General features: G+C 52.1%; 39 protein-coding genes, 1 other RNA gene, 4 pseudogenes and 1 other annotated feature. Of the genes and pseudogenes, 21 read left to right on the forward strand and 23 right to left on the reverse strand.

The genetic code is table 11. The features are described from left to right. Both ACUU1M_RS05125 and ybbA read right to left on the reverse strand, forming a co-directional pair. Positions 1 to 315: pseudogene (locus ACUU1M_RS05125) on the reverse strand (putative ABC transporter permease subunit YbbP); the annotation flags it as partial. After that, positions 312 to 998 (reverse strand): putative ABC transporter ATP-binding protein YbbA, encoded by a 687-nt coding sequence (gene ybbA, locus ACUU1M_RS05130; protein WP_001110573.1) that lies wholly within the window; start codon positions 996 to 998, stop codon positions 312 to 314. The gene ybbA and the pseudogene ACUU1M_RS05125, both read right to left, overlap by 4 nt. On the opposite strand from ybbA, the gene tesA reads away from it, so the two are divergent. The 3 genes from tesA to cnoX are packed head-to-tail and all read left to right on the forward strand — an operon-like array spanning position 969 to position 3,306. Continuing rightward, entirely contained in the window at positions 969 to 1,592 is a 624-nt protein-coding gene (tesA, locus tag ACUU1M_RS05135) for a multifunctional acyl-CoA thioesterase I/protease I/lysophospholipase L1 (RefSeq protein WP_005073094.1), read from the forward strand. The two genes, ybbA and tesA, sit on opposite strands and share 30 nt — an antisense overlap. Continuing rightward, complete coding sequence (ybbO, locus tag ACUU1M_RS05140) at positions 1,582 to 2,391, forward strand: NADP(+)-dependent aldehyde reductase (RefSeq protein WP_000148969.1); 810 nt, start codon at positions 1,582 to 1,584, stop codon at positions 2,389 to 2,391. Before tesA ends, ybbO begins: the two co-directional genes overlap by 11 nt. 60 nt (positions 2,392 to 2,451) lie before the next feature. Continuing rightward, positions 2,452 to 3,306, forward strand: a complete 855-nt coding sequence (gene cnoX, locus ACUU1M_RS05145; protein WP_005052961.1) for a chaperedoxin — start codon at positions 2,452 to 2,454, stop codon at positions 3,304 to 3,306. A gap of 62 nt (positions 3,307 to 3,368) precedes the next feature. Here the strand turns inward: cnoX and fetB are convergent, their stop codons facing one another. Together fetB and fetA are read right to left on the reverse strand one after the other, a co-directional pair. Continuing rightward, positions 3,369 to 4,148, reverse strand: coding sequence for an iron efflux ABC transporter permease subunit FetB (fetB, locus tag ACUU1M_RS05150; RefSeq protein ID WP_005066564.1), 780 nt, complete (start codon positions 4,146 to 4,148; stop codon positions 3,369 to 3,371). Then, a complete protein-coding gene (gene fetA / locus ACUU1M_RS05155; protein ID WP_001157551.1) occupies positions 4,135 to 4,812 on the reverse strand; it encodes an iron efflux ABC transporter ATP-binding subunit FetA in 678 nt (225 codons plus the stop codon). The genes fetB and fetA overlap by 14 nt, the downstream gene beginning before the upstream one ends. A gap of 145 nt (positions 4,813 to 4,957) precedes the next feature. Here fetA and ACUU1M_RS05160 point away from each other — a divergent pair, with 145 nt between their 5' ends. Both ACUU1M_RS05160 and ACUU1M_RS05165 read left to right on the forward strand, forming a co-directional pair. Next, positions 4,958 to 5,875 carry an SPFH domain-containing protein gene (locus ACUU1M_RS05160; RefSeq protein ID WP_000904502.1) on the forward strand — a complete coding sequence of 306 codons (918 nt, stop codon included), beginning with the start codon at positions 4,958 to 4,960 and terminating at the stop codon, positions 5,873 to 5,875. After that, positions 5,872 to 6,330, forward strand: a complete 459-nt coding sequence (locus ACUU1M_RS05165; protein ID WP_000970323.1) for an NfeD family protein — start codon at positions 5,872 to 5,874, stop codon at positions 6,328 to 6,330. The genes ACUU1M_RS05160 and ACUU1M_RS05165 overlap by 4 nt, the downstream gene beginning before the upstream one ends. Here the strand turns inward: ACUU1M_RS05165 and cueR are convergent, their stop codons facing one another. The 4 genes and pseudogenes from cueR to glsA all read right to left on the reverse strand — a co-directional run bounded on the left by cueR (position 6,331) and on the right by glsA (position 9,090). Then, entirely contained in the window at positions 6,331 to 6,738 is a 408-nt protein-coding gene (cueR, locus tag ACUU1M_RS05170; RefSeq protein WP_001026747.1) for a Cu(I)-responsive transcriptional regulator, read from the reverse strand. Next, positions 6,735 to 6,832: pseudogene (locus ACUU1M_RS05175) on the reverse strand (hypothetical protein); the annotation flags it as partial. The gene cueR and the pseudogene ACUU1M_RS05175, both read right to left, overlap by 4 nt. A 30-nt stretch (positions 6,833 to 6,862) precedes the next feature. After that, on the reverse strand, positions 6,863 to 8,155 hold the full coding sequence (locus ACUU1M_RS05180) for an APC family permease (protein WP_000982147.1): 1,293 nt from the start codon (positions 8,153 to 8,155) through the stop codon (positions 6,863 to 6,865). A 2-nt stretch (positions 8,156 to 8,157) separates the two neighbouring features. Further along, positions 8,158 to 9,090, reverse strand: coding sequence for a glutaminase A (glsA, locus tag ACUU1M_RS05185; RefSeq protein WP_000883028.1), 933 nt, complete (start codon positions 9,088 to 9,090; stop codon positions 8,158 to 8,160). Positions 9,091 to 9,351: 261 nt separating this feature from the next. On the opposite strand from glsA, the gene copA reads away from it, so the two are divergent. Next, entirely contained in the window at positions 9,352 to 11,856 is a 2,505-nt protein-coding gene (gene copA / locus ACUU1M_RS05190) for a copper-exporting P-type ATPase CopA (protein WP_000083888.1), read from the forward strand. Positions 11,857 to 12,070: 214 nt separating this feature from the next. Here the strand turns inward: copA and ACUU1M_RS05195 are convergent, their stop codons facing one another. Beyond that, the gene (locus tag ACUU1M_RS05195) at positions 12,071 to 12,412 is read right to left on the reverse strand and encodes a HigA family addiction module antitoxin (protein ID WP_005066557.1); all 342 of its coding nucleotides are present in this window, start codon (positions 12,410 to 12,412) and stop codon (positions 12,071 to 12,073) included. Positions 12,413 to 12,549: 137 nt separating this feature from the next. Here ACUU1M_RS05195 and ACUU1M_RS05200 point away from each other — a divergent pair, with 137 nt between their 5' ends. Together ACUU1M_RS05200 and ybaK are read left to right on the forward strand one after the other, a co-directional pair. Continuing rightward, positions 12,550 to 13,344, forward strand: a complete 795-nt coding sequence (locus tag ACUU1M_RS05200) for a TraB/GumN family protein (RefSeq protein WP_000365170.1) — start codon at positions 12,550 to 12,552, stop codon at positions 13,342 to 13,344. A gap of 203 nt (positions 13,345 to 13,547) precedes the next feature. Next, a complete protein-coding gene (ybaK, locus tag ACUU1M_RS05205) occupies positions 13,548 to 14,027 on the forward strand; it encodes a Cys-tRNA(Pro)/Cys-tRNA(Cys) deacylase YbaK (protein WP_000186631.1) in 480 nt (159 codons plus the stop codon). Positions 14,028 to 14,063: 36 nt separating this feature from the next. Here the strand turns inward: ybaK and ushA are convergent, their stop codons facing one another. Continuing rightward, the gene (ushA, locus tag ACUU1M_RS05210) at positions 14,064 to 15,716 is read right to left on the reverse strand and encodes a bifunctional UDP-sugar hydrolase/5'-nucleotidase (protein WP_000771743.1); all 1,653 of its coding nucleotides are present in this window, start codon (positions 15,714 to 15,716) and stop codon (positions 14,064 to 14,066) included. Between the two features lie 217 nt (positions 15,717 to 15,933). Here ushA and fsr point away from each other — a divergent pair, with 217 nt between their 5' ends. Continuing rightward, positions 15,934 to 17,154 carry a fosmidomycin MFS transporter gene (gene fsr, locus ACUU1M_RS05215; RefSeq protein WP_001251629.1) on the forward strand — a complete coding sequence of 407 codons (1,221 nt, stop codon included), beginning with the start codon at positions 15,934 to 15,936 and terminating at the stop codon, positions 17,152 to 17,154. 237 nt (positions 17,155 to 17,391) lie between these two features. Beyond that, positions 17,392 to 19,068 carry a YbaL family putative K(+) efflux transporter gene (gene ybaL / locus ACUU1M_RS05220; RefSeq protein WP_000546255.1) on the forward strand — a complete coding sequence of 559 codons (1,677 nt, stop codon included), beginning with the start codon at positions 17,392 to 17,394 and terminating at the stop codon, positions 19,066 to 19,068. A gap of 132 nt (positions 19,069 to 19,200) precedes the next feature. Here the strand turns inward: ybaL and gsk are convergent, their stop codons facing one another. Next, positions 19,201 to 20,505 carry an inosine/guanosine kinase gene (gsk, locus tag ACUU1M_RS05225; RefSeq protein WP_000671574.1) on the reverse strand — a complete coding sequence of 435 codons (1,305 nt, stop codon included), beginning with the start codon at positions 20,503 to 20,505 and terminating at the stop codon, positions 19,201 to 19,203. A 151-nt stretch (positions 20,506 to 20,656) separates the two neighbouring features. On the opposite strand from gsk, the gene aes reads away from it, so the two are divergent. Beyond that, on the forward strand, positions 20,657 to 21,616 hold the full coding sequence (aes, locus tag ACUU1M_RS05230; RefSeq protein WP_000801838.1) for an acetyl esterase: 960 nt from the start codon (positions 20,657 to 20,659) through the stop codon (positions 21,614 to 21,616). Here aes and hemH read toward each other — a convergent pair. From hemH to ACUU1M_RS05270, 8 genes are all read right to left on the reverse strand, one after another. Further along, a complete protein-coding gene (gene hemH / locus ACUU1M_RS05235) occupies positions 21,613 to 22,575 on the reverse strand; it encodes a ferrochelatase (RefSeq protein WP_001250088.1) in 963 nt (320 codons plus the stop codon). The genes aes and hemH overlap by 4 nt on opposite strands. 131 nt (positions 22,576 to 22,706) lie before the next feature. Further along, positions 22,707 to 23,351 (reverse strand): adenylate kinase, encoded by a 645-nt coding sequence (adk, locus tag ACUU1M_RS05240; RefSeq protein ID WP_001220233.1) that lies wholly within the window; start codon positions 23,349 to 23,351, stop codon positions 22,707 to 22,709. Positions 23,352 to 23,531: 180 nt separating this feature from the next. Then, a complete protein-coding gene (gene htpG, locus ACUU1M_RS05245) occupies positions 23,532 to 25,406 on the reverse strand; it encodes a molecular chaperone HtpG (RefSeq protein ID WP_000678191.1) in 1,875 nt (624 codons plus the stop codon). 109 nt (positions 25,407 to 25,515) lie between these two features. Further along, complete coding sequence (recR, locus tag ACUU1M_RS05250; RefSeq protein WP_001195025.1) at positions 25,516 to 26,121, reverse strand: recombination mediator RecR; 606 nt, start codon at positions 26,119 to 26,121, stop codon at positions 25,516 to 25,518. After that, positions 26,121 to 26,450, reverse strand: a complete 330-nt coding sequence (locus tag ACUU1M_RS05255; RefSeq protein ID WP_000467098.1) for a YbaB/EbfC family nucleoid-associated protein — start codon at positions 26,448 to 26,450, stop codon at positions 26,121 to 26,123. Before ACUU1M_RS05255 ends, recR begins: the two co-directional genes overlap by 1 nt. A gap of 52 nt (positions 26,451 to 26,502) precedes the next feature. Beyond that, entirely contained in the window at positions 26,503 to 28,428 is a 1,926-nt protein-coding gene (dnaX, locus tag ACUU1M_RS05260) for a DNA polymerase III subunit gamma/tau (protein ID WP_449144649.1), read from the reverse strand. Further along, positions 27,106 to 27,170: a sequence feature (DnaX frameshifting element), on the reverse strand. (Overlaps the previous gene by 65 nt.) Before the next feature lie 128 nt (positions 28,429 to 28,556). Beyond that, positions 28,557 to 29,108 (reverse strand): adenine phosphoribosyltransferase, encoded by a 552-nt coding sequence (gene apt, locus ACUU1M_RS05265; protein WP_005052987.1) that lies wholly within the window; start codon positions 29,106 to 29,108, stop codon positions 28,557 to 28,559. Positions 29,109 to 29,260: 152 nt separating this feature from the next. Beyond that, positions 29,261 to 29,638 carry a DUF454 family protein gene (locus tag ACUU1M_RS05270; protein ID WP_001188905.1) on the reverse strand — a complete coding sequence of 126 codons (378 nt, stop codon included), beginning with the start codon at positions 29,636 to 29,638 and terminating at the stop codon, positions 29,261 to 29,263. A gap of 69 nt (positions 29,639 to 29,707) precedes the next feature. On the opposite strand from ACUU1M_RS05270, the gene priC reads away from it, so the two are divergent. Both priC and rsmS read left to right on the forward strand, forming a co-directional pair. Continuing rightward, positions 29,708 to 30,235, forward strand: a complete 528-nt coding sequence (priC, locus tag ACUU1M_RS05275; protein WP_000844877.1) for a primosomal replication protein N'' — start codon at positions 29,708 to 29,710, stop codon at positions 30,233 to 30,235. Between the two features lie 13 nt (positions 30,236 to 30,248). Continuing rightward, a complete protein-coding gene (rsmS, locus tag ACUU1M_RS05280; RefSeq protein WP_000051152.1) occupies positions 30,249 to 30,410 on the forward strand; it encodes a pleiotropic regulatory protein RsmS in 162 nt (53 codons plus the stop codon). Positions 30,411 to 30,621: 211 nt separating this feature from the next. On the opposite strand, the gene mscK is transcribed toward rsmS, so the two are convergent. Together mscK and acrR are read right to left on the reverse strand one after the other, a co-directional pair. Further along, positions 30,622 to 33,984: a mechanosensitive channel MscK gene (gene mscK / locus ACUU1M_RS05285; RefSeq protein ID WP_000177714.1), complete on the reverse strand. Its 3,363-nt coding sequence runs from the start codon at positions 33,982 to 33,984 to the stop codon at positions 30,622 to 30,624. Positions 33,985 to 34,111: 127 nt separating this feature from the next. Next, positions 34,112 to 34,759 (reverse strand): multidrug efflux transporter transcriptional repressor AcrR, encoded by a 648-nt coding sequence (acrR, locus tag ACUU1M_RS05290; RefSeq protein WP_000101737.1) that lies wholly within the window; start codon positions 34,757 to 34,759, stop codon positions 34,112 to 34,114. A gap of 141 nt (positions 34,760 to 34,900) precedes the next feature. Between acrR and acrA the strand changes: the two genes are divergently transcribed. The 7 genes and pseudogenes from acrA to pdeB all read left to right on the forward strand — a co-directional run bounded on the left by acrA (position 34,901) and on the right by pdeB (position 43,440). Then, complete coding sequence (gene acrA, locus ACUU1M_RS05295; protein WP_024260739.1) at positions 34,901 to 36,094, forward strand: multidrug efflux RND transporter periplasmic adaptor subunit AcrA; 1,194 nt, start codon at positions 34,901 to 34,903, stop codon at positions 36,092 to 36,094. Between the two features lie 22 nt (positions 36,095 to 36,116). Then, positions 36,117 to 39,266, forward strand: a complete 3,150-nt coding sequence (acrB, locus tag ACUU1M_RS05300; protein WP_001132519.1) for an efflux RND transporter permease AcrB — start codon at positions 36,117 to 36,119, stop codon at positions 39,264 to 39,266. A gap of 545 nt (positions 39,267 to 39,811) precedes the next feature. Next, positions 39,812 to 40,187: pseudogene (gene tomB / locus ACUU1M_RS05305) on the forward strand (Hha toxicity modulator TomB). A 25-nt stretch (positions 40,188 to 40,212) separates the two neighbouring features. After that, complete coding sequence (locus tag ACUU1M_RS05310; RefSeq protein ID WP_001291435.1) at positions 40,213 to 40,431, forward strand: HHA domain-containing protein; 219 nt, start codon at positions 40,213 to 40,215, stop codon at positions 40,429 to 40,431. Positions 40,432 to 40,602: 171 nt separating this feature from the next. Then, complete coding sequence (gene maa, locus ACUU1M_RS05315; protein WP_000102569.1) at positions 40,603 to 41,154, forward strand: maltose O-acetyltransferase; 552 nt, start codon at positions 40,603 to 40,605, stop codon at positions 41,152 to 41,154. 115 nt (positions 41,155 to 41,269) lie between these two features. After that, positions 41,270 to 41,740, forward strand: a complete 471-nt coding sequence (locus ACUU1M_RS05320) for a YlaC family protein (RefSeq protein WP_000136192.1) — start codon at positions 41,270 to 41,272, stop codon at positions 41,738 to 41,740. 163 nt (positions 41,741 to 41,903) lie between these two features. Beyond that, positions 41,904 to 43,440: pseudogene (pdeB, locus tag ACUU1M_RS05325) on the forward strand (cyclic-guanylate-specific phosphodiesterase PdeB). 41 nt (positions 43,441 to 43,481) lie between these two features. Here the strand turns inward: pdeB and ACUU1M_RS05330 are convergent. Both ACUU1M_RS05330 and ffs read right to left on the reverse strand, forming a co-directional pair. Continuing rightward, the gene (locus tag ACUU1M_RS05330) at positions 43,482 to 43,835 is read right to left on the reverse strand and encodes a DUF1428 domain-containing protein (RefSeq protein ID WP_000878140.1); all 354 of its coding nucleotides are present in this window, start codon (positions 43,833 to 43,835) and stop codon (positions 43,482 to 43,484) included. A 119-nt stretch (positions 43,836 to 43,954) separates the two neighbouring features. Next, positions 43,955 to 44,051: signal recognition particle sRNA small type (gene ffs, locus ACUU1M_RS05335), an RNA gene on the reverse strand. A gap of 162 nt (positions 44,052 to 44,213) precedes the next feature. Here ffs and ACUU1M_RS05340 point away from each other — a divergent pair. After that, the gene (locus ACUU1M_RS05340) at positions 44,214 to 44,525 is read left to right on the forward strand and encodes an MGMT family protein (RefSeq protein WP_000409911.1); all 312 of its coding nucleotides are present in this window, start codon (positions 44,214 to 44,216) and stop codon (positions 44,523 to 44,525) included. Positions 44,526 to 44,541 lie beyond the last annotated feature (16 nt).

Genomic DNA, 44,541 nt, shown 5'->3' on the forward strand with positions numbered 1-44,541 from the left:
GATATCATCCACCGCTTTGACGTTCGCCAGCTGCGGTGTGTCGCCTGCAAAGGTCATTGTGGCGAAAGTCAGCTGCTTGCCGACTTTCAGGCCGCGCTTTTGCGCTTCCTCCAGCCACGCTTGCGGCACTTCGCGTGAACTGCGCAACGCCCGATCGCCCGCCATAAACTCACGGCTTTGCTGGCTTAAGCCCTTCTCCATGCGATCGCTGATATTGCCCAGCGCCAGCACGCAGGCCACCGCCAGGCTTAGCGCCAGCCAGACAATTAATAGCGACGGCGAACGCCATTCGCGCCAGAACCAACGTGCAATCATGCTTCCTCCTGCAACTGCCCGTTCACCAGCCGTAAGCAGCGGTCGCAGCGTGCCGCCAGTTGCAGGTCGTGGGTCACCATAATCAACGTGGTGCCATGTTCACGGTTGAGGGAAAACAGCAGGTCGGCAATTTTATCGCCCGTCTGGCGGTCAAGGTTGCCGGTGGGTTCGTCGGCAAACAGCACATCAGGTCGACCATTAAAGGCTCGTGCCAGCGCCACTCGTTGCTGTTCACCGCCGGAAAGCTGTGCCGGAAGATGATCCAGACGTTTACCCAGCCCTAACTGTTCGAGCAACGCTTTCGCCCCGTTACGACTTTCCGCGCTACTCTCACCGCGCAGCAGAGCCGGAAGCTCGACGTTTTCCAGCGCGTTAAGGGTAGGAATTAACATAAATGACTGAAAAACAAAGCCGACGTGCTTCGCGCGCAACTTTGCCCGCGCTTCTTCGTCCATATTATGTAGCGGTTGTCCCACCAGACTCACTTCGCCACTGCTGCCGTCATCAAGCCCGGCGAGGATCGCCAGCAAGGTTGACTTACCCGATCCCGACTCGCCCACCAGTGCGATGGTCTCGCCACGTTTGACAACCAGCTCAACTCCGGTGAGGATGGAGAGTTCATGCTCCCCCTGACCGACGGACTTCTTAAGATGATGAACTTCAACAATGTTTTCCGCTGGCATTTGCCCTTCCTGTTCCTGGTCCTGTTAACCTTCCGTGCCGCCGCAGCGGACACGTTATTGATTCTGGGTGATAGCCTGAGCGCCGGGTATCGAATGTCTGCCAGCGCGGCCTGGCCTGCCTTGTTGAATGATAAGTGGCAGAGTAAAACGTCGGTAGTTAATGCCAGCATCAGCGGCGACACCTCGCAACAAGGGCTGGCGCGCCTTCCGGCTCTGCTCAAACAGCATCAGCCGCGTTGGGTGCTGGTTGAACTGGGCGGCAATGATGGTTTGCGTGGTTTTCAGCCACAGCAAACCGAGCAAACGCTGCGCCAGATTTTGCAGGATGTCAAAGCCGCCAACGCTGAACCATTGTTAATGCAAATACGTCTGCCTGCAAACTATGGTCGCCGTTATAATGAAGCCTTTAGCGCCATTTACCCCAAATTCGCCAAAGAGTTTGATGTTCCGCTGCTGCCCTTTTTTATGGAAGAGGTCTACCTCAAGCCACAATGGATGCAGGATGACGGTATTCATCCCAACCGCGACGCCCAGCCGTTTATTGCCGACTGGATGGCGAAGCAGTTGCAGCCTTTAGTAAATCATGACTCATAAAGCAACGGAGATCCTGACAGGTAAAGTTATGCAAAAATCGGTCTTAATTACCGGATGTTCCAGTGGAATTGGCCTGGAAAGCGCGCTCGAATTAAAACGCCAGGGTTTTCATGTGCTGGCAGGTTGCCGAAAACCGAATGATGTTGAGCGTATGAACAACATGGGATTTACCGGCGTGTTGATCGATCTGGATTCACCAGAAAGTGTTAATCGCGCAGCAGACGAGGTGATCGCCCTGACCGATAATTGTCTGTATGGGATCTTTAACAATGCCGGATTCGGCATGTATGGCCCCCTTTCCACCATCAGCCGTGCGCAGATGGAACAGCAGTTTTCCGCCAACTTTTTCGGCGCACACCAGCTCACCATGCGCCTGTTACCCGCGATGTTACCGCACGGTGAAGGGCGTATTGTGATGACATCATCGGTGATGGGATTAATCTCCACGCCGGGTCGTGGCGCTTACGCGGCCAGTAAATATGCGCTGGAGGCGTGGTCAGACGCGCTGCGCATGGAGCTACGCCACAGCGGAATTAAAGTCAGCCTGATCGAACCCGGTCCCATTCGTACTCGCTTCACCGACAACGTCAACCAGACGCAAAGTGATAAACCAGTCGAAAATCCCGGCATCGCCGCCCGCTTTACGTTGGGACCGGAAGCGGTGGTCGACAAAGTGCGCCATGCTTTTATTAGCGAGAAGCCGAAGATGCGCTATCCGGTAACGCTGGTGACCTGGGCAGTAATGGTGCTCGAGCGCCTGCTGCCTGGGCGCGTGATGGACAAAATATTGCAGGGGTGAGTTGAAGCGCGCGCTTAAGCCCCCATGTCAAAGAAAATATCGACAACAGAGAGCGACTCCATGTCCGTAGAAAATATTGTCAACATTAACGAATCTAACCTGCAACAGGTTCTTGAACAGTCGATGACCACTCCGGTGCTGTTCTATTTTTGGTCTGAACGTAGCCAGCACTGTTTGCAGTTAACCCCGATCCTGGAAAGCCTCGCGGCGCAGTACAACGGGCAATTTATTCTGGCGAAGCTGGACTGCGACGCGGAGCAGATGATTGCCGCCCAGTTTGGTCTGCGCGCGATTCCGACCGTGTATCTGTTCCAGAACGGGCAACCGGTAGATGGCTTCCAGGGGCCGCAACCGGAAGAGGCGATCCGCGCCCTGCTGGATAAAGTGCTGCCGCGCGAAGAAGAGCTGAAAGCGCAGCAGGCGATGCAACTGATGCAGGAAGGCAATTACACCGATGCCCTGCCATTGCTGAAAGACGCCTGGCAGTTGTCGAATCAGAACGGGGAGATCGGCCTGCTGCTGGCAGAAACGCTGATTGCGCTGAACCGTTCTGAAGATGCGGAAGCGGTGCTGAAAACCATTCCGTTGCAGGATCAGGACACCCGCTACCAGGGGCTGGTAGCGCAAATCGAACTGCTGAAGCAGGCGGCTGATAAGCCGGAAATTCAACAGTTGCAACAGCAGGTGGCGGAGAATCCAGAAGATGCCGCACTGGCGACGCAACTGGCGCTGCAACTGCATCAGGTTGGGCGCAATGAAGAGGCGCTGGAGTTGCTGTTCGGGCATCTGCGTAAAGATCTCACCGCCGCAGACGGTCAGACGCGTAAAACGTTCCAGGAGATCCTCGCTGCGCTGGGTACGGGTGATGCACTGGCGTCGAAGTATCGCCGCCAGCTGTATGCATTGTTGTATTGATATTCCGTTGTTCGGCACATGAACCACAACGCCGGATGCGATGCTGCGCATCCGGCATCGCATCATTTCTTCTTCAATTGAGTCACCACCAACTGGTGGCGCGAATTATAAAACTTACGATAGGTTAAATAGCAGGCAATAATGGTCGACAAGCTGGCGGTTGAGAGCAGCATAAAGGTCACCATAATCTGATATTTAATCGCCTTCACCGGATCAATCCCGGCAAATATCAGCCCGGACATCATTCCTGGTAAACTCACTAAGCCAACCGTTTTTGCTGAATCGACCGTCGGAATTAAAGCCGCGCGAATACTGTCGCGAATCAATATCGCTGAAGCCTGCTTCGGCGTCGCGCCAAGACTCAGTTTCTCCTGAATCTGTTGCTGTTCGCTAATGACCCGTTGCCCTAAATTGTTGTAACACAACCCCACCGCTACCATGGCGTTACCGGCAATCATCCCGGCGACAGGGATCACCTGCATCGGGATAAATTCAATCGACCCTGAGAGAATCAGCACCGCCAGGGTAATTCCCGCCCCGACCGTAATGGCAATAAACGATGAGATAAAAGCTTTAGCAATATATTTACTGCGTTTTTGCGCGTTCCACGCCGCATTAAAGCAGATAAATAACACCATCAATAATGTCAGGCTGGCATCATCCACGCTGAAAATATACTTCAGCACATAGCCGACAATAATCAGCTGAATTATCGCTCGCCCGACGCTCCAGAGAATATCTTTCTCCAGCGCCAGTTTTTCTTTATGGCTAATTAAGATTGCCACCACCACCAGCATTAATGCCAGTGCTAATGATTCGTTAGTAATATTATGCGAGTTCATAGCGTGCTTCCTGCATTTCTCCGGCATGCGGTTGCAGTGTAATCACTTTATCCGCATGATTAATTTCGTCTTTATCGTGTGTCACCCACAGCACGGCAATATTTTGCTCGCGCACATAACGATGGATCATCTCATTGACGTTATGTTTATTACTTTCATCCAGCGCACTGGTTATTTCATCCAGCAATAAAACCTTCGGCATAAATTGCAGGTTACGAATCAATGAGATGCGTTGTTTTTCACCACCAGATAGCTCGGCGATATTCTTCGTCAAAATGCTGTCCGGCAAAGCGAAGCGTTCGAGAAAATCGAGAAAAATGGCCGGGTCAGGCTGCTGGTTACGGATCTGCCAGGGAAAGATCAGATTATCGTATACCGTATCGCCAAACAGCGTCGGCGTCTGGGCGCAGTAAGAGACTTGCTGGCGGTAGATTTCTGGTTTTAGTGTGCTGACATCCTCACCTTCAAACAGTAACGTTCCGCTGGTTGGGCTGATCAATGAAGCAACTATTTTTAGCAGCGTACTTTTGCCACAACCAGAAGGACCGGTAATTAACTTAAATTCGCCAGCACGCAGCGAAAAATTGATGTTATTAAGAATCTTCGTATCACCCGCCAGATATCCTACGTTTTGTAGCTGAAGCAAAGGACTATTTTCCTGCATCGCTGTTCCCTTTTTCTGATTTTTACTAAAAACAGTTTATCCTTCGCAGGAATAAGGGGGAACTCTCTTTCAGTAATCAGGTATAATTTGTTTAATCAAGCAGCAATTTTGCTGATTATGGACGGTACAACAGGAGGTTTTTCCGATGCTTATCTTTATCCCGATTCTCATTTTTGTCGCGCTGGTCATTGTCGGCGCGGGCGTCAAAATCGTGCCGCAGGGCTATCAATGGACGGTAGAACGTTTTGGTCGCTATACCAAAACGTTACAGCCGGGGCTCAGTCTGGTGGTGCCGTTTATGGATCGCATTGGTCGCAAGATCAATATGATGGAGCAAGTGCTCGATATCCCTTCCCAGGAAGTTATCTCGAAAGATAACGCCAACGTTACCATCGACGCAGTCTGTTTTATTCAGGTGATTGACGCGCCACGCGCTGCCTATGAAGTCAGCAATCTGGAGCTGGCGATCATCAACCTGACCATGACTAACATCCGTACCGTGTTGGGTTCAATGGAACTTGACGAAATGCTCTCTCAGCGCGACAGCATCAACTCACGCCTGCTGCGTATTGTCGATGAAGCCACCAACCCGTGGGGGATTAAAGTCACCCGTATTGAAATTCGCGACGTGCGCCCACCGGCAGAGCTTATCTCTTCAATGAACGCGCAGATGAAAGCGGAACGTACCAAACGCGCTTACATTCTTGAAGCGGAAGGAATCCGTCAGGCGGAAATCCTCAAAGCCGAAGGTGAAAAACAGTCGCAAATCCTGAAAGCGGAAGGCGAACGTCAGTCGGCGTTTTTACAGGCTGAAGCGCGTGAACGTTCCGCCGAAGCAGAAGCCCGCGCCACCAAAATGGTGTCTGAAGCTATCGCCTCCGGTGATATTCAGGCGGTGAACTACTTCGTAGCGCAAAAATACACCGAAGCGTTACAGCAGATCGGTTCCTCCAGTAACAGCAAAGTAGTGATGATGCCATTAGAGGCCAGCAGCCTGATGGGGTCGATTGCCGGGATTGCCGAGCTGGTGAAAGACAGCGCCAACAAACGGACTCAGCCATGATGGAGTTAATGGTCGTTCATCCACATATTTTCTGGCTCAGTCTCGGCGGGTTGCTGCTGGCAGCCGAGATGCTGGGCGGAAATGGTTATTTGTTGTGGAGCGGCGTGGCAGCGGTGATTACCGGCCTGGTGGTCTGGCTGGTGCCGCTGGGTTGGGAGTGGCAAGGGGTAATGTTTGCCATCCTGACGCTGCTCGCCGCCTGGCTGTGGTGGAAATGGTTGTCGCGGCGGGTGCGCGAACAAAAGCACAGCGATAGTCATTTAAACCAGCGCGGGCAGCAGCTGATTGGCCGACGTTTTGTGCTGGAATCTCCGCTGGTCAACGGGCGCGGTCATATGCGCGTCGGTGACAGTTCATGGCCTGTCAGCGCCAGCGAGGATCTCGGTGCAGGTACGCATGTTGAAGTCATTGCGATAGAAGGGATAACCCTACATATCCGAGCCGTCTCGTCTTAATCACCCTGCCCGATGATGACAGCAGCCGGAGAGATTTTCGATAATCGGGCAGTCGGCACTGTCATCGCCAGGGCAGGCATTCGCCAGTGCCAGCAGCTGGTCGCGCATGGATTGCAGCTCCTCAATGTGTCGTTCGATCTCCGCCACCTTCTCCAGCGTGCGCCGTTTGACGTCGGCGCTGTGCCGCTGCGGGTCGTTAAACAGATTCACCAGCTCGCCGCTCTCTTCCAGGTTAAAGCCCACCTGCCGTGCCTGGCGCAGTAAGGTCAGTTCGTTGAGATGCTGCTGCGTGTAGGTGCGATAACCGTTTTCGCTGCGCATCGGCGGCGTCACCAGCCCCTTCTCTTCATAGAAGCGAATGGCTTTGCTGGTCAGGCCGGTAATTTTTGCTACATCGCTGATGTTCATCGTTCGCGCAACGCCTCCTGTGCTTTGTTAAAGGGTTTCAACAGATATTCAAGCACGTTTTTTTGCCAGTGCGAATATCGACCGCCACCACAATAATACAGGAAGTACTGCGCACAGAGAGGTGTTATACGGTTTTATTACGCTTCATGACCATTGCCACAATAAGGCTGAGTAAGATTGCACCAATAATCCATATCAACGCACGGCTGCCCTGGGACCACAGGCTGTAGATAAAGCCAACGATCACCAACAACATCACCAACGTACCAACGATAAGAATCGGCAACGAGGCGTGAATATCATGACGCAGGCGGATCGCCACCACAAACACCGCCAGATAGCAGATCAAAAAGGTGGCGCTGGCAACGCTGGCGAGTGAGTCTAAATTTAGCGCCGCCGTCATCAGCATTATCAACACCACGACGATGATGTTGCCCCAGGTACTCTGCCGCCACAGGGTTTTATTCATTAGCTTCGGCAGTTCGCGTTCGCTGCCCATGTTGTCCATGATGTTAAACACGGCGAACAGGTTCGCGTTAATGCCTGAAGCCGTCGCCAGTAAAGCGCCGATGACGACGATCACATAACCCACATACCCGAGCAGCGGAGAAGCAGCCTGCGCTACGGCGGTATCAGCATATTTTTCTAACTCTAATGCCGATACATCGCTAAGCAAAACCAGCGCCAGCGAGATATAAAGCAACGTGGTAACGCCAATCGCCACCAGAAACGCCCGTGGCATAATGACCTGCGGATCTTTCACTTTATCCGCCGCGTTCGCCATCATGCCAAAGCCCGCATAGGCAAGGAAGGTTATCCCAATACAGGAGAAGAACGCACCGGAGCTGGGGGGCGCAGAGAAGGAAATATGCGCCGGTTGCAGCGACCAGACACCGGCAATAATCAGCAATAACAGGATCATCATTTTAATGCCGACGAGGATCACTTCCAGCCGCCCTACCGCATGGTTGCTTAAGGAGTTGAAAAGCGTCATCACCGCAATGATCCCCAACGCGTAGAGCAAAATAAGGTGCTCCTCCTGGCTGCCTTCATGCAAAAACTGCACGGCATAAGCGCCAAAAGCACGGGCAACCATGGCGATGCTCACCGCCAGCGTCAACAGATATAGCAACGAGAGCGCTAGCGAAAAGACGCCGTTGCCTAATCCGCGACGAAAAAAGTCGATAATACCGCCATTGCTGGGATAGCTCGCCCCCAGACGCGCATAGGCATAACCGGAAAACATCGCCACAATACCGCCAAAAGCAAAGGCGCCCCAGGTCGAGGCTTCCATTAGCAACGCAGCCTGCCCCAGCAGCGCGAAGATCCCCGCCCCCACCATTGCCCCAATACCGATGGAAACGACGTTCCATAGACCGAGGGGTTTGTTACCGTTATTACCTTCCGTGTTCATCATGATCAGCCCTTAAACACGTTATAGCCGAGTTGCTTAGCGACCGATGCCACCATTTTTTGACCGCGAACACTATTGCCTTCTTCGTCCAGCGGTGGTGAGAACGCGGCAATTCCCATCACGCCAGGGACGACCGCCAGAATACCGCCACCTACACCGCTTTTGCCCGGTAAACCAACGCGATACGCCCAGTCACCGGAGCGACCATACAGCCCTTCCATCATCATTTCGGCCAGAATGTACGGCACGTTGTCGGCCTGAAGAACGCGTTTATGCGTCAACGGATTCACACCACCCGCCGCCAGCGTCGCGCCAAGCGTTGCCAGTTCAACAGTATTGATGAGCGTAGAGCACTGACGGGTGTACACGTCACAGGCTTCCATTGCATCACAATAGAGATATCCGGCGGAGTACAGCAGCCAGGCAATGGCCCGGTTATGGAAGTTGGTTGTTTGTTCCGACTGGTTGACTTCGTCAGAGAGCGCTACCTGCTCACCAGCCAGTTGCTGTTGGATATGTAAAATTCGCTGCCAGCGTTGTTCGGCGTTTTCAGCGTTAATCAGGCTGGTGGTGGCAATAGCGCCAGCATTTACCAGTGGCGAAAGCGGTTTGCCGCCATGCAACTCTAAGGCGATAACTGAGTTAAAGGGCAATCCGGTCGGGTCAGCGCCAATTTTGTCCTGTACCGCCTGCGGGCCGACATCTTCTAACGCAAGGGCTAACGTACAGACTTTAGAGATGGATTCCAGTGCAAAGCGGTAATCACTGTCACCCGCACTATAGACGTTGCCATCGCAGGTCACGATAGCCACTGCCGCCAGTTGACCTGGTACATTCGCCAGAAAGGGAATGTAATCGGCATTTTGTCCGCCGTTAAGTGAGTGAAATTGGGTGTAAGCCTGATCCACTGCCTGCTGTAATTTGTTTGCATCTAACATCTTTTGTTAACTCCTTTTTATAGATGCGGGAGGTAATTCCTCACCCCGGTGCCGATTTTCAGGCATCCTGATTTAACTTAGCACCCGCAACTTAACTACAGGAAAACAAAGAAATAAATGTCTAATCCTGATGCAAATCGAGCCGATTTTTTAATCTTTACGGACTTTTACCCGCCTGGTTTATTAATTTCTTGACCTTCCCCTTGCTGGAAGGTTTAACCTTTATCACAGCCAGTCAAAACTGTCTTAAAGGAGTGTTTTATGTCACAAACTATCGACCTGAACCTGGACGGCCTGTCCTGCGGTCACTGCGTTAAACGCGTGAAAGAAAGTCTTGAACAGCGCCCGGATGTGGAACAAGCGGATGTGTCTATCACTGAAGCGCACGTTACCGGGACTGCCAGTGCAGAACAGCTGATCGAAACCATCAAACAAGCGGGTTATGACGCATCTGTAAGCCACCCAAAGGCTAAACCGCTGGCGGAGTCATCAATCCCGTCGGAAGCACTGACAGCGGTTTCTGAGGCGCTTCCGGCAGCGACCGCCGATGACGATGACAGCCAGCAGTTGCTGCTGAGCGGCATGAGCTGCGCCAGCTGTGTCACCCGCGTACAAAATGCGCTGCAAAGCGTACCGGGCGTTACTCAGGCACGGGTAAACCTGGCGGAGCGTACTGCGCTGGTGATGGGCAGTGCCTCCCCACAAGATTTAGTGCAGGCGGTGGAAAAAGCGGGCTACGGCGCGGAAGCGATTGAAGATGACGCGAAACGCCGCGAACGCCAGCAAGAAACCGCCGTCGCTACGATGAAGCGCTTCCGCTGGCAGGCAATTGTCGCACTGGCGGTGGGTATCCCGGTGATGGTCTGGGGGATGATCGGCGATAACATGATGGTCACCGCCGACAACCGCAGCCTGTGGTTGGTTATCGGCCTGATAACCCTGGCGGTGATGGTTTTCGCCGGCGGCCATTTTTACCGCAGTGCATGGAAAAGCCTGCTGAACGGTGCAGCGACGATGGATACGCTGGTGGCGCTGGGAACGGGCGTGGCGTGGCTCTATTCGATGAGCGTCAACCTGTGGCCGCAGTGGTTCCCGATGGAAGCGCGACATCTTTACTATGAAGCCAGTGCGATGATTATCGGTCTGATCAATCTCGGCCATATGCTGGAAGCACGCGCACGTCAGCGTTCTTCTAAGGCACTGGAGAAATTACTCGATTTAACCCCACTGACGGCGCGCCTGGTTACTGACGAAGGTGAAAAAAGCGTGCCTCTGGCAGAAGTGCAGCCAGGTATGTTGCTGCGCCTGACGACCGGCGATCGCGTGCCGGTAGATGGCGAGATTACCCAGGGCGAAGCATGGCTGGATGAAGCGATGCTGACGGGCGAACCAATCCCGCAGCAAAAAGGCGAAGGCGATAGCGTCCATGCCGGGACAGTGGTACAGGACGGCAGTGTGCTGTTTCGTGCCAGTGCGGTTGGCAGCCATACCACGCTATCAAGGATCATTCGCATGGTGCGCCAGGCCCAGAGCAGCAAGCCAGAAATCGGTCAGCTGGCGGATAAAATCTCAGCCGTATTTGTGCCGGTAGTAGTGGTTATTGCGCTTGTCAGTGCGGCAATCTGGTATTTCTTTGGTCCGGCACCACAGATTGTCTATACCCTGGTGATTGCCACTACGGTGCTGATTATCGCCTGCCCGTGTGCGCTGGGACTGGCGACGCCGATGTCGATTATTTCCGGCGTCGGGCGGGCGGCTGAGTTTGGCGTGCTGGTGCGGGACGCCGACGCGCTGCAACGCGCCAGTACACTCGATACCGTCGTGTTCGATAAAACCGGGACGCTGACCGAAGGGAAGCCGCAGGTTGTCGCAGTGAAAACATTTGCTGATGTTGACGAAGCGCAGGCGCTGCGTCTGGCGGCGGCGCTGGAGCAAGGTTCCAGCCATCCATTGGCACGAGCGATCCTTGATAAAGCAGGCGATATGCAGCTACCGCAGGTCAACGGTTTCCGCACATTGCGCGGGCTGGGCGTGAGCGGTGAAGCAGAAGGTCATGCGTTATTGCTGGGTAATCAGGCGTTGTTAAATGATCAGCAAGTCGATACTAAAGCGATTGAAGCCGATATTTCAGCTCAGGCATCGCAAGGAGCAACGCCTGTGCTGCTGGCGATTGACGGGAAAGCAGTAGCCCTGCTGGCTGTACGCGATCCGTTGCGTAGTGATAGCGTGGCGGCGCTGCAACGCCTGCATAAAGCGGGATATCGTCTGGTGATGTTGACCGGGGATAACCCAACCACCGCCAATGCGATCGCCAAAGAAGCTGGAATTGATGAAGTGATTGCCGGAGTGCTGCCGGACGGTAAAGCCGAAGCGATCAAACGTCTGCAAAGTGAAGGACGTCAGGTGGCAATGGTGGGCGACGGCATTAACGACGCGCCAGCGCTGGCCCAGGCGGATGTCGGCATTGCGATGGGTGGCGGCAGTGATGTTGCCATTGAAACCGCGGCGATTACCCTGATGCGCCATAGCCTGATGGGCGTTGCGGATGCGCTCGCGATTTCCCGCGCAACGCTGCGCAACATGAAGCAGAACCTGCTCGGTGCCTTTATCTACAACAGCATCGGTATTCCGGTCGCCGCCGGTATTTTGTGGCCGTTTACTGGAACACTGCTTAACCCGGTAGTTGCCGGAGCGGCAATGGCGCTCTCGTCGATTACCGTAGTGAGTAACGCCAACCGGTTGCTGCGGTTTAAACCGAAGGAATAAGTACGTCATTGCGGATGCGCTGCTTTAGGGCGGCGCATTTGGCATCGACGCATGACTGCCGGATGCGGCGTAAACGCCTTATCCGGCCTACAGTTCAGGCACAGGTTTGTAGGCCTGATAAGACGCGTAAGCGTCGCATCAGGCAATGGTGCTCGGATGCCGGATGCGGCGTGAACGCCTTATCCGGCCTACGAGATGAAGCGATGTTTTGGCCTTACGCGACCTTTTTTGCACGCTCTTCACGGCGTGCCAAATATTCAGCCACTGTTTCAATCCGTCCCAATTCTTCCTGGGTGCGCATGTTGTTTTCAACTTCCCAAAGATCAACTGCCGCCTGGAGGTTTAGCCTAAAATCGACTGTGGTATCAAAAACTTTCGCCAGACGGAATGCCATCTCAGTGGTGAGTTTACGATTGTTATTGATCAGTGCACTGACGCGATTACGATGAACATGCAGCAACTCTGCTAACTCATTGATTTTCAAATCGAGCGGTTCCAGATATTCATAGAGAAGAATATCTCCGGGTGTCGTCGGTTTTCTTGTTGCCTGTTTCATGGTTTTTAACTGTTGCTTCCCTGTGAATAGCGATGCAAGAACATACTGAATCATACAAACACATTAAACAAGTCCCCAACTCCATTTGCGCCATCCCTCACCGCGCGCTAGCATGATATTTCACAAAGGGAGGTCGTATGGATCTGTTGTACCGGGTAAAAACGCTTTGGGCCGCGCTGCGCGGTAATCATTACACCTGGCCTGCCATCGATATCACCCTCCCCGGCAATCGCCATTTTCATCTGATTGGCAGTATTCATATGGGTAGCCACGATATGGCTCCCCTGCCCACCCGTTTGCTCAAAAAGCTCAAAAACGCCGATGCGCTGATCGTCGAGGCGGATGTTTCCACCAGCGATACGCCTTTTGCTAATTTGCCTGCCTGCGAGGCGCTGGAAGAGCGCATTAGCGAGGAGCAACTCCAAAACCTGCAGCACATTAGCCAGGAGATGGACATTTCTCCCTCACTCTTTTCTACCCAACCGCTGTGGCAAATCGCGATGGTTCTTCAGGCGACGCAGGCACAAAAACTGGGGCTGCGGGCAGAATACGGTATCGATTACCAGCTATTGCAGGCGGCGAAGCAACAACATAAACCCGTGATTGAACTGGAAGGGGCTGAAAACCAGATTGCCATGTTGCTCCAGCTCCCTGACAAAGGACTGGCGCTGCTGGACGATACGCTGACCCACTGGCATACCAACGCACGGTTGCTGCAACAAATGATGAGCTGGTGGCTGAATGCACCGCCGCAAAATAATGATATAACGCTGCCCAATACGTTCAGTCAGTCGCTGTACGATGTGCTGATGCATCAGCGAAATCTCGCCTGGCGGGATAAATTACGCGCCATGCCGCCGGGGCGATATGTGGTCGCGGTCGGTGCACTACACCTGTATGGAGAAGGGAATTTGCCGCAAATGTTGCGCTAAAAAAATGGCCAATATCGCTATTGGCCTGTCAAAGAGGAATTTCATTTTTTTATTATTATGCCGTCACTTTAAGCGACGGTGTAACTCGATTGTCGCTCAATCTCACCATCCTGCCAATACTCTTAGGCAAGATGACTCTTTTTTTTGGACCGCCATCAGGCGTATGCTTGCTTCGTTTTTTTGTTTAAGGCAGGAAAATTACCATGACACCCGCAGTTAAATTACTCGAAAAAAACAAGATTTCGTTTCAAATCCATACCTACGAGCACGATCCGGCTGAAACCAATTTTGGCGATGAAGTCGTCAAAAAATTAGGTTTGAATCCGGATCAGGTCTACAAAACGCTGCTGGTGGCAGTGAACGGTGATATGAAACACCTTGCCGTGGCCGTTACGCCGGTCGCAGGTCAACTGGATCTTAAAAAAGTAGCAAAAGCGCTGGGTGCCAAGAAAGTTGAGATGGCCGATCCGATGGTCGCGCAGCGTTCGACGGGATACCTGGTTGGGGGGATTAGCCCACTGGGGCAGAAAAAACGTCTGCCAACGATTATCGACGCCCCTGCACAAGAATTTGCCACTATTTATGTTTCCGGCGGCAAGCGCGGACTGGATATCGAACTGGCGGCAGGCGATCTGGCAAAGATCCTCGATGCCAAATTTGCTGATATCGCCCGCCGCGATTAAGCATTGTGCCGGATGCAAACATCCGGCACTTTCGGATTACTGCCAGCTCACCTCACCTTTCGGTTCATAAACACTCACATCCAGCGGCGAGCTTTTCTGGATATACGCTTTCAGCACTTCGGCATCAATAAAGCCGGTATTCACATAGCCCGGTTTGTTATCAAGGCGCGGATATCCATCACCGCCGGTGGCATTGAAGTTTAATGTCGCCATACGGTAAGTTTTCGCCGGATCGACCGGTTCGCCTTTGATTTTAAGGTCGTTCAGTTTGCCGTCTTTCGCCACAAAGCTAACGTTGGCAAATTGCGGGTAGGCACCTGAATCTGGCTTCATCTGCGCGACGGCGGTCAGGTAATCAATCACCTCTTTACCGGTCATGTCGGCATACACCACCACATTGCCGAATGGCTGCACTTTCAGCACGTTTTTATAGCTGATATCGCCTGCTTCGATAGAATCACGAATTCCGCCTCCGCTCATCACCGCAAAGTCGGCACCAGTGCGATCCATTTGGGCTGCCAGAATCCACCGCCCCATATTGGTCTGTACAAAACGCACTTTGTCACGATCGCCTTCCAGACGACCATTGGTTTCGCCTATTTTCACTTCCAGCTTCGCTTTGCCTTTGTTCTGGAACGGTGATAACAGCGAGATCATTTGCTGGTTTTCAGCGATTTCAGGAGTGTAAAGCACGCGCTCGCTTTTCCCGTCTTCCCAGGTCACTTTCTTCTTCAGGTTCACCGGAATCAGCTGGTAGTTAACCATTTTCATTTCGCCATTACGAAACTCAAAATCAGCCCGTCCCACGTATTTGCCCCACTCATGCGCCTGCACAATCCAGATGCCGTTTTGTTGATCTGGTTTGCATGGCGTACCCGGCACGTAATCGACCTGTTTTTTGTTTTCTGCCGCCATGCAGACCGGATCTTGCGAGTGACCACCGACGATCATCGCCAGCGATCCGGCAGGCAGCGCGCGTGCCATCTCCACATCGCCCGGTGCGTTAGAGCCGTGCTCACCATTATCGTAATGCCCCATATGGGTCGCCGCGATAATAATGTCTGGCTTTTCTGTCTGTTGCAGCTCCTGAATCACCAGCTTCGCTTCATCGGCGGGCTTACGAAATTCGATATCAGTGAAGTATTCCGGGTTACCAATTTTTGCTGTGTCATCGGTTGTCAGCCCAATAACGGCAATTTTCAGATCCTGACGCTTAAACAGCGCCCACGGTTTAAACAGGCGCTCGCCAGTACTTTTCTGGTAGATATTCGCGGAAAGCAACGGGAACTTGGCCCACTTTTCCTGCTGGCGTAATACGGTGAGCGGATTATCAAATTCATGATTACCGATCGCCATCGCGTCATAGCCCACCAGATTCATACCGCGAAAATCAGGTTCGGCATCCTGTAAGTCAGACTCGGGCACGCCAGTGTTAATGTCGCCACCGGAAAGTAGCAGCACGCTACCGCCTTCAGCCGCAACCTCTTTGCGGATACCATCCACCAGCGTTTTTTGCGCCGCCAGACCATATTCGCCATATTCATTGCGCCAAAAATGCCCATGATGATCATTGGTATGCAGAACTGTAATTTTGTAGGTTTTATCCTGCTCATACGCCAGAGCAGTTTCACTCGCCAGTGTAAATGTGGTTAACAGCGCTAACGCCACGCCCCGCTGCAATAATTTCATACTTCTCTCCCTGATCTGATTTCAACGTGTTGAAAAATAGTATGACGCGACATCATAGACAAGTCTGCGTCCGGTGAAGATAAATCTGCATCCAGATTAGAAATTCTGTATTCGGCGTTGAGACTTCCTTCAGACGACGCATACAGGTATGTTAGTCGGGTAATAATCACAAATAAGATCATTCTTTACATCGCAACCCTGAAAAAGTGACTTTCCTATGGCAATGAGTGAACAAACCCAGCCTGTGGCGGGCGCGGCTGCGTCAACGACCAAGGCCCGAACATCGTTTGGTATTTTAGGTGCTATCAGCCTCTCACATCTGCTGAACGACATGATCCAATCGCTGATTCTGGCGATTTATCCGCTGCTTCAGTCAGAATTTTCTCTGACATTTATGCAGATTGGCATGATAACCCTCACCTTCCAGCTCGCCTCTTCGCTACTGCAACCAGTGGTCGGCTACTGGACCGATAAATATCCGATGCCGTGGTCGTTGCCAATTGGCATGTGCTTTACCTTAAGTGGTCTGGTGCTGCTTGCGCTGGCGGGCAGTTTTGGCGCAGTTCTGCTGGCGGCGGCGCTGGTCGGTACCGGTTCATCGGTCTTTCATCCGGAATCTTCTCGCGTAGCCCGTATGGCTTCCGGCGGGCGGCATGGCCTGGCGCAATCTATCTTTCAGGTCGGCGGCAACTTTGGCAGTTCCCTGGGACCCTTGCTGGCGGCGGTGATTATCGCGCCTTATGGCAAAGGCAACGTTGCCTGGTTTGTGCTTGCGGCACTGCTGGCGATCGTGGTGTTGGCGCAAATTAGCCGTTGGTACTCGGCACAGCACCGAATGAATAAAGGAAAACCCAAAGCGACGATAATCAATCCACTGCCGCGCAACAAAGTGGTACTGGCAGTCAGCATTCTGTTAATCCTCATTTTCTCGAAATATTTCTATATGGCGAGCATCAGCAGCTATTACACCTTTTATCTGATGCAAAAATTCGGATTATCTATCCAGAATGCCCAGCTTCATCTGTTTGCCTTCCTGTTTGCCGTTGCGGCAGGTACGGTGATCGGCGGGCCTGTAGGGGATAAAATTGGACGGAAATATGTGATTTGGGGCTCTATCCTCGGCGTTGCGCCGTTTACGCTGATTTTACCCTACGCCCGCCTGCACTGGACGGGGGTTTTAACGGTGATTATTGGATTTATCCTCGCTTCGGCATTCTCTGCCATTCTGGTCTACGCTCAGGAGCTACTTCCGGGACGTATCGGTATGGTTTCTGGACTCTTTTTCGGTTTTGCTTTCGGCATGGGAGGTCTGGGAGCGGCAGTTCTGGGGCTTATCGCCGATCACACCAGCATCGAGTTAGTCTATAAAATCTGTGCTTTCCTGCCACTATTGGGGATGTTGACCATATTCCTGCCTGATAACCGGCATAAAGACTGATTTCATTGCAGCCAAAGGCAAACTTTGGCTGCATCGTTTTACAGTCGCCATAAGCCTTTCCTCTGTTAAACCGCCTTCTGTTTTCCGATCCGTGCTTTTTTTGCAGCTAATTCCATTTTTCTGCAAAATTCAACAATTATTCATAAACATCATCAATGAAATTGTCATAAACTATTACCTGTAATTTTGGTTTTCCCGGCCAAAAATGGACAATAACCACCAGGAAAAGGAGACGGAATGCATCACGCCACCCCGCTTATCACCACCATTGTTGGCGGCCTTGTGCTCGCCTTTATCCTCGGCATGCTGGCCAATAAACTACGTATTTCTCCTCTGGTGGGATATCTGTTAGCGGGTGTGCTGGCAGGACCATTCACTCCGGGCTTTGTTGCCGATACCAAGCTTGCGCCGGAACTGGCTGAACTGGGCGTTATTTTGCTGATGTTCGGCGTCGGTTTGCATTTTTCGCTCAAGGATTTGATGGCGGTAAAGTCCATCGCCATTCCCGGCGCGATCGCCCAGATAGCCGTGGCGACGCTGCTGGGTATGGCGCTCTCCGCCGTGCTGGGCTGGTCGTTAATGACCGGTATCGTGTTCGGCTTATGTCTTTCCACCGCCAGTACCGTGGTGTTACTGCGCGCACTTGAAGAACGGCAATTAATAGACAGTCAGCGTGGGCAAATCGCCATCGGTTGGTTGATTGTGGAAGACCTGGTGATGGTTCTGACGCTGGTGTTGCTGCCCGCAGTGGCAGGAATGATGGAACAGGGCGATGTGGGCTTTGCCACTCTTGCAGTCGATATGGGGATCACCATCGGCAAGGTGATCGCATTTATCGCCATTATGATGCTGGTAGGTCGCCGTCTGGTGCCGTGGATTATGGCACGCAGCGCGGCAACCGGTTCTCGCGAGCTGTTTACCCTGTCAGTGCTGGCGCTGGCGTTAGGGATTGCCTTTGGTGCGGTAGAGCTGTTTGATGTCTCCTTTGCACTCGGTGCGTTCTTTGCCGGGATGGTACTGAACGAGTCTGAATTGAGTCACCGTGCCGCCCACGATACGTTGCCATTGCGCGACGCGTTTGCGGTGCTGTTTTTTGTCTCAGTCGGGATGTTGTTTGATCCGTTAATTCTGATTCAGCAACCGCTGGCAGTGCTGGCGACGCTGGCAATTATTCTGTTTGGTAAATCGGTCGCGGCCCTGTTCCTTGTCCGTCTGTTTGGTCACTCCCAACGTACGGCATTAACCATCGCCGCCAGCCTGGCGCAGATTGGTGAGTTCGCGTTTATCCTGGCGGGACTGGGAATGGCATTGAATTTACTGCCGCAGGCCGGACAAAACCTGGTACTGGCAGGGGCGATCCTGTCGATTATGCTCAACCCGGTACTGTTCGCACTACTGGAGAAATATCTGGCGAAGACCGAAACGCTGGAAGAGCAGACGCTGGAAGAGGCAATCGAAGAAGAGAAACAGATCCCAGTGGATATTTGCAACCATGCGCTATTGGTGGGTTACGGTCGTGTAGGCAGCCTGCTGGGGGAGAAATTGCTCGCCTCTGATATTCCGCTGGTGGTGATTGAGACGTCACGAACCCGTGTTGATGAGCTGCGAGAGCGTGGGGTCCGCGCTGTATTGGGCAATGCAGCGAACGAAGAAATTATGCAACTGGCACATCTGGAATGTGCAAAATGGCTGATCCTGACGATCCCCAACGGTTATGAAGCGGGTGAGATTGTGGCGTCTGCCCGCGCGAAAAACCCGGATATTGAGATTATCGCCCGCGCCCATTATGACGATGAAGTGACGTATATCACCGAACGTGGCGCGAATCAGGTAGTGATGGGTGAACGTGAAATTGCCCGTACTATGCTGGAACTGCTGGAAACGCCACCGGCGGGTGAAGTGGTGACGGGGTAAACGGTGGTTGCCGGATGTAAAATATGAAAAATATGTAGGCATGATAAGACGCGCCAGCGTCGCATCAGGCATCGAGAGCCAAATGCCAGATGCGGCGTGAACGCCTTATCTGGCCTACGAACCGACGATAACTTAACGATCCCAGTAAGACTCTTCCAGGCTGTCTTCACGCTCCGGCAAGCCGCGCGTTAAACGAGGTGAATGCTGGTTCAGTACCTGATAGCTCACACGGTTAGCATATTTACACACCTGCGCTAACGATGAATAAGTTAACCAGGTGAATTTATGTTTGCTGGAGTTTGGTACGTTGCTACGATGGTAGCTGTTGGCGGTAATGTCATGCAGCAACGCTGCCAATGCGCCATCCCCCGCTCCATTAGTGTTCATGATTTTTTCCGGCCCGCCCATGTACGGCGCAATGTGCGAATAGACACGCAGCGGATTCTGGCAATCCTTGTGGCGCATGGCGCGGCTAAACTCATACTGGTTGAATTCCGCTATAGCGCCCGGCAGCAGCGGATGCTGGGTTTTACGTTTCGCTTCGTCTTCGGTAAAGCCCGCCATATACAAGCCGATTGGCCCGGCGGTGCACAGCACCAGATCTACCCAGTCCAGCGCCTTGTCAGATGCCAACAACGGATCGCTTTCTCCGGTCAACGCTTCGGCTTCATCTTCGTTCATCGCAAGGATAGAAACGTGGTCTTTGAGGAATTGCTGCCACCACTGCGGATTCTCGGCAATGACAAACTTGGTGCCCAGCGTCAGCACCACCGGTACGTTATATTTCTTCGCGTACTCAATGGCTTTCATGGTTGCTTCCGGCATGGGTTCACCCGGCTTGCAACGCACCAGATATGAGGTGAGAACCAGTGCCGAGGCTCCGGCAATCACATCTTCCGGAATGCTTTCAGCCCGCAGCTGGTTCATGTGGCCTGGACTGATAGCAAAGGTACGTTCCCCGGACTCGCCAATCAGCGTAAAGCAACGACCAATCGGACCATCCACGCCTTGTAGATAGTTAAGATCGGTACGGCTGGAAGTGTTACACAGGTAACGATAGGCATAACTGCCAATTTCAATATTGCTGCACATGACGCCCAGCAGCACCGAACGGTCGTCCGCGAGCACCGAGTAGTTGTGCATGGTGTTACCAATGGTGCCACCCGCAAACTGATGGGTAATCAGGTTTTTCTGTTTTAGCTCCTGATAAAGCGCTTCGGCTACGTCATCCTCAATCACCAGTGAATGCCCGGCGCTTAATCCATAACGCTCAATGAATTCATCATCCACTTTCGCTTCAATATCGACCAGCGTCTGGTCAATACCTACGACCCAGGCGGCGCTGGTTTCGTTTTCTGGCTGGAATTGCTGAAGCAGCGGATCGCGTGCATTTACAGGGAAGTAATGTTTGGATTTACGTTTACCGGGAAATTTCATGGTTGTTTTTACGGGTGGTTAACTGAGCGGCGAATGTTAACACAATCTGACGGGAGCGCGCGAGACGCAGCCAGTTTCAATATCAGCAGGCGGGATCGCATTTTCATGGCAGTGGTTCCTTACAATGACGTAATTTGAAAGGAGTTTTTGTATGAAGCCGGAAAACAAACTACCTGTTCTGGACCTTATTTCTGCTGAAATGAAGACCGTTGTGAATACTCTTCAGCCGGATTTACCGTCCTGGCCCGCAACGGGAACGATTGCTGAGCAACGACAGTATTACACGCTTGAGCGCCGATTCTGGAATGCGGGCGCTCCAGAAATGGCAACCAGAGCTTACATGGTTCCAACAAAATATGGGCAGGTGGAAACACGTCTCTTTTGTCCGCAGCCAGATAGCCCGGCGACGCTATTTTATTTGCATGGAGGCGGTTTTATTCTCGGCAATCTCGATACCCACGATCGCATCATGCGCCTGCTGGCAAGCTACAGCCAATGTACGGTGATTGGTATTGATTACACCCTTTCACCTGAAGCGCGTTTTCCACAAGCGATAGAGGAAATTGTGGCTGCTTGTTGTTATTTCCACCAGCAGGCGGAGGATTATCAAATCAATATGTCCCGCATTGGCTTTGCCGGTGATTCCGCAGGTGCCATGCTGGCGCTCGCCAGTGCGTTGTGGTTGCGTGATAAACAGATCGATTGCGGTAAAATTGCGGGTGTTTTGCTGTGGTATGGGCTTTACGGATTACGGGATTCCGTGACTCGTCGTCTGTTGGGCGGTGTCTGGGATGGCTTAACGCAACAGGATTTGCAGATGTATGAAGAGGCGTATTTAAGCAACGACGCGGACCGCGAGTCACCGTATTACTGTCTGTTTAATAATGATCTCACTCGCGAAGTTCCGCCCTGTTTTATTGCCGGGGCGGAGTTCGATCCGCTGCTGGATGACAGCCGTCTGCTTTACCAGACGTTAGCGGCGCATCAGCAGCCCTGTGAGTTCAAACTCTACCCAGGTACGCTGCATGCCTTTTTGCATTATTCACGGATGATGAAAACCGCCGACGAGGCTCTTCGCGACGGCGCTCAGTTCTTTACCGCTCAGCTTTAGCGATACGCGGCAACAAGATTAGCCATCATTTCGATATGTTCCGGCGTGGCATTAAGCGCTGGAATATATTCATATTTTTTCCCGCCCGCACCGAGGAAGACCTCACGGTTTTGCTCGGCAATCTCTTCCAGCGTCTCCAGACAATCCGCAGCAAAGCCCGGGCACATCACCTGTATATGACCTACGCCTTTTTCTCCGAGCATTTTCAGCGTTTCGTCGGTATAAGGCATCAGCCAGGGTTCCCGGCCAAAGCGCGACTGAAAGGTCATCATCACTTTTTCCGGTGCCATCCCCAGTGCGGAAGCCAGTTCGCGAGTCGTTGTGCGGCAACGTTGCGGGTAATCATCGCCTTCATCTGCATAACGCTGGGGAATGCCATGATAAGAGAGCAGCAGCAGATCCGGTTCGCCATGTTTGGCAAAAGAAGCGCGTACGCTGTTCGCCAGTGCATTAATGTAATCGTGGTTATCGGCGTAATCACGAATAAACGATATCCCCGGAATGCTACGTTTGCGCGCCAGAATGCGTGCCAGTTCATCCCATACCGCACCGACCGTAGAACAGGAGAATTGCGGATAAAGCGGCAGCACCACAATATGATCTACATGCTCTGCCAGGAGTTCATCGACGGCGCTTTCCAGTGATGGCGAGCCGTAGCTCATGCCCAGCGCCACTGGCGTATCCGGTAAACGTTGTGCCAACGCCTGCTGTTGCTGGCGGCTGTAAACCATCAGCGGCGAGCCGTCTTCCATCCAGACAGAGGCGTACAGCTTCGCCACACGCGGCGAGCGCAGCGGCAAAATCACGCCGCGCAGCAACGGCCACCATAACAACCGTGAGGTATCAACCACGCGTCTGTCGCTTAAAAATTGTTTCAGATAGCGTTTTACCGCTTCAGGTGTGGGGGCATCGGGCGTACCCAGGTTTGCCAGCAGGATACCGGTTTTAGTCTGACGCATTACCGCCTCTTATCGATTCAACTTGTTGATAATTGTAGCGGAAAAGTGAGGAAGAAGAACTAATTGCTGTGAGAGGTATTGCCTGAGGTGGATGAGCAGACCTGCCCGAAAGCAGATCTGCTGCGGCTTGATTAGCCGAGGATTTTTTCCAGATCAGCGCGAACTTCAGCAACCGGCTTGGTACCGTCAACTTTCGCGTATTTGGTGTTACCCGCTTCCGCTTCTTTGGAGTAGTAGCCGATCAGCGGTGCAGTCATCTGATGGTATTCAACCAGACGTTTACGCACGGTTTCTTCCTGATCGTCTTTACGGGTAGTCAGTTCTTCACCGGTAACGTCGTCTTTGCCTTCTACTTTCGGCGGATTGAATTTAACGTGATAAACACGACCAGACGGCGCATGAACGCGGCGGCCTACGATACGATCAACAATCAGTTCGTCCGGTACGTCGAATTCCAGAACGTAATCAACATTGATGCCCGCTTCTTTCATCGCGTCTGCCTGCGGAATGGTACGCGGGAAGCCGTCCAACAGGAAACCATTACGGCAGTCTTCCTGAGCAATGCGCTCTTTAACCAGCGCGATCACCAGTTCGTCGGTGACCAGTTTGCCAGCATCCATAATGTCTTTTGCTTGTTTACCCAGCTCGGAGCCAGATTTGACCGCAGCACGCAGCATATCGCCAGTGGAGATTTGCGGAATACCATATTTCTCCATGATGAACTGAGCCTGAGTCCCTTTCCCCGCGCCCGGAGCGCCAAGCAGAATGATACGCATTGCGAAAATCCCCTTAAAATGTGTCGATTTTTTTGAAAAAGCGATAAACGATACCACCAACAGGCGATTGCCTCAAGAAAGGCACCTGAGGCTGAAACGGTTAATGGCGAGATAATTTGCGGAAAGTGCAGATGATGAAAAGAAAAATGCCGGATGACACAAAGGTCATCCGGCATGACATCAGGAAACCAGCAGCTGGTTCATACGACGAATAAACAGGTTCGGATCTTCCAGCGTGCCGCGTTCTGCCAGCAGCGCCTGATCCAGCAGCAGTTCTACCCACTCGCTGAACTTGGCTTCATCTTCAGTATCTGCCGCACGTTTCACCAGTACGTGATCCGGGTTCAGTTCGAAGATGTATTTCACTTCTGGCACTTTCTGGCCCGCCGCAGCGAACAGTTTCGCCATCTGAGTGCTCATTTCGTCCGCGTCGGTCGAAACGATCGCTGGCGTATCGGTCAGACGGTGAGTCAGACGGACATCTTTCACGCGCTCGCCGAGCAGAGCTTTCACGCGGTCGATGAACGGAGTCAGTGCTTTCTCCGCTTCTTTCGCGCTCTCATCAACTTCGTCAGCCAGTTTTTCCAGCGACTCGTCAACTTTAGACACCGACTGGAACGGTTTACCGTCGAACTCAGTCAGATAGTTCATCATCCACTCATCGATGCGGTCGGAAAGCAGCAGAACTTCGATGCCTTTCTTACGCAGCAGTTCCAGGTGCGGGCTGCTCTTCGCTGCCGCATAGCTGTCTGCAGTGATGTAGTAGATTTTCTCCTGCCCTTCTTTCATGCGGGAAACGTAGTCTTCCAGAGACACGGTCTGCGCAGAAGAATCGGTATAAGTAGAAGCAAAACGCAGCAGTTTGGCGATCGCTTCCTGGTTAGCGAAATCTTCCGCCGGACCTTCTTTCAGTACCAGGCCAAACTGTTGCCAGAAGGTCTGGTATTTTTCCGCGTCGTCTTTCGCCAGTTTTTCCAGCATTTGCAGCACACGCTTGGTCAGCGCATTGCGCAGGTTACGCGTTACCGTGCTGTCCTGGAGGATTTCACGGGAAACGTTCAGCGGCAGATCGCTGGAGTCAATCAGACCACGCACGAAGCGCAGATAGTTCGGCATGAACTGTTCAGCGTCGTCCATGATAAACACGCGTTGAACGTACAGTTTCAGGCCGTGTTTATGATCACGGTTCCACATATCCCATGGAGCCTGGGACGGGATGTACAGCAGGCTGGTGTACTCCTGCTTACCTTCAACGCGGTTGTGGCTCCAGGTCAGCGGATCGTTAAAGTCGTGGGCGATGTGTTTGTAGAACTCTTTATACTCTTCATCGGTGATTTCCGACTTGTTACGAGTCCACAGCGCCTGCGCTTTGTTGATTTTTGCCCAGGAGATAACGGTTTCGCCATCTTTCTCTTCGCGTTTTTCGATCTCTACCGGCAGCGCGATATGGTCGGAGTATTTGCTGATGATGGAACGCACGCGCCAGTCATCGAGGAACTCGTCTTCGCCTTCACGCAGATGCAGGGTGATTTCAGTACCACGATCTTCTTTGGTGATGTCGGCAACGGTATATTCACCTTCGCCAGCCGATTCCCAGAAGACGCCGTTTTCTGGTTTTTCGCCTGCCGCGCGAGTACGCACGGTCACTTTGTCGGCCACGATAAACGCAGAGTAGAAACCAACACCAAACTGACCGATCAGCTGGCTGTCTTTCGCCTGGTCAGAACCCAGGGATTCGAGGAATGATTTGGTACCGGATTTAGCGATAGTCCCCAGATGGTCAATCACTTCGTCGCGGGTCATCCCCACGCCGTTATCGGAGATGGTCAGCGTGCGCTTGTCTTTATCGAAAGAGACACGAACGCGCAGTTCGCCATCACCTTCGTACAGGTCCGGGTTAGATAGCGCACGGAAACGCAGCTTGTCCGCCGCATCGGAGGCGTTAGAGATAAGCTCACGCAGGAAGATTTCTTTATTGGAATAGAGAGAATGGATCATCAGGTGCAGAAGCTGTTTCACTTCTGACTGAAAACCACGAGTTTCTTGTCCTTTCATGTAGGTCTACCTCAATAATGCCATTTTAAGGTTAAAAACAGGATGAGGGAGAGATGGGGACAAGGGAGAATAATTTCAAGCGAGAGCAGGTGCTCCTGCTCTCGTTTGCTTAAAAACGAATCTTATGACGCCCGGCGAGGGAGTGTGACAGCGTGGTGCCATCGACCATTTCCAGTTCGCCGCCAACCGGTACGCCATGAGCGATTCGGCTGGCTTCCACGTCATATTGCGCGCAAAGCTCGGCAATGTAGTTAGCGGTAGCTTCACCTTCAACCGTGGGATTGGTGGCGAGGATCACTTCAGTGATTTTTTCCTCTGCCAGACGCTGTTCCAGACGATCAAGCCCGATATCATCCGGACCGATGCCGTCCAGCGGTGACAGATGCCCCATCAACACAAAATAACGACCAGAAAACTGCCCCGTCTGCTCAATGGCGTAGATGTCCGCCGGACTCTCCACCACACAGATTTGACCGTTTTCCTGACGACGCGGATTCGAACAGATGTTACAGACTTCCTGTTCGGTGAAAGTGCGGCAATCGGCGCAGTGGCCGATTTCCGACATCGCCCGGGTGAGCGCCTGCGCCAGACGCATCCCGCCGCTACGATCGCGCTGAAGCAGCGTGAACGCCATACGCTGCGCCGACTTCGGGCCAACGCCCGGCAGACAGCGCAGTGCTTCCATAAGCTGTGTTAACAGCGGGCTGGTTTGCATCAGAACGGCATCTTAAAGCCAGGCGGCAGCTGCATTCCGGAGGATACAGAGGCCATTTTTTCTTTCTGCGTTTCTTCAATACGACGTGCTGCGTCGTTGAATGCTGCAGCCACCAGGTCTTCCAGCATCTCTTTGTCGTCTTCCAGCAGGCTCGGGTCGATCTCTACGCGACGGCAGTTGTGTGCACCGTTGATGGTCACTTTTACCAGACCTGCGCCAGATTCGCCGGTAACTTCCAGCTGCGCGATCTCTTCCTGCATTTTCTGCATTTTTTCTTGCATCTGCTGGGCTTGCTTCATCAGGTTACCCAGACCGCCTTTACCAAACATAGGTTTCTCTCTCAATCACGTTAAGGATGACGAACGTAAGCTGTGCTTACGATCAAATGGGGCGGATACTTTCTTCATCCAGCTCCGCATCGAAAAACCGACGCAGGGTCTGAATATTATTATCCGCAATAATGGACTCGCGCGCCTGCGAAAGTTTTTCTTCGTATATCGCCTGACGCCACTCCAGCGGCGTACGCACCGCGGGATTATCATCTTCAACGATAGTCAGTTCAACCGTTGAACCTTTTAACATGCTCAACGCTTCAGCCAGTTTTTGCTGTGCACCGCGGTTGTTCAAATGCCGCTGAGAGGAGCGCAAATGCAGACATACTGCGTTGTCGCTCTCCTCTTTCCAGGCATTTAACGCCACCTGTTCGACCAGTTTTGGTAGCGAAAGTTGGCTCACCTGTGCCGCCCACGGGTCGCGCTCAATGGCTTCTGCCGCTAGCTTCGCCGCCAGTTCCGGCGTTTTTTCATGTTCCAGCGCTTTTTTCAGCGCCTTCGGCGTGGCGACCACTTCTTTTTGCTGCATCACCGGAGTGGTCGCCTTCCAGCGATACGCTTCTTTTTTGGCTGGCGCTTTTTCCAGCGCCGATGGCACCGGACGCGCCTGAACGCGATCGGTGACCGAAGCCAGTCTTTCCAGCGCAGCGTTATTCACCGGCCGCGCGCGGGTAGCGGCTGCCGGTTCACTCTTTTTTGCTTTGGTTGCTCCCTGCACGCGCTGCAACTGCTGGCGCGCCGCCAGCACCTGGCTGGTGGTTTCCGGGAGCGGTACAGTCGGTGCCTGCTGCGGCGCTGATTGCGGCGGCACCAGGGTTGGCGTCATTACTGCCGTTGGCGCGACGGGTGCAAAGGACTGGCGTGGCACTTCTGGCTCAGGCAGCGGCATACGCGGATGGAACGCCAGCGCGCGCAGCAGCGTCATCTCAACGCCCATGCGGCGGTCCGGCGCATACGGTAATTCTTTGCGACCAATCAACAGCGTCTGATAGTAAAGCTGAATATCCGTCGGCGGTATGGTGCGCGCCAGTTCACGCATCCGCAGCTCGATGGCGGCCATGTCGTTGCCAAGTGCAGCAGGCGAAAGTTGTACCATCGCAATACGATGCAACAAGCCGAGCATTTCCACCAGCAACGCTTCCCACTCGATACCACGGGCAGCGGCTTCATTAATCAGTGCCATTACGCGCTCGCCGTTGCCCTCGACCATCGCTTCAACCAGCGACAGCGCCTGATCGTCGTCAAGCGTACCCAGCATCGCACTGACCGCCTGGGTTGAAACCTGGCCGTCACCGCTGGCAATCGCCTGGTCGGTCAGACTTAAGGCATCTCGCAGGCTGCCTTCAGCGGCGCGCGCCAACAATTGCAGCGCCCGCGGCTCGTGAGCGATATGTTCTTCATTGAGGATGTGCTCAAGCTGATGGCGAATTTGCTCGACATCCAGCGCCTTGAGATGAAATTGCAGACAGCGTGACAAAATCGTCACCGGCAATTTCTGTGGATCGGTCGTCGCCAGCAGAAACTTAACGTGCTCCGGCGGCTCTTCAAGGGTTTTTAACAGTGCGTTAAAGCTGTGGCGCGACAGCATATGCACTTCGTCGATCAGATAAACTTTGAAACGACCACGCGCCGGAGCGTACTGGACGTTATCCAGCAGGTCGCGGGTATCTTCAACTTTGGTGCGCGAGGCGGCGTCGATTTCAATCAGATCGACAAAGCGCCCCTGCTCGATTTCACGACAGTTATCGCACACGCCGCACGGCGTCGCGGTAATGCCGGTTTCGCAGTTTAGCCCCTTCGCCAGCAGTCGGGCGATAGAGGTTTTTCCGACGCCACGGGTGCCGGAAAAAAGATAAGCATGATGAATACGCCCTAACGACAAGCCGTTCGCCAGTGCGGTCAGCACATGTTCCTGGCCGACGACGTCAGCAAAGGTTTGTGGGCGCCATTTTCGGGCTAAAACCTGATAACTCATTGGCAGGCTCTGAAACGCTGGAAGGTGGATTCACGAAGGGGTAATGCTAACACAGCCCCGTCAGAACGGCGAGGCTGAATGCACATCTTGTGCTGTCCGTAGCGTGGGCAGCACAAGACTGGCGATAATTAATGGCCCGGGAACGGGACAAGGCTGTAGCTGGTAATGCCCTGTTTTTCGAGACGCTGTTCGCCGCCGAGATCGAACAGGTTGATAATGAACGCAGCGTCAGCCACTTCACCACCCAGACGACGGATCAGTTTAACGGTCGCTTCGATAGTGCCGCCGGTTGCCAGCAGATCGTCCACCACCAGAACTTTGTCGCCCGGTTTGATGGCATCAACGTGGATTTCCAGCTGATCGGTGCCGTATTCCAGGTCGTAATTTTCACTGATGGTTTCACGCGGCAGTTTGCCCGGTTTACGGACCGGTACAAAGCCAACGCCCAGACCCAGAGCTACCGGAGCGCCAAACAAGAAGCCACGCGCTTCGGTGCCGACAACTTTGGTAATGCCCGCATTTTTGTAACGCTCAACCAGCAAGTCGATGCTGAGAGCGTAAGCTTTCGGGTCTTCCAGTAAGCTGGTGACATCGCGGAAAAGAATGCCGGGTTTTGGGTAGTCCTGAATGCTTTTGATGCTATTTTTGAGATACTCAAGCTGCTGTGCAGTCGCGGTCATAAGTGTATGCCTGCTTGTTACGGTGGTACTCACGGCGCGTTTTAAACGTATCAAAAGTAACTGTTGTTTAACCTTTGACCGCCTGCGCCTGTGCTCGAAAACGCCAGAATGTACTGGCTGTACGCAATAATTGCAACTGCGATTGTTGTGCTTCAGTGCTTTTCTTGCTTTTCATCAATCACCGGAATTCGCCACATATAGAAAAGCAAACAGGCGAGAATTACCAGCAACATGATGCGCACCCATGGCATCTGGACGAACCACAGAGAAATGGCAAACGTGAGCAAAATAAGCAAAATCGCCCGCGGTTTGACGCCGCGCGGCATCGCATGATGTTTCTGCCAGAAACGTAGATAGCTGCCAAACCATGAGCGGTACAGCAACCAGGCGTGAAAGCGCGGGGAAGAACGGGCAAAGCACCAGGCCGCCAGCAGGATAAACGGCGTCGTCGGTAATACCGGTAATACCACGCCCAGCGTACCCAGCACTACCGCCAGCCAGCCAATGATGATTAAAATGATTCGTTGCATATTGAGTGTTGTCAGCTTACAGAGTGGCTACTTTAGCATAACAATTATCATTTTCATTGAGGTCTTATCGTGAAAACCGCCCTGCTGCTGGAAAAACTGGAAGGACAGCTCGCTACGCTGCGTCAGCGTTGTGCCCCGGTGTCACAGTTCGCCACGCTAAGTGCTCGTTTCGACAGGCATCTTTTTCAGACTCGTGCGACAACACTACAGGCTTGTCTCGACGAGGCGGGCGATAATCTGGCTGCGCTTCGTCATGCAGTTGAGCAGCAACAGCTGCCGCAAGTGGCCTGGCTGGCGGAACATCTGGCGGCACAACTGGAAGCCATCGCGCGTGAAGCCTCCGCCTGGTCATTGCGCGAGTGGGACAGTGCGCCACCGAAAATTGCCCGCTGGCAGCGTAAACGTATTCAGCATCAGGATTTTGAGCGGCGGCTACGTGAGATGGTTGCCGAACGCAGAGTCCGCCTGGCGCGGGTGACCGATCTCGTGGAACAGCAAACGCTGCATCGTGAAGTGGAAGCCTATGAAGCGCGCCTGGCACGCTGCCGCCATGCGCTGGAAAAAATCGAAAACAGGCTAGCGCGCTTAACCCGCTAGCAATGGAAAGAGTATGTCACTTGAAAATGCCCCTGACGATGTCAAACTGGCTGTCGATTTGATTGTGCTGCTGGAGGAAAATCAGATCCCTGCCAGTACCGTGCTGCGCGCGCTGGATATTGTAAAGCGTGATTATGAAAAGAAATTAACGCACGATGATGAGGCAGAAAAGTGAGAAATAAATGGGGCCGCTAAATGTCCCCTAAGATTGCGGGCAAACGCAAAACTGCCTGATGCGTTACGCTTATCAGGCCTACACCGCTCCTGCAATATATTGAATTCTTGCGGTTTCGTAGGCCGGATAAGGCGGTCACGCCGCATCCGGCATGAACAACGCGCACTTTGTCAGTAATCTCGGGGCAACTAAATGTCGCCCCCTTTGGTTATTACCCAACCGCTGGTGTCGGATCGTCGCCTTTGTAGTCGCGTTTTACTTCCGTCACCTCATCGCCCTTCTCGTTGTGCAGATGCACTTCAAGCTGGTTAAAGGCAATGTTGATGTCGTTTTCACGGCACAGCTGATCGATAGTACGGTTCAGCTCATCGACAGTACGGCTACGGTCACGCAGTTCACGCACATACAGACGCAGCTCATGATCCAACGTGCTGGCACCAAATGCCGTAAAGAAGACTTCCGGCATTGGTTCGTGCATCACCCTTGGGTGCTCAGTCGCCGCCTTCAGTAACACTTTACGCACTTTTTCCAGATCGGAGCCATAGGCCACGCCGAGACGGATCACCAGACGCGTAGTAGTGTCAGTCAACGACCAGTTGATCAGACGCTCGGTAACAAACGCTTTGTTCGGGATGATCACTTCTTTGCGATCGAAATCGGTAATCGTTGTCGCACGAATACGGATCTTACTTACCGTCCCCGAGAAGCTACCAATGGTTACCGTATCGCCAATACGCACCGGACGTTCGAACAGAATGATCAAACCGGAGACGAAGTTACCGAAAATTTCTTGTAAACCAAAACCAAGACCTACGGATAATGCTGCGGCCAGCCACTGGAGTTTATCCCAAGAGACGCCCAGCGATCCGAACACCGTCATCGCACCAACGGCAATAATGATGTAGTTAAGGATGGTAGTAATGGCATACGACGCGCCCTGGCGCATATTCAGTCGCGAGAGCACCAGCACTTCCAGTAAACCAGGCAGGTTGCGAATCAACGCCCAGGCCACCATTGAGGCGATAATCGCAAACAACAGACTGCCCATGGTGACGTTTTTCACCACCGCAGCGCCAGCTTCAGTGCCGTTGTAATGCCAGAGCGTGATGCTGTCGAGATAGCTGAACACGGTGATCAAATCGGACCAAATTGCCCAGAACATGACACCGAACAGCGCAAACATCAGCAACATGGTAATACGCAGCGTCTGCTGGTTAACTTGCTCCAGTGCAATGGTGGGTTCTTCCGGCGGTTCGGCACCTTCTGCGCCCTCTTTCACCAGATTCTGCCGACGCGCCAGCGCACGACGCCAGGCGATACGCCGCGCCGCTACGCTTAAGCCGCGCAATACCGTCTGGTAGAGCAAGTTCCAGATGATCACCAGATAAACGGTTTCAATCCAACGCCCGGAGAGGCGCAGCGTGGTGTAGAAATAACCCGTGGCAGTCAGCACCATCAATGCAATCGGGATAATCGACAGCACGGTAATGGTGACTAGTCGCATGGTGTGCGACTCTTTATCACGCCAGCTTTCGCGGCACATTGGCCATACCAGGAAGGCAATCAGCAGCAGGTTGAAGAAAATCATCGCCTGCCCCAGCACATCATCCATCAGATGCAGCGGGGAAAGTTCTGCCACCACAGACCAGAAATGGATAGGCAGCAACGCGAGACTGATGCGGACAATTTGCCGACGCCAGTGGCTGGTCTGCTGCTCCGGCATGCCGAAGTGACGCACGGCAACGCCATTTTTCTCCAGTACCTTCCAGCACAGGCCAAACACCAGCCAGAAAATCGCCAGTTTTTTACTGAACGACCATAGCAGTTCGCTGATGTTGAGCTGCATGGTCAACAGAATCAGGCCAACCGCGAGAATAATCAGGCACACCGGCAGCGCGCGGATCAGGTCGATAAGGATCGCTTTTGGTGTGTTGAGCTGGCTATCGTTACGCAGGGAACCCACAGCGGAAGCCAGTTTCTGTTGATACGCTTTCAGCCAGCCCAGACGCCAGTGGATCAGCCCGGCAATCAACAGCAGCGGCAAACCGGCGAGGAAAGCGATAAAAACGGCAGGCCAGGCTTTTTCCCAGTTCACCGTGATTTTCATCGACTTAAATTCATCTTTCAGGCTTTGCGGGAACGCTTTGATCCAGTCCCAGTCCATTGGACGGTTACTGTTCACCCAAAAGATTTGCTGAGTCAGGATGGATTTCAGGTTTTTCGATACGCTCATTAACTGCTGCTGGTTGATTTGCAGGTTAATGGCCATCATCAGCTGGTTACCCAACTGTTTGTTGAGTTGATCCAGCAATTCGCGACGCATATCAACCACTTGCAATAACGCATCGTGAACTTCGCTGTTGACTTCGTTGGTGTGACCTTCTTCCAGTTTGTTGACGAACGCATCGCTCTGGAAGAGTGCATCACGCTGCTGGTTAACTTCAAACTGTTCGAGACGCAAATCCGCGATGCGGTTGGTCATGTTTTCCAGTTCATCCGCCGAGGGCAGCGTTTGTTGTTGCTGGTAAAGGATACGAGACAACAGCAGGCTGCCCTTCAGGACGGCAATCTGCTCTTTAATATTGCGTTCCGATTGCAGCGCCCGCTCCAGCCAGTTTTTGACTTTAATGTTTTGCTGCATCAACTGATTACCGTTTTCAGTCGCGGTAATCAGACGCTGACTTAACTGCTGGTTAATTTCCAGTTCCTGTTTCACCAGCGGATTAGCCTGAATACGCGCGGCTTCATCCGGGGAGACGGCTTCCTGCGCCGTTTTTTCAGTTAAAGTCAGGCGCTTGCTGTTTACCGCTTCTTGCAACAGCTGCAACTGGTGCTCCAGACGGGCGCTGTTCGCCGTCACGTAATCACGTTGCTTTTGCAAGGTATCCTGCAAGACGGTGTTCCCTTCCAGGCTTTTACGCTGCTGGTCAATCTCCGCATTCAGCAACGCCTGCTGAGCCTGCATTAACACTTTCTGGCTGGGACGTAAGGCAGTCTCGCCGACATCAGTCCCATCCAGACGACTGCGAATTTGTTGCAGCTGCTGCGAAGCGTTATACATCGCATTTTGCACGCGTTCGGGCTGCGTCTGTAACGAAACCAGCAGGCTGTTATAAGACGCCAGATCGTTTTGTGCGTTTTGCAAATCGTCCAGCGCCTGGGCAACGCGAGTTTCCAGCTGGCGCAACGAAAGCGTACTCAGAATTTTGCGCGTTTCTTCGTCGTTATCGACATCGCTAAGTGCTGTTAACGCCGCGGTCGCCTGGCGCATTTTTTCCGGCGCTTCAGCGACTTTTTGCCGTAGCTGAACTGTCTCTTCTTTTATGCGATCGATTTTATCGAGGGTGGCTAATGTATCTGTCAGATCCTGCTGCACCAGTTTGTCCTGAGCAGAAAGATCTTTTTGTTTATTTAGTGAGTCAAGTTGCGCCTGCAGGTCCGCTTTTGTCGGCAGATCACCATTCGATGACGCCCGCGCAAACGCCGTGTTCTGGCATAACAAGACAAAAACAAAAGCAATAAATGCTGAAAAAACAAAATGTCGTGATCGTTTGTAATACTGGAACATAGTCATGATGAATGAAGGTTTCTGAACCTGAAGAACGACCTGAAAAAGTCAAACCGCAAGAATATCACGACGCAGTGAACCAGAATAGCAACGACGAAAATGTCCAAGAAAAATCCTGGAGTCAGATTCAGGGTTATTCGTTAGTGGCAGGATTACGAAGCGTGGGGCACAGGAGATACATCTCCAGTAAGATGGCGACGTAATCGCGGGCTTCTTTTTTAAGATCAAAAGATTGCGGGGCAAAGAGCCAGTTTTCCATCAGGCCGGAAATATAGCCGCGCATAATAATTGCTGCCCGACGCGTCATTAAATCCGCAGGCAACATTTTCGCTTCAATACAATGTTTTAACGTTTGTTCTATACGGTCATAACTTTCCAGACAGAGATTACGTTGTGCCTGTTGCACAACAGCCATTTCTCCGACAAATTCGCATTTGTGGAATATAATCTCCATCAATAATCGACGTCGTTCTTCTGTCACCGTGGATTCAAGAACATGAATTAATATCTCTCTTAATACTGAGAGTGGATCGCCAGGGAATTTTGCCTGATACTCAAGCTCTAGTTCACCAATATTGGATTCTGACAGTTCCCAGATCTCACTGAACAAATCCGACTTGTCTTTAAAATGCCAGTAGATTGCACCGCGCGTAACGCCAGCTGCTTTTGCAATCTCGCCCAGCGAGGTGGATGATACCCCCTGCTGTGAGAAAAGACGTAGAGCCACATCGAGGATGTGTTGGCGCGTTTCTTGCGCTTCTTGTTTGGTTTTTCGTGCCATATGTTCGTGAATTTACAGGCGTTAGACTTACATACATTTGTGAATGTATGTACCATAGCACGACGATAATATAAACGCAGCAATGGGGTTATTAACTTTTGACCATTGACCAATTTGAAATCGGACACTCGAGGTTTACATATGAACAAAAACAGAGGGTTTACGCCTCTGGCGGTCGTTCTGATGCTCTCAGGCAGCTTAGCCCTAACAGGATGTGACGACAAACAGGCCCAACAAGGTGGCCAGCAGATGCCCGCCGTTGGCGTAGTAACAGTCAAAACTGAACCTCTGCAGATCACAACCGAGCTTCCAGGTCGCACCAGTGCCTACCGGATCGCAGAAGTTCGTCCTCAAGTTAGCGGGATTATCCTGAAGCGTAATTTCAAAGAAGGTAGCGACATCGAAGCTGGTGTCTCTCTCTATCAGATTGATCCTGCGACCTATCAGGCGACATACGACAGTGCGAAAGGTGATCTGGCGAAAGCCCAGGCTGCAGCCAATATCGCGCAATTGACGGTGAATCGTTATCAGAAACTGCTCGGTACTCAGTACATCAGTAAGCAAGGGTACGATCAGGCTCTGGCTGATGCGCAACAGGCGAATGCTGCGGTAAGTGCGGCGAAAGCTGCCGTTGAAACTGCGCGGATCAATCTGGCTTACACCAAAGTCACCTCTCCGATTAGCGGTCGCATTGGTAAGTCGAACGTGACGGAAGGCGCATTGGTACAGAACGGTCAGGCGACTGCGCTGGCAACCGTGCAGCAACTTGATCCGATCTACGTTGATGTGACCCAGTCCAGCAACGACTTCCTGCGCCTGAAACAGGAACTGGCGAATGGCACGCTGAAACAAGAGAACGGCAAAGCCAAAGTGTCGCTGATCACCAGTGACGGCATTAAGTTCCCGCAGGACGGTACGCTGGAATTCTCTGACGTTACCGTTGATCAGACCACTGGGTCTATCACCCTACGCGCTATCTTCCCGAACCCGGATCACACTCTGCTGCCGGGTATGTTCGTGCGCGCACGTCTGGAAGAAGGGCTTAATCCAAACGCTATTTTAGTCCCGCAACAGGGCGTAACCCGTACGCCGCGTGGTGATGCCACCGTACTGGTAGTTGGCGCGGATGACAAAGTGGAAACCCGTCCGATCGTTGCAAGCCAGGCTATTGGCGATAAGTGGTTGGTGACAGAAGGTCTGAAAGCAGGCGATCGCGTAGTAATAAGTGGGCTGCAGAAAGTGCGTCCTGGTGTCCAGGTAAAAGCACAAGAAGTTACCGCTGATAATAACCAGCAAGCCACAAGCGGTGCTCAGCCTGAACAGTCCAAGTCTTAACTTAAACAGGAGCCGTTAAGACATGCCTAATTTCTTTATCGATCGCCCGATTTTTGCGTGGGTGATCGCCATTATCATCATGTTGGCAGGGGGGCTGGCGATCCTCAAACTGCCGGTGGCGCAATATCCTACGATTACACCGCCGGCAGTAACGATCTCCGCCTCCTACCCCGGCGCTGATGCGAAAACAGTGCAGGACACGGTGACACAGGTTATCGAACAGAATATGAACGGTATCGATAACCTGATGTACATGTCCTCTAACAGTGACTCCACGGGTACCGTGCAGATCACCCTGACCTTTGAGTCTGGTACTGATGCGGATATCGCGCAGGTTCAGGTGCAGAACAAACTGCAGCTGGCGATGCCGTTGCTGCCGCAAGAAGTTCAGCAGCAAGGGGTGAGCGTTGAGAAATCATCCAGCAGCTTCCTGATGGTTGTCGCCGTTATCAACACCGATGGCACCATGACGCAGGAGGATATCTCTGACTACGTAGCGGCGAATATGAAAGATGCCATCAGCCGTACGTCGGGCGTGGGTGATGTTCAGTTGTTCGGTTCACAGTACGCGATGCGTATCTGGATGAACCCGAATGAGCTGAACAAATTCCAGCTAACGCCGGTTGATGTCATTACCGCCATCAAAGCGCAGAACGCCCAGGTTGCGGCGGGTCAGCTCGGTGGTACGCCGCCGGTGAAAGGCCAACAGCTTAACGCCTCTATTATTGCTCAGACGCGTCTGACCTCTACTGAAGAGTTCGGCAAAATCCTGCTGAAAGTGAATCAGGATGGTTCCCGCGTACTGCTGCGTGATGTGGCGAAGATTGAGCTAGGTGGTGAGAACTACGACATCATCGCAGAGTTTAACGGCCAACCGGCTTCCGGTCTGGGGATCAAGCTGGCGACCGGTGCAAACGCGCTGGATACCGCTGCGGCAATCCGTGCTGAACTGGCGAAGATGGAACCGTTCTTCCCGTCGGGTCTGAAAATTGTTTACCCGTACGACACCACGCCGTTCGTGAAAATCTCTATTCACGAAGTGGTTAAAACGCTGGTCGAAGCGATCATCCTCGTGTTCCTGGTTATGTATCTGTTCCTGCAGAACTTCCGCGCGACGTTGATTCCGACCATTGCCGTACCGGTGGTATTGCTCGGGACCTTTGCCGTCCTTGCCGCCTTTGGCTTCTCGATAAACACGCTAACAATGTTCGGGATGGTGCTCGCCATCGGCTTGTTGGTGGATGACGCTATCGTTGTGGTAGAAAACGTGGAGCGTGTTATGGCGGAAGAAGGTTTGCCGCCAAAAGAAGCTACCCGTAAGTCGATGGGGCAGATTCAGGGCGCTCTGGTCGGTATCGCGATGGTACTGTCGGCGGTATTCGTACCGATGGCCTTCTTTGGCGGTTCTACTGGTGCTATCTATCGTCAGTTCTCTATTACCATTGTTTCAGCAATGGCGCTGTCGGTACTGGTAGCGTTGATCCTGACTCCGGCTCTTTGTGCCACCATGCTGAAACCGATTGCCAAAGGCGATCACGGGGAAGGTAAAAAAGGCTTCTTCGGCTGGTTTAACCGCATGTTCGAGAAGAGCACGCACCACTACACCGACAGCGTAGGCGGTATTCTGCGCAGTACGGGGCGTTACCTGGTGCTGTATCTGATCATCGTGGTCGGCATGGCCTATCTGTTCGTGCGTCTGCCAAGCTCCTTCTTGCCAGATGAGGACCAGGGCGTATTTATGACCATGGTTCAGCTGCCAGCAGGTGCAACGCAGGAACGTACGCAGAAAGTGCTCAATGAGGTAACGCATTACTATCTGACCAAAGAAAAGAACAACGTTGAGTCGGTGTTCGCCGTTAACGGCTTCGGCTTTGCGGGACGTGGTCAGAATACCGGTATTGCGTTCGTTTCCTTGAAGGACTGGGCCGATCGTCCGGGCGAAGAAAACAAAGTTGAAGCGATTACCATGCGTGCAACACGCGCTTTCTCGCAAATCAAAGATGCGATGGTTTTCGCCTTTAACCTGCCCGCAATCGTGGAACTGGGTACTGCAACCGGCTTTGACTTTGAGCTGATTGACCAGGCTGGCCTTGGTCACGAAAAACTGACTCAGGCGCGTAACCAGCTGCTTGCAGAAGCAGCGAAGCACCCTGATATGCTGACCAGCGTACGTCCAAACGGTCTGGAAGATACCCCGCAGTTTAAGATTGATATCGACCAGGAAAAAGCGCAGGCGCTGGGTGTTTCTATCAACGACATTAACACCACTCTGGGCGCTGCATGGGGCGGTAGCTATGTGAACGACTTTATCGACCGCGGTCGTGTGAAGAAAGTTTACGTCATGTCAGAAGCGAAATACCGTATGCTGCCGGATGATATCGCCGACTGGTATGTTCGTGCTGCTGATGGTCAGATGGTGCCATTCTCGGCGTTCTCCTCTTCTCGTTGGGAGTACGGTTCGCCGCGTCTGGAACGTTACAACGGCCTGCCATCCATGGAAATCTTAGGCCAGGCGGCACCGGGTAAAAGTACCGGTGAAGCAATGGAGCTGATGGAACAACTGGCGAGCAAACTGCCTACCGGTGTTGGCTATGACTGGACGGGGATGTCCTATCAGGAACGTCTCTCCGGCAACCAGGCACCTTCACTGTACGCGATTTCGTTGATTGTCGTATTCCTGTGTCTGGCGGCGCTGTACGAGAGCTGGTCGATTCCGTTCTCCGTTATGCTGGTCGTTCCGCTGGGGGTTATCGGTGCGTTGCTGGCTGCCACCTTCCGTGGCCTGACCAATGACGTTTACTTCCAAGTAGGACTGCTCACAACCATTGGGTTGTCGGCGAAGAACGCGATACTTATCGTCGAATTCGCCAAAGACTTGATGGATAAAGAAGGTAAAGGTCTGATTGAAGCGACGCTTGATGCGGTGCGGATGCGTTTACGTCCGATCCTGATGACCTCGCTGGCGTTTATCCTCGGCGTTATGCCGCTGGTTATCAGTACTGGTGCTGGTTCCGGCGCGCAGAACGCAGTAGGTACCGGTGTAATGGGCGGGATGGTGACCGCAACGGTACTGGCAATCTTCTTCGTTCCGGTATTCTTTGTGGTGGTTCGCCGCCGCTTTAGCCGCAAGAATGAAGATATCGAGCACAGCCATACTGTCGATCATCATTGATACAACATGTAATCACTAAGGCCGCGTAAGCGGCCTTTTTTATGCATAACCTACGAACATTAAGGAGTAATTGAACTACCAACTCAGGATCTCATACGAAAACCAGTATTAACCACGTATAAAATTCATAAAAAATACTGATTGTTAGTTAATTTATATTAAGTAGCGCTAATAGATTTAATAATCCATAATCATTTAGAGGCTATTCTTAATTATTTGCGGTAATTCTTTATTCATTCCTCGGTTATTACGTCATATTCAGAGCAATCCTGGTATTAGTGTCACCAATTTCATCTGGCGATAATCCTGAAATGTTATGAACAGTTCGAGCAAACTGCTTTTACCTGCTGCGGGTTAGTGCTAGTATGAAAAAGTGAGTCCTGTCCCGATTCCTTCCTAATTGTAATGTTTCGTAATAATGCGATGAAAACCTGCAAAGAGTGGCTTATAGTTAAGCTAACAAACGAGAGGGCAAGTCCAGGTCAGTAAGTTTTTTCCATCCCGAAAGGTGTCCGTTAGTTCAACCACTAAGAAGGGGACGCGTTATGGATGAATACTCACCCAAAAGACATGATATCGCACAGCTTAAGTTTCTCTGTGAAACCCATGTATCATGACTGTCTTGCAAACCTTGAAGAAAGCAATCATGGCTGGGTTAACGACCCAACCTCGGCGATCAACCTCCAGTTGAATGAACTGATTGAGCATATTGCGACCTTCGCACTTAATTACAAAATTAAGTATAATGAAGACAATAAGCTCATTGAGCAGATCGACGAATATCTGGATGACACCTTTATGTTGTTCAGCAGTTATGGTATTAATATGCAGGCTCTTCAGAAATGGCGGAAGTCAGGTAATCGACTATTCCGTTGTTTTGTCAATGCGACGAAAGAGAATCCTGCGAGTTTATCTTGTTAGAATTATTACAACCATGGGTAGAAGTATGTCCGAAAAACCTTTAACAAAAACCGATTATTTAATGCGTTTACGTCGTTGCCAGACAATTGACACGCTGGAGCGTGTTATCGAGAAAAATAAATACGAATTATCAGATAATGAACTGGCGGTATTTTACTCAGCCGCAGATCACCGCCTCGCCGAATTGACCATGAATAAACTGTACGACAAGATCCCTTCCTCAGTATGGAAATTTATTCGCTAATAAATAATTCGCTTTCGGAGCTATAACCGGCTGTTTATTAAGAATTTTATACTTTTTCGCCATGAAGACATACCCTATGTGATCTTTATCACACAGATGTAATGAGAACGTTCTCTTCACTGACTTTTCGTCTTACTGTGTTGCCGCATTTTCAGCAACCGGAGGTCAGTAATGAGCACAGAAAAAGAAAAGATGATTGCTGGTGAGTTGTATCGCTCGGCAGATGAGACGTTATCTCGCGATCGCCTGCGCGCTCGTCAGCTTATTCACCGATACAATCATTCCCTGGCGGAAGAGCACACATTACGCCAGCAAATTCTCGCTGATTTATTCGGTCAGGTGACAGAGGCTTATATTGAGCCAACGTTTCGCTGTGATTATGGCTATAACATTTTTCTCGGCAATAATTTTTTCGCCAACTTCGATTGCGTGATGCTTGATGTCTGCCCTATTCGCATCGGTGATAACTGTATGTTGGCACCAGGCGTTCATATCTACACGGCAACACATCCCATCGACCCTGTAGCACGTAATAGCGGTGCTGAACTGGGGAAACCCGTCACCATCGGTAATAACGTCTGGATTGGCGGACGCGCGGTCATTAACCCTGGTGTGACCATTGGTGATAACGTCGTGGTAGCTTCAGGTGCAGTTGTCACAAAAGGTGTCCCGGACAACGTTGTCGTGGGCGGTAATCCAGCCAGAATAATTAAAAAATTGTAATCGGTTTTTCGCAACTGTTATGCAAAATTGTGGTAGATCTGTTACTTCCCCTCTACTATTCCCACGTTAAAATAGGGTGTTCCCTGGAAAGTTGCAGATACCACGAAGGCAAACGATGACCGAAATACAACGCCTGCTGACCGAAACGATTGAGTCTCTGAATACCCGCGAAAAACGCGACAACAAACCCCGCTTTAGTATCAGTTTTATCCGTAAACATCCGGGGCTGTTTATCGGTATGTACGTTGCTTTTTTTGCCACCCTGGCGGTGATGTTGCAGTCCGAAACGCTGTCAGGCTCTGTCTGGCTACTGGTTGTATTATTTATCCTGCTTAATGGTTTCTTCTTTTTCGATGTCTACCCACGCTACCGCTATGAAGATATCGACGTGCTGGATTTCCGCGTTTGCTATAACGGCGAATGGTACAACACGCGCTTTGTACCTGCCGCGCTGGTTGAAGCCATCTTGAACTCTCCGCGTGTCGCGGATGTTCATAAGGAACAACTGCAAAAAATGATCGTCCGTAAAGGTGAACTGTCTTTTTACGATATTTTTACCCTCGCTCGCGCCGAATCAACATCTTAAGTTAGGGTTACATACCAGGCGTAAAGCTCTGCGCCTGGTCAAATGACAATGATCGTTTCCACCCATCACTTCATGAAATACCAGCTCTACCTCCTTATCTCCTGCCAGCCTTTTTCCACAATCAGATATACTTTCCCTACACTGTGTTAATAAGGATATGCTGGTGAGAACACGACATCTGGTCGGCCTTATTTCGGGAGTACTGATTCTTTCAGTATTGCTGCCTGTCGGCTTAAGCATCTGGCTGGCCCATCAGCAGGTAGAAACATCGTTTATTGAAGAGCTGGATACCTATTCCTCCCGCGTCGCTATTCGAGCCAATAAGGTGGCGACACAAGGGAAAGATGCGCTGCAGGAGCTGGAAAGATGGCAAGGCGCTGCCTGTAGCGAAGCCCATCTCATGGAAATACAGTTATCGCTATATTCAGGAAGTGGTTTATATCGATAACAACGTTCTCCAGTGTTCGTCTCTGGAGCATGAAAGTCCGCCCGATACCTTTCCCGAGCCAGGTAAAATTTCGAAAGATGGTTATCGTGTCTGGTTAACATCGCATAACGATTTAGGCATTATCCGTTACATGGTCGCCATGGGAACGGCACATTATGTCGTCATGATCGACCCCGCTTCCTTTATTGATGTCATTCCCTATAGCTCATGGCAAATTGATGCCGCCATTATTGGCAATGCCCATAACGTTGTCATAACCAGCAGCGATGAAATTGCTCAGGGAATTATTACCAGGCTACAAAAAACACCCGGTGAGCATATCGAAAATAATGGGATCATTTACGATATCCTGCCCTTCCCGGAGATGAATATTTCGATCATCACCTGGGCTTCAACGAAAATGTTGCAGAAAGGCTGGCATCGGCAAGTCTTTATTTGGTTACCGCTCGGGTTGGTGATTGGCCTGCTGGCAGCGATGTTTGTGCTGCGTATTTTGCGCCGTATCCAGTCACCGCATCATCGGCTGCAGGATGCTATCGAACATCGTGATATTTGCGTGCACTATCAGCCGATTGTCTCCTTAGCCAATGGCAAAATTGTCGGTGCTGAGGCACTGGCGCGCTGGCCGCAGACAGACGGTAGTTGGTTGTCACCAGATAGTTTTATTCCGCTGGCACAGCAAACGGGCCTTTCTGAGCCATTGACGCTACTGATTATAAGAAGCGTCTTTGAAGATATGGGCGACTGCTTGCGTCAGCATCCACAGCAGCATATTTCGATCAATCTTGAATCCACCGTGCTCACCTCGGAAAAAATCCCGCAATTGCTGCGTGAAATGATCAATCACTATCAGGTTAATCCCAGACAGATCGCGCTTGAACTCACTGAACGCGAGTTTGCCGATCCGAAAACCAGCGCCCCGATAATTTCTCGCTACCGGGAGGCGGGCCATGAAATTTATCTTGATGATTTTGGTACGGGGTATTCAAGTTTAAGTTATTTACAGGATCTGGATGTCGACATTCTGAAGATCGATAAATCTTTCGTTGATGCGCTGGAATATAAAAATGTCACGCCGCATATCATCGAAATGGCAAAAACACTGAAACTGAAAATGGTAGCGGAGGGAATCGAAACCAGTAAACAAGAAGAGTGGCTACGCCAGCATGGCGTGCACTACGGTCAGGGCTGGCTCTACAGCAAGGCATTACCGAAAGAAGATTTCTTACGCTGGGCCGAGCAACATTTGTGAATTTTTGGGCTGACGGCACGCCGCACAGCCCGTCACGCTACCTATTCGTCGATGATTGACTCGAATCCGCCATAGATCATTCGCTTGCCGTCAAACGGCATGGACTCGCCGAACTCTTTCATCCGTGGGTCCGACATCATCTTTTGATTAGCTGCGTCGCGGACCTCTTTTGAAGGGTATTCAATCCAGCTAAAGACAACCTCTTCATTCTCTTCCGCTTTCACCGCCATACGAAAATCGGTCACTTTGCCATCCGGTACATCGCTGGCCCAGCATTCGACAATACGAAGCGCGCCAAACTCTTTAAACAATGGCGCGGCCTTAGCGGCCATTTCCCGATAGGCATCCTTTTTATCGGCAGGAACGGCAACCACAAAACCATCAACATACTTCATCAGACATACCTCCGAAGCGTACTGCGCAGCCAGACAATTCTTGCGACGTCAGTTGTGGTTAAAGTTTAGCCATGCTGGGATTTTTTGACGAAACGGTGGGAGGCAGAAATGGGGGGGGGCCCTGCCAGCTACATCCCGGCACACGCGTCATCTGCCTTGGCTGCTTCCTTCCGGACCTGACCTAGTAAACAGAGTAGCGTTGCGGGAGAACCAACAGAGCCCCCATTGAGAGCGTTGAAAACCAACGCGCAGGCGCATTATCACTGCTGCCCCGGCTAATTGCAACCCATTGCGTGCCAGATGCTGGTTTCTTGCGCAATGCGACTTCACTCGGGCGTTTTTCCAGATTATGCTGAAAAATTACCTCAGGAAGAAAAGATGGAAAAAGAAGATTCATTTCCCCAACGCGTCTGGCAAATCGTCGCCGCTATTCCCGAAGGCTATGTCACCACTTACGGTGATGTGGCGAAACTGGCGGGATCGCCCCGCGCCGCGCGCCAGGTGGGCGGTGTGTTAAAGCGTCTCCCTGAAGGCAGCACCTTACCCTGGCACCGGGTGGTTAATCGCCATGGCACAATTTCGCTAACCGGGCCGGATTTACAGCGTCAGCGACAGGCATTACTGGCAGAAGGTGTGATGGTATCGGGAAGCGGGCAAATCGACTTGCAGCGTTATCGCTGGAACTACTAACCCTCTCCGGGCAGAG

It is taken from the genome of Shigella sp. SIG6 (assembly GCF_053555815.1).

Bases quoted from the DNA above. Each gene is read 5' to 3' on its own strand.
- tesA (WP_005073094.1), top strand. From the start codon at position 969: ATGAACTTCAACAATGTTTTCCGCTGGCATTTGCCCTTCCTGTTCCTG.
- ybbA (WP_001110573.1), bottom strand. From the start codon at position 998: ATGCCAGCGGAAAACATTGTTGAAGTTCATCATCTTAAGAAGTCCGTC.
- ybbO (WP_000148969.1), top strand. From the start codon at position 1,582: ATGACTCATAAAGCAACGGAGATCCTGACAGGTAAAGTTATGCAAAAA.
- cnoX (WP_005052961.1), top strand. From the start codon at position 2,452: ATGTCCGTAGAAAATATTGTCAACATTAACGAATCTAACCTGCAACAG.
- fetB (WP_005066564.1), bottom strand. From the start codon at position 4,148: ATGAACTCGCATAATATTACTAACGAATCATTAGCACTGGCATTAATG.
- fetA (WP_001157551.1), bottom strand. From the start codon at position 4,812: ATGCAGGAAAATAGTCCTTTGCTTCAGCTACAAAACGTAGGATATCTG.
- ACUU1M_RS05160 (WP_000904502.1), top strand. From the start codon at position 4,958: ATGCTTATCTTTATCCCGATTCTCATTTTTGTCGCGCTGGTCATTGTC.
- ACUU1M_RS05165 (WP_000970323.1), top strand. From the start codon at position 5,872: ATGATGGAGTTAATGGTCGTTCATCCACATATTTTCTGGCTCAGTCTC.
- cueR (WP_001026747.1), bottom strand. From the start codon at position 6,738: ATGAACATCAGCGATGTAGCAAAAATTACCGGCCTGACCAGCAAAGCC.
- ACUU1M_RS05180 (WP_000982147.1), bottom strand. From the start codon at position 8,155: ATGATGAACACGGAAGGTAATAACGGTAACAAACCCCTCGGTCTATGG.
- glsA (WP_000883028.1), bottom strand. From the start codon at position 9,090: ATGTTAGATGCAAACAAATTACAGCAGGCAGTGGATCAGGCTTACACC.
- copA (WP_000083888.1), top strand. From the start codon at position 9,352: ATGTCACAAACTATCGACCTGAACCTGGACGGCCTGTCCTGCGGTCAC.
- ACUU1M_RS05195 (WP_005066557.1), bottom strand. From the start codon at position 12,412: ATGAAACAGGCAACAAGAAAACCGACGACACCCGGAGATATTCTTCTC.
- ACUU1M_RS05200 (WP_000365170.1), top strand. From the start codon at position 12,550: ATGGATCTGTTGTACCGGGTAAAAACGCTTTGGGCCGCGCTGCGCGGT.
- ybaK (WP_000186631.1), top strand. From the start codon at position 13,548: ATGACACCCGCAGTTAAATTACTCGAAAAAAACAAGATTTCGTTTCAA.
- ushA (WP_000771743.1), bottom strand. From the start codon at position 15,716: ATGAAATTATTGCAGCGGGGCGTGGCGTTAGCGCTGTTAACCACATTT.
- fsr (WP_001251629.1), top strand. From the start codon at position 15,934: ATGGCAATGAGTGAACAAACCCAGCCTGTGGCGGGCGCGGCTGCGTCA.
- ybaL (WP_000546255.1), top strand. From the start codon at position 17,392: ATGCATCACGCCACCCCGCTTATCACCACCATTGTTGGCGGCCTTGTG.
- gsk (WP_000671574.1), bottom strand. From the start codon at position 20,505: ATGAAATTTCCCGGTAAACGTAAATCCAAACATTACTTCCCTGTAAAT.
- aes (WP_000801838.1), top strand. From the start codon at position 20,657: ATGAAGCCGGAAAACAAACTACCTGTTCTGGACCTTATTTCTGCTGAA.
- hemH (WP_001250088.1), bottom strand. From the start codon at position 22,575: ATGCGTCAGACTAAAACCGGTATCCTGCTGGCAAACCTGGGTACGCCC.
- adk (WP_001220233.1), bottom strand. From the start codon at position 23,351: ATGCGTATCATTCTGCTTGGCGCTCCGGGCGCGGGGAAAGGGACTCAG.
- htpG (WP_000678191.1), bottom strand. From the start codon at position 25,406: ATGAAAGGACAAGAAACTCGTGGTTTTCAGTCAGAAGTGAAACAGCTT.
- recR (WP_001195025.1), bottom strand. From the start codon at position 26,121: ATGCAAACCAGCCCGCTGTTAACACAGCTTATGGAAGCACTGCGCTGT.
- ACUU1M_RS05255 (WP_000467098.1), bottom strand. From the start codon at position 26,450: ATGTTTGGTAAAGGCGGTCTGGGTAACCTGATGAAGCAAGCCCAGCAG.
- dnaX (WP_449144649.1), bottom strand. From the start codon at position 28,428: ATGAGTTATCAGGTTTTAGCCCGAAAATGGCGCCCACAAACCTTTGCT.
- apt (WP_005052987.1), bottom strand. From the start codon at position 29,108: ATGACCGCGACTGCACAGCAGCTTGAGTATCTCAAAAATAGCATCAAA.
- ACUU1M_RS05270 (WP_001188905.1), bottom strand. From the start codon at position 29,638: ATGCAACGAATCATTTTAATCATCATTGGCTGGCTGGCGGTAGTGCTG.
- rsmS (WP_000051152.1), top strand. From the start codon at position 30,249: ATGTCACTTGAAAATGCCCCTGACGATGTCAAACTGGCTGTCGATTTG.
- mscK (WP_000177714.1), bottom strand. From the start codon at position 33,984: ATGACTATGTTCCAGTATTACAAACGATCACGACATTTTGTTTTTTCA.
- acrR (WP_000101737.1), bottom strand. From the start codon at position 34,759: ATGGCACGAAAAACCAAACAAGAAGCGCAAGAAACGCGCCAACACATC.
- acrA (WP_024260739.1), top strand. From the start codon at position 34,901: ATGAACAAAAACAGAGGGTTTACGCCTCTGGCGGTCGTTCTGATGCTC.
- acrB (WP_001132519.1), top strand. From the start codon at position 36,117: ATGCCTAATTTCTTTATCGATCGCCCGATTTTTGCGTGGGTGATCGCC.
- ACUU1M_RS05310 (WP_001291435.1), top strand. From the start codon at position 40,213: ATGTCCGAAAAACCTTTAACAAAAACCGATTATTTAATGCGTTTACGT.
- maa (WP_000102569.1), top strand. From the start codon at position 40,603: ATGAGCACAGAAAAAGAAAAGATGATTGCTGGTGAGTTGTATCGCTCG.
- ACUU1M_RS05320 (WP_000136192.1), top strand. From the start codon at position 41,270: ATGACCGAAATACAACGCCTGCTGACCGAAACGATTGAGTCTCTGAAT.
- ACUU1M_RS05330 (WP_000878140.1), bottom strand. From the start codon at position 43,835: ATGAAGTATGTTGATGGTTTTGTGGTTGCCGTTCCTGCCGATAAAAAG.
- ACUU1M_RS05340 (WP_000409911.1), top strand. From the start codon at position 44,214: ATGGAAAAAGAAGATTCATTTCCCCAACGCGTCTGGCAAATCGTCGCC.